The organism is Fusobacterium mortiferum ATCC 9817, from assembly GCF_000158195.2.
In the GTDB taxonomy this organism is placed as follows: domain Bacteria; phylum Fusobacteriota; class Fusobacteriia; order Fusobacteriales; family Fusobacteriaceae; genus Fusobacterium_A; species Fusobacterium_A mortiferum.
On record NZ_GL987994.1, the window covers coordinates 49,638 to 96,327 of the forward strand.

Sequence of the window (46,690 nt, forward strand, 5' to 3'; positions counted from 1 at the left end):
CCTATCCCCCTCGTTGCGTGTCTCAGAGCAGCAGCAGAAAAAGAACTAAAGGGATATCAAAGCTCATTGGCAACAATAGCAGAGAACAAGGAGATATTAGTGGCATTGGAAACTTATATATCAGAGCATCCTGAAGGAGTTTAGAAGTTATAAGAGTTATTTTATGAGGTAAGGAAGGGAGAAATTACTTGAAGTGTAGAGCAAAACTCACTTAGGGAATTTCTCCCTTTTGTTATGTAGGAGGGGTATATGAATAAGGCAAGTGTAAGGAGTAAGAAAAAATTAGAGGGAGTAGATAGTAGGTTAGTACTGTTGGTAGGATATGCTTTGGCAATATCTCCAGTGGATTTTTTTGTAAATGAGGGGGTAAGAAGTGAGAAAAAACAAAAGGAGTACTATAAGCAGGGAAAAAGTAAATGTGATGGGGTAGTAAATAGAAGTAAACATCAAGATGGAAAAGCAATAGATGTGTATTATGTAGGCTGGGAGAGTGATGATAGCTTAACAGATGACAGATGGTATATTTTGATAGAGAGTTTTAAAAAGGCTGGAAAGATGTTGGGATTGAAGTTAGAGTTTGGATATGACTGGGGTTGGGACAACCCACATATAGAGTTGAGGTGAGAGAATGGGAAAAGTATTAGATATGGTAATTAAATTTGTAAAGTATTTTATCTGTAAATGGTTTGCAACAAGAGTGATAGAAAGGATAGTGATACTATTACTAGAGGAACTAGTAAAAAGAACAGATAGTAAACTAGATGACAGAATCTATCAAGCAGTATTTGAAGAAGTAGAAAAGGAGGTATAGGAAAATAAAGTAACAAAAGTAATAGAAAAAGGGGGCTAAAAATGAAAAAGCATAGCTATATAAAGTATATGATGTGGATAGGGAAAAGGGCAAATGAGTGGGGGTAAGCATGGAGTATATAAAAATAATTAGTGGAGTTTTAGCAATATTTATAGGTTATCACAAATTTATACTCTCTCTGCTAGATAGAAAGATAGATAAAGAGATTTGGGAGAGGGAGAAAAAACTTTTAGAGAGATTGGAGGAGGAGAATAGAAGGAATATGTTAGATGGAATTAAGAGAATAGAGGAGAGGATGGTGAGAATAGAAGAAAAATTGATGAAATAATTCTTTTTTTGGAAAAATGTGGTATTATTAGAGTAGAGCGAAAATATTGTAGGGAGGAGATAACAATGAATACAGAAGCGTATATCTTAACAAAACTAAGCAATTTATCAGAAGAGGATGAATTATTAGCACAAGAGATTGAAAAAAGACTGGGTCCATGGTCAACTCCATTAGATGTGTCAAAGTACTTTAAAAGACATATTACAACAATTTATGACATGATTGACAACAATGAAATATATGGGAAAAAGATGAAGGGAAGAATAAGAATACTTTCTAGAAGTCTGGTATTAGCATTTGAAAAAAATAAGAACTATCTAGTAAAAACTAAATAGTTCCAATAGTAAAGAGATGATAAGGCGTCCTGACAAGATAACTTATCATCTTTTTTTATTTGGAAAAAATACGCCTTTTTGTTAAAAAGAGTATTTTTTATATCTTAAGGAGGGAGTTTATTATGAAAAGGGAATTAGAAAAGAGTCTAAAAAGATATTTGAAAAGAAAAATAAAAGTAACTTTGGGTTTATTAGTGACTTTTTTAATTACTGGACAAGTAGGATATTCGCTTAATCTTACTATGGATGAATATAATAATGAGCAGAATGTAATTATTAATGATAATTATATAAAAAATAATGAAAATACAAATTATCAATATATATTAGGAGTTATATTTGATAGTAGTGTGGAAATAAATAGCAAAGAGATAAATATTGTTAATAATTCCAATGGAGATGAGGTTAATAGAAAGGAAATTTCAACTATTGTAGTAAGTGAAAATTCACATTTAAAACTTGGAAATGAAGAAACAGAAAATATTAATTTAAAAGTTAATACAGATAAAGGTGTAGCTACAGGAATAGCAATGTATAATTTAGATGAAGCAGATAGAGGAGGAAGTTTAGAAATAAATGGAAAGAACTTTACTTTAGATGTTCATGCTAATGGAGAAGGAAGTAATAAATCTACTTATGGTATACTTGTTGGAACTAAACCAAATAAAGATGGAGAAAATTGTATAGTAGACATTAATTCTGAAAATACAGTAATAAACGTTACTAATGATAGTGGATTATCATATACTGCCAATGCTCTTACAGCATGGGGTGGGGGAACAATAAGACTTAACTCTGGAAATGTTAAAATAGATACAAATAAAAATAATGTAATTAATGTTAAAAGAAATTCTACTGTTGAAATAAATAAATATTCTCTCGATAAAGTAATACAATTAGATGGAAGTATTGTTTTTGAATGCGTAGATCCTAGTACAGATATAGATTCTGATGTAATAGTTAATTTAACTAATTCTAATTCATATTTAAACGGGAATATTTTAGTTACTAATCTTGTAGATGGACATTCAGGAACAGTAGATGGAATGAGATTAGGATTAAGTAATGGAGCAACATGGAGCACTACTGAAGAGGGAAGCTTTGTAAATTATCTTACTTTTAATGGTGGTATTATTAATAATAACTGGGATATTAATAATATCGGAAATATAAAGGGAGATAGAGACTATAGTATGAATATAGACAATATGACTGGTACAGGTGGAACTATTATTATGGATGCTACATATAATGAAGCTAGTGATTCATTTTCTTCAACAACTTTAGAGATAAAAGAAAAAGATAATAATACTAAATTAAATTTTGCATATGATGGAATAGATGCTGATAATATAGCTATAAATAATGCTCAAGAAACAGAAGATGCTTTAAATCAACTGGCAGGAAATATCTATATAGAGAATGGAGAGGTAAATAGTACTATTAATATAGATGAAGGACTATTGAATGGAGCTATAGTTGGAGATTTAGTTCAAGGAACTGGTGGAATGCAAGTTGAAAATATAAGAGTAGGTAGTCTAAGTAATACAGTTATGGGATTAAGAAACTTAGCAACTATAAACTTATTAACTTGGAGACAAGAATTTAGCTCATTTAGTCAAAGAATGGGAGAGTTGAGAGATAGTCAAGGAAATTCTGGTGTATGGGCAAGAGTATATGGTGGAGAGATAGAACAAGGTAGCAATTATGATAATAGTTATCAAACATATCAAGTTGGATACGATAAAGTTTATGATTATGCTGGTGGAAAGTTATTCTTAGGTTATTTATTTAGCTATACAGATGGAAATACTGACTATGATTTAGGAAGTGGAGAAAATAATTCCATTGGAGCAGGAGTATATGGATCATGGCTTAATAATTCTGGACACTATATTGATGTTGTAGCTAAATTAAGTCGTTTACACAATGATTATGATGTGTATAGTGAAAATAGAATGTATAATTCTAAAGGAGATTACACTAACTATGGAGTTTCTTTAGGTATTGAATATGGAAAGAGATTTGTTACAGATAATAAGTTCTTCATAGAGCCTAGTATTAGAATGGATTTAGGAAGAGTAGCAAATAAGAGCTATACAACAAGTACTGATGTAAGAGTAGAACAAGATACTTTATACACAGCTTTAGGGTCATTGGGAGCAAAAATAGGATATAATCTAGAGAAAGGTAACCTATATGCAAGAATATCTGGAGTTAAAGAGTTTGCTGGAGATATAGATACAACTTATACAAATAAATTAGGACAAACAAAAACATCAGTAGATTTAGAAGATGAATGGGTAGAATTTGGAATAGGTGGAAATTATAAAGTAGCAGAAAATGTAAATCTTTATTTAGATTTATCTAAAACAACAGAAGCTATGGTAGACACAAACTGGCAAGCTAATTTAGGATTTAGATGGGAATTATAAATAATTCGAAAAGGAATAGATGATAAGCCATAAAACACTTATCATCTATTTCTTTATATGGAGAAATAGTGGTATTGTAATAATGGGAAGAATGGAAAAAACATATATAAGAAAGAGGGAAAAGAAATATGCAATATATAGTTTATTTGATAAGAAGAGATTAACGAAATATTATGATAATATAGAAGAATTAGAAGAAAATGTATATATTGCTAAGGATGAAAAAACTGAAAAATATGCATTTTTAAGCTCTGGATTTTCTACAAAAACTGAATATAAAGAGATACATAAGGTATTAGATACAGAGATTAATGAGTATCTTTATATAGGAATTGTAGAAGAAGAAAGAATAGATATTTTAACAAAGATAGATAAAATAAATATAAAAGAGTTAAGCCAACAAGAACAAAACAAGCTAATTAATTTATTGTTAGAAATAAAAAATAGAAAAAGTAACTTTTTGGAGTAATTTATGAAAAAAGCAATAAAAAAATTTACAGATGAAAAACTAGATGGAAGATACTTAGCTTATTTAGATGAACATCTAATTGAAAGAGTAAGAATAATCTTGGTTCAAAATATTAGTTATCTATTTTTCCTTATACTATTAGTAATTATTTGACAATTAATAGTAAATAGAGTAAAATTATTTAAGAAAAAGGTATATTATAGGAGGAAAAATGGTAAACAATGATATATTAAGAAGAGTGAGATACGCTTTAAATATAAAAGATAGAACTATGCTAGATATATTTAAATATGGAGAAAATCCAATTACTCATGAAGAATTATTAAATCTTTTAAAAAGAGAGGGAGAAGAGGACTTCTTAAAATGTAGCAACAGAGTGTTAGAAGCATTTTTAGATGGATTGATTATTTTAAAAAGAGGAAAACAAGAGCCAAAAGATGGTAAAGAGTATACTCCAGTAAAGATAACTAAAAATAATATAAATAATATAATCTTAAAGAAATTAAAAATAGCACTTTCTTTAAAAAGTGATGATATGTTACAAATATTTAAACTTGCAGGATTAGAACTATCTTCTTCTGAATTAAGTGCAGTATTTAGAAAAGAGGACCATAAGAATTATAGAGAGTGTGGAGATAAATATATTAGAAATTTCTTAAAGGGATTAACTATTTATTATAGAGGATAAGAGGAGGATAAAATGGCAAGAACTTTAATTTTTAACATATTGTTAGTAATAACTTTTGAAGTTTTTATGTTTTTAAATGGACAAAAAAAATATAGGGGATATGTTACTTTAAAGCACTATGTTTTAACTTTAAAGATGCCACTTTATCAAAAGGTTTTGATGGGAAAAATTTTAGTTGTTTCTTTTCTAACAATTTTATTTCAAACATTGTTTTAAAAAAGAATTGGCTCATATTGTTATGAGTCTTTTTTTAATTTTTATGAAAAATTATTGTTCAGTATATGTAAAAAACAAAAAAAATACTTGAAATTTTATGTAATATTAGTTACAATAATACAGAGTATATAGTAAAGTATTATTTTACAAAGTTAAGTAAGTTTTAAAAATTAAGTAAGTTTTAAATGAAATTTTAATAGGAGGACAGATGTCAGACAAAGGATTTATTCTTCAAAGTTCATATGGTTCAGTTTTCTCAGTAGTAGAAGATTTAGAAGAGAAAGTAGTAGAGCAAAATAATGAAAAATTAGTAACAATAGCAGGTAGGGTAAACAACCCAGGAACTATTGAAATTCCAGAAAATTCAACTTTAAGAGATGTAATTGGATTAGTTGGTGGAATTAAAAATAAAAAGAATTTTAAAGCTGCTCAATTTGGACTTCCATTTGGAGGATTTTTAACAGCTGGAAGCTTAGATAAAGTTATAGATTTTTCTCTTTTCCCAGAAGGAGTAGAAAAAAATATAATTATTTTATCAGAAGAGGACTGTATAATTACTTTTGCTAAATTCTATGTAGAGTTTTTAATTGCTAAGGTAAAAAATAGTGAATATGAGCAATATTTCCAAGTAGAAAATGAGATAGAAAGAATTTGGAGAATATTAGATAGAATCTCTAAAGGTAAAGCAACAATGAGAGACGTTTACCTACTAAGATATCTATCAGATATAATCAAGACAAAATTAAACCAAAGACACAACCTAATTTTAGAAAGTATAGAGCAATTCTATGATGAGATAGAGGAGCATATTGAAGAGCATAGATGTCCAGCAGGAGAGTGTATCCATCTATTAAAATTTAGAATTACAGAAAAATGTATTGGATGTACAGCTTGTGCAAGAGTGTGTCCAGTAAAATGTATAGATGGAAAACTAAAAGAGAAGCACACAATAGATACTGACAGATGTACTCACTGTGGACAATGTGTTGCTGCTTGTCCAGTAGGAGCAATATTTGAAGGAGACCATACTTTAAATCTATTAAGAGACTTAGCAACTCCTAGAAAGAAAGTTGTTGTACAAGTAGCTCCAGCAGTAAGAGTAGCTATAGGAGAGGCTTTTGGATTTGAGCCAGGAACAAACGTTGAGAAGAAATTAGTAGGAGCTCTTAAAAAATTAGGAGTAGACTATGTATTTGATACAACTTGGGCAGCTGATATGACAATAATGGAAGAAGCAGCAGAGTTCCAAGAAAGATTAGAGAGATACTATAAAGGGGACGACACAGTAAAACTTCCAATACTAACTTCTTGTTGTCCAGCTTGGGTAAAATTTATCGAGCAAAACTATCCAGATATGATGGATGTACCATCTACAGCTAAATCGCCTATGGAGATATTCTCTACAATAGCGAAAGATATCTGGGCAAAAGAGCAAGGATTTAGAAGAGAAGAGATAGCTTCAGTTGCTATTATGCCTTGTCTTGCTAAAAAATATGAAGCAGCTAGACCAGAGTTCTCAAGAGGAGATAACTATGATACTGACTATGTAATCTCTACTAGAGAGTTAATTAAGATATTTAAAGAATCTGGAATAGATTTAAATAATGTTGAAGAGATGGAATTTGATAATCCATTAGGACAATATTCAGGAGCAGGAATAATCTTCGGAAGAACAGGAGGAGTTATTGAAGCTGCTACTAGAACAACTGTTGAGATGATTACAGGAACTCATTTAGATAACATAGAGTTTAATGAGTTAAGAGGTTGGGATGGATTCAGAGTTGCTGAATTAACAATAGGACATATTGAACTTAGAATTGGAGTTGCTCATGGATTAGAAGAGGCAGCAAAAATGCTAGATAAGATAAGAGCTGGAGAAGAGTTCTTCCATGCTATTGAGATAATGGCATGTAAAGGTGGATGTATCGGTGGTGGAGGACAACCAAAAGCACTGAAAAAACAAATCACTTTAGAGAAGAGAGCAGAAGGATTAAATAATATAGATAGAGGATTAGAGATAAGAAGATCTCATGAAAATCCATATGTAAAAGCTATGTATGAAAAATACTTAGATTATCCATTAAGCCACAAAGCACATGAGCTATTACATACAAAATATTTCCCAAAAATAAAATAATTTAAGATTTATTAGGAGCTATTGAAGAGATAGCTCCTATTTTTTTATTAAAAAATTACTCTAAATAAAAACATATAAAATTTATATATATAATTTTGAAAAAACATTGATAAAAATGATTGACATATTTTGTAAAAAAGTTTATCATATATGGAGATAAGTATTTATAAAAATTATTAGGAGGAGATTTGTGGAGCTGATACTAAATTTTTTTTATGGACTAAATAATTTTCTATGGTCTTATGTATTAATTATTATGCTAGTAGGATTAGGATTATATTTTACTGCTAGAACAGGTTTTGTACAATTTAGAATGTTAAAGGATATGTTTTTATTATTAGGAGAGGGAGCTGTAAAAGGAAAAGAGGGACACAATGGAATATCATCTTTCCAAGCTTTCTGTATTTCAACTGCATCAAGAGTAGGAACAGGAAACTTAGCTGGAGTAGCCATTGCTATTTCAATCGGAGGACCTGGAGCAGTATTTTGGATGTGGGTTATGGCAATTATTGGAGCAAGTTCAAGTTTTATAGAGAGTACACTTGCTCAAATATATAAAGAGAAAGAGGGAGACCACTTCAGAGGAGGACCAGCTTACTATATGGAAAAAGCTCTTGGTCAAAAATGGATGGGAGTACTTTTTTCAATAATTATCTCTATTGTTTTTGGACTTATTTTTAACTCTGTACAAGCTAATACAATAACTTTAGCTTTTGAAAAAGCTTTCTCAATAGATAGAACAATATTAGGAGTTATTTTATCAGTGATGACAGCAGTTATTATTTTTGGTGGAGTAAAGAGAATTGCTCAATTTGTTGAGTATATAGTTCCAATAATGGCTGTAGCTTATGTAATAGTAGCTTTAATAGTAATAGTAAAAAATTTCAACCATATACCTGCTGTATTTTCTCAAATAATAAGTGGAGCTTTTGGATTTAATCAAGCTGTAGGTGGAGGAATAGGAGCAGTAATTATGCAAGGAGTAAAGAGAGGGCTTTTCTCTAACGAAGCTGGAATGGGAAGTGCTCCAAATGCTGCTGCAACTGCTAATGTATCTCACCCTGTAAAACAAGGACTTATCCAAACTTTAGGAGTATTTACTGATACATTATTGATATGTTCTGCTACTGCTTTTATTATTCTTATCTCTGGTGAGAGATTAAAAGGAGTTTCAGATGGAATACAACTTACTCAAGATGCTCTTGTATCTGAAGTGGGAAGTTGGGGAGCAATATTTATAGCTGTGTGTATATTTATGTTTGCTTTTTCTTCTGTAATTGGAAACTACTACTATGGAGAAGCTAATATAGAGTTTTTAAATGGAAATAAAGTATGGCTTAATGCTTATAGAGTATGTGTAGTTGGAATGGTAATGTTTGGAAGTTTAGCTAAAATTCAAGTGGTTTGGGATATGGCAGATCTATTTATGGGAATTATGGCTGTAATCAACTTGATAGCTATTGGACTTTTAGGTAAAATTTCAATAGAAGCTTTAAAAGATTATAGAGCTCAAAAAGCTCAAGGATTAGATCCGAAATTTAGAAAATCTTCTATTCCTGGTTTAAAAAATGTAGAGTGTTGGGAAGATTAAGAAAAAATTAATAAAAGAGGCTGTTGTAATTTAAGAATTTGCAATAGCCTCTTTTAATATTTAAATAAAAAATTATTTTGGGATATGAACTGAAGAATCTTGTGTAATAATGATATCCATTTTATTTGTAGGAAGTTTAATATCATTTTCAGCTAAATAATCTTTTAAATTATTCATTACTTCCCAATAAACTTGCCAATAATTTTCATTTTTAGTCCAACCTTTTAGAGCAATATTAATAAATCCCTCTTCATATGACTCCACATGAGAGAATATAGGTGGGTCATTTATTACAAGAGGATTATCTCTAAGAAGTTTTTCTAAAGCTTCTCTTGCTGCTTTTATATTGCAGTCATAAGATACTCTAATAACAAATTTTAATCTTCTAATTGGTATTTTAGTATAGTTAATAATTTTATCAGATATTATTACTCCATTAGGAACTATAATTAAATCGCTGTTATAGGTTCTAATTGATGTGGAGAATACATCAATCTCATATATAAACCCTATCTCTCCATTGATATTAACTTCATCTCCAACTTTATAAGCCTTAAATATAAGAATGATTATTCCAGCTGCTAGATTAGAAAGATTATCTTTTAAGGCTAATCCTATACCTATTCCTAAAGTACCAAAAAGTGCTGCTAAGCTACTTCCCTTTATTCCTAATATTAAAAGACAGATTGTAATTAGAAAAAGATGTATACCAATATTTAAAATAGATTTGATGAAACTTTTTAAAGATTGATTTCTAATAAGTTCCTCTTTATTTTTAGAAAGTAAAGGAGATAATTTTTTTATAATCCTAGTGGCAATATAATAGACTAAAATACAAGCAATTAGTTTTATTATAAAAATAATAAAATCTACAAAAAAATTAAGTAAAAGCTGTTTTTCTAAAATTTTTCTTAAAATCTCTCCAGTAAATAAGTTAATGTGTTCTATCATCAATTCAACTCCTTTTTTAGCTAAGAGTATTATACTAAAAAAATAAATTTTGTAAAGAAAATCTTAAAAAAATAAAATTATATAGAGAGAAATGGAGTAAAATCGAATTTTAATAAGATAACTACGAACAAAAAATTAAAACTTATTTATTAAAAAATGTAGAAAAATTAAGGGGTTTTATTTTCAGTGAGGAACAAATAATAAAAATAATTGTTATCTACACAAAAAAAGATTTTAGTAGTATTATAAATCTATAAATAAGACATCAGGGGGGATCAAAATGAAAAAACTAGCAATGGCATTATTATTACTTTCAACAATGGTTATGGGAAAAGAGATAAAAGAACCTAAAAATATAGAAATAGGAGTTACACAGATAATGGAGCATCCAGCTTTAGACTCTGCAAGAGTAGGATTTGAAAAAGCTCTAAAGGATAATGGATATGGAGATGTAAAAATAGATTATCAAAATGCTCAAGGAGATTTTGGAACAGCACAGATGATAGCTAATTCATTTGCACAAGGTAAAAAGGATTTAATCTATGCTATATCTACACCAAGTGCTCAAGCAGCTTATAATGTAACTAAAAAGATACCAATAGTTATTACAGCAGTAACAGATGTAAAGGCAGCTGGACTTGTAGGAGATAATATTACAGGAACAAGTGATGCTACATCAATATACAAACAATTAGAAACTATCACTAAGATATTACCAAAGGCTAAAAAAGTTGGAATAATCTATAACACAAGTGAACAAAACTCTCAAGTACAAGTAGCAAGTGCTAAAGAGGAAAGCAAAAAGCTTGGATTAGAAATAATAGAAACAGGAGTAACAAATGTAAATGATATGGCTATGGGGCTTGACTCATTACTTGATAAGGTAGATGTGCTATACACACCAACAGATAACTTAGTAGTTTCAGCTACACCACTTGTATTAGATAAAGCTAATAGAAAAAATGTACCAGTAGTTGGTTGTATTGAAGACCAAGTGGCACAAGGTGCTTTAATAACTGACACTATTGATTATGAAAAATTAGGATATCAAACTGGAGAGATGGCAATAAGAGTTTTAAAAGGAGAGGAGCCAAAAAATATGCCAGTTGAAACTTTAAAAAATACTCAACTTATAGTAAATAAAAAAGCAGCAGAGAAATATGGAATAGATTTAGGAGCTTTAGAGGGAGCTAAGTTGTATTAAGAGAGGTAAGAGAGATGTTATTAGGAACTATTGAACAGAGTTTTATATTTGCAATAATGGTATTAGGAGTCTATATATCATATAAGATATTGGATTTCCCAGATATGACAGTAGATGGAAGTTTTCCATTAGGGGCAGCTGTAAGTGCTGCACTTATAGTAAAAGGAGTAAATCCATTAATAGCTTTAGTTGTAGCTATGTTAGCTGGAGCAGTAGCTGGACTTATAACAGGTATGATTCATGTAAAATTAAAAGTGACTAATCTACTTGCTGGAATTATAGTAATGACAGGATTATACAGTGTAAATTTAAGAATAATGGGAAAATCAAATATACCACTATTTATGTCAAAACATCTATTCAATGGAACTGTATCAGCAATAGTAGTTGTAGTTATTTTTCTACTAATAGTAAAATTAGCAATAGATTTTTTACTTAAAACAAAATTTGGATTTGTACTAAAAGCTTTAGGAGATAATGAGAGCTTAGTAACAGCTCTAGGGCTTGATGGAAACAAATTAAAACTTTATGGACTTATGATAGCTAATAGTTTAGTAGCTCTTTCTGGTGGAATACTTGCTCAATATCAAGGATTTGCTGATGTGGGAATGGGAACAGGAACTATCATTACAGGTCTTGCTTCTATAATAATAGGAGAGGCAGTAATAGGAAAGAAAAAAATTATAAAAGCTACTACAATGGTAATAATAGGAACTGTAATATATAGAGCAATAATAGCTCTATCATTAAAATTGGGAATGAATGCTAGTGATTTAAAACTTATAACATCTATATTAGTAGTAATTATTATATATTTAAAACTAAAAAAAGAATCATTGAAAAAAGGAGGAGTTGTAAATGCTTAATATAAATTCTATTGAAAAAAGCTTTGTTACTGAATTAGGGACAGTGAAAAAAGTATTTAGAGGTTTAAATCTTCAAGTGGAGAAAGGAGATTTTATCTCTATAATAGGAAGTAATGGAGCAGGAAAATCAACTCTTCTAGATACAATAACTGGAAATGTAGTAGTAGATAGTGGAAGTATTGATATAGATGGTAGAGATATTACAAAACTACCTAAATATAAAAGAGGAAGTTTCATCTCTAAAGTTTATCAAAATCCATCTATGGGAACAGCTCCATCAATGACAGTATTTGAAAATCTTTCTATGGCAGATAATAAAGGAAAAAGATTTGGATTTACTATGGGACTTAATAAAAAGAGAAAAGAGTATTATAGAGAGCTTTTAAAAGAGCTTGATTTAGGAATAGAAAATCAAATGGATACAGAGGTAGGTTCTCTATCTGGTGGACAAAGACAATGTCTTGCTCTTATAATGGCTACTCTTAATAAACCAGAGATACTACTATTAGATGAGCATACAGCAGCTCTTGACCCTAAGACTTCTAAAATTATAATGGATAAGACAAAAGAGATAGTAGAAAAAAATCAAATCTCTACACTTATGATAACTCATAATTTACAAGATGCTATAAACTATGGAAATAGACTTATAATGTTACACAATGGAGAGGTAATCATTGATATCAAAGGAGAGGAGAAGAAAAAACTTACTCCTGAGAAACTTTTAAAAATCTTTAATAATAGAGAAGCCTATCTAAAAGATAGTGAACTTTTCTCAGCATAGCTATATAAAACATTAAAATAGATGTAATATTAACTTAGGAAAATATTACAAAGGAAGATTGAATTAAAATTAGAAACTAGATTTCTATTAATTCAATCTTTTTTATTTGTGAAAATTATGATATAATAGAAAAATAGTATTGGAATGGGGGAAAAACTATGAAGAAGATAAGGGTAACTGTTCCAGAGGATATATGGCGTCTTATGAAAAATGATACAGAGGAATTTGGTATCAATAATAATAAACTATGTAATTATATTCTAGAAAGATTTAAATATAATAAAAAAATGGAAGTAGAGAAACTTCTTGAAACTCAAGGGCGTCCTCTGAAAAAGATTATACAATTTGATTTAAATGTTTCAAATAGGGAGATATACTATGATGTTTTAAAAGCTAATGAAGTAGATATAGAGGCTGAATATTTTAGAGAGCTATTTGAACTATATACTTCAAAATTTAAATATCAAAGGGAGCTTTTTATATTTGAAGACAGAGTAAAAGCTATATTAGAAGCGATTAAAGAAAAAAAGAAAATAAAGATAAAATATTTAAAGAGAGTTTTTAGTGTAGAGCCGTACTTTATTAAAAGAGAGGAAAGAGGAGATGAAAACTTTCTCTTTTGCTACGATGAGGAAAAAAAAGAGTATGCTAACTTTAAATTAAAAGAGTTGGAAATAGTTTCTATTTTAGAAGAAAAGATAAAAGGTAAGGATAAAAAATATATAGAGAATATGAGAAAAAACTTTGACCCTTTCTTAGGAAATGGAAATATTGTTAAAGTAAGGCTTACAGAAGAGGGAGAAAGCCTTTTAAAAAGTTTGACTAACTATCGTCCAAAACTTGTAAAGAAAGAGGGACATATCTGTTATTTTGAGGTAGCTAATGAAAATGCTAAACTCTATTTTAGACAGTTTTCTAAAGAGGCAGAGATTTTAGAACCAAAGCAGTTACGTGAAGAGATAAGAAAAGAGTATTTAGAGATACTTGAATTATATAAAGATTAATTTTTTAATGAAAAAGACAATTTATTGAAAAAATTATTAAATTTTTATAAAAAATTTGAGAAAAAATCTTCTATTATATATATCTTATATTTGACAAAGGATAAAAAAAATTTCTGAGGCTCTCAAATCAAAAATAAGAGGAAAAAGAAGTCTTAGCACTATATAGTGTTAGGATTTTTTTTGTTTACCACTATATATTGTATATATTTTTCTTTTTACTTAAAAGGTTGTATAATAGTTTAGGTAAAAAAATGAGTGAGGTTGATATAGATGAAAGAAGTTATAAAAAGAGATGGGGCTATTGTAGAGTTTGATAGAGATAGAATAGTAAGAGCTATGACAATGGCTTTCAAGCAAAGTTCTGGAACTGTAAATAACGAACTTGTTGAAAAAATAACAACACAGATAGAAAACATGGATAATAAAAGAATGCACGTAGAGGATATACAAGATATAGTTGTAAAAAAACTTATGGCTTCTAGTGAAAAAGATATAGCAATAGCTTATCAAAGTTATAGAGCAATTAAAACTGAGATAAGAAATAAGGAAAAAGGAATCTATAAAAATATAGCTGAACTAGTAGATGCTTCTAATGAAGATATATTAAGTGAAAATGCTAATAAAGATGCTAAAACAATATCAGTACAAAGAGATTTATTAGCAGGAATATCTTCAAAGGATTACTACTTAAATAAAATTTTACCTAAGCACTTAAAGAAAGCTCATGAAACAGGAGAGATTCATATTCACGATTTGGATTATCTTCTATTTAAAGAGACTAACTGTGAATTAGTACATATAGAGAGAATGTTAAAAGGTGGTTGTAACATAGGAAATGCAAAGATGTTAGAACCAAATTCTGTAGATGTAGCAGTAGGACATATAGTACAGATTATAGCTTCTGTTTCATCTAATACATATGGAGGATGTTCTATTCCATATTTAGATAGAGCTTTAGTTCCATATATTAAAAAAAGTTTTAAAAAGCATTTTACTAAAGGTTTAAAATATGTAGAAAGAGTAGATGAAGCTACGATAAAAGAGATAATAGATAGAGGAAATATAGAGTACTCTAATATGGAGTTAAAGGAAAAATATCCATTGGCATATGAGTATAGTTGTGATTTAACAAGAGAGTCTGTAAAACAAGCTATGCAAGGATTGGAATATGAGATAAACTCTCTTTCAACTGTAAATGGACAAACACCTTTTACAACAATAGGTATAGGAACAGAAACTTCTTGGGAAGGAAGACTTGTACAAGAGTTTGTATTTAGAACTAGAATGGAAGGGTTTGGAGCTAAAAAAGAGACTGCAATATTTCCTAAGATAGTATATGCTATGTGTGAAGGGCTAAATATGAATGAGGAAGACCCTAACTGGGATATAGCACAACTTGGATTTGAGTGTATGACAAAATCTATCTATCCAGATATTTTGTTTATAACTAAAGAGCAACTAGAAAAGGGAACAGTTGTTTATCCTATGGGATGTAGAGCTTTCCTATCTCCTTGGTTTGATGAAAAAGGAGAGGAAATTTACTCTGGAAGATTTAATATAGGAGCTACAACTATTAATCTTCCTAGAATAGCTATAAAAAATAGAGGAGATGAAGCAGGATTTTATAAAGAGCTAGATAGAGTGATGGAGATGTGTAAAGAAAACTCTGTATTTAGAGCTCACTACTTAGAAAAAACTCAAGCTGAAATGGCACCAATTTTATGGCAATCTGGAGCATTAGCAGAGAAACAACCTAAAGAAACAATAAAAGATTTAATCTGGGGAGGATATGCTACTGTTTCTATTGGATATATAGGACTTAGTGAAGTATCTCAACTTCTTTATGGAGAAGATTTTGCTTATAATGAAGAGATCTATGAAAAAACATTTAATATCTTAAAATATATATCTGAAAAAGTAGCTCAATTTAAAGCTGAAACAAATTTAGGATTTGCACTATATGGAACTCCATCTGAATCACTTTGTGATAGATTTGCAAGAATAGATAGAGAGGAGTTTGGAGATATAGAAGGAATTACAGATAAAGGATATTATGATAACTCATTCCATGTATCTTCTCATATTAATATCAATCCATTTGAAAAATTGAGATTAGAGGCTTTAGGACATCAATATTCTAAGGGTGGGCATATCAGTTATATAGAAACAGACTCTTTAAAAAATAATTTAGAAGCAATAATAGAGATATTAAGATATGCAAAAGAGATAGGAATACACTATATGGGAATAAATCAACCAGTTGATAAATGCCATGTATGTGGATTTAAAGGAGAGTTTTTAGCTACTGAGAGAGGATTTGAATGCCCACAATGTGGAAATCATGAGAATGATAAGATGAGTGTAATAAGAAGAGTATGTGGATATTTGAGTCAACCAAATGCAAGACCATTTAATAAAGGAAAACAAAAAGAGATAATAAGTAGAGTAAAACATAACTAGGAGATGCAATATGAATTATTCTGGAATAAAATACTCTGACATGATAAATGGAAAGGGTATAAGGGTTAGTTTATTTGTGAGTGGTTGTACTCATAGATGCAAGGGATGCTTCAATAAAGATACTTGGGATGCTAATTATGGAAATCCTTTTACAGAAAAAGAGGAAGAGGAGATATTTTTATACTTTAAAAAATATGGAAAGGCAGCAAAAGGGTTATCCTTATTAGGAGGAGATCCTACCTATTGTAAAAATGTAGAACCACTCATAGAGTTTTTAAAAAAATTTAAAAGTCAATTTCCAGATAAAGATATTTGGATGTGGTCAGGATTTACTTGGGAACAGCTAGAGAAAGATAAACAGAGATTTGAGTTGGTTTCTTTATGTGATGTACTAATAGATGGAAGATTTGACATAGAGAAAAAAGATTTGAATTTAAAATGGAAAGGTAGTAGTAATCAAAGAGTGATAGATATACAAAAAAGTATCTCACTTGGAGAGATAGTGGAGTATCACTAATTAAGAAAGTTACTAGAGATATAAAAAATCAAGAGTGACAAAGATTGATAAAAGTCATTCTTGATTTTTATATTTTTTGATATCTATAATTAAAATATCTTAAAAAAGAAAATTTAAAAAAAGAAAAGTATTAAATAAAAAGAAAATTTGAAATAATATTTTTATATTCAAAGGTTTTCTATTGACAAATTTTTATTTGTATTTTATAATTATTACATAGAATGAAGAAGTATTTCTGAAGGAGAGGATTGATATGGTACCTTTATGTTTTGCTCAAATGAATAAAGATTTTTTAATAAAAGAGATAAAGGGACAAAGAGGGTCAAAATGTTGTCTTTTAGATAAAGGGCTCTGTGTAGGAAATAAGATTCGTGTAATGAATGGAAGCAAAGATTGCTTCATAGTAAAAGTTAATGATAAGATAAAATATGCTTTAAACTTTGGAGTAGCAAATAAAATAATGTTACAAGAGATATAGAAGATATTAACAGCCTGAAAGGGCTGTTCTTATTTAAAATAAAATTTTGTATATCAAAGGATTTAAAAGTTATATATGGAGGAAAACAAATGAAGTTATGTGATTTAAAAAACGGGGAGAGAGCAAGAATTATCAAAATAGGAAGAATAGGGGAGCTAAAAAAGAGATTAGTCGATATGGGAGTTACAGCTGGAGAAATAGTTAAACTAGAAAGAAATGCACCATTAGGAGATCCACAGGAGTATATAGTAAAGGGAACAGGAATAGCTATAAGAAAAGAAGATGCAAAAAATATAGAAGTAGAGAAAGTTGAAGAATAATTTATAGAGGGAGAGAAGGTTATGATAAGATTAGCATTTACAGGAAATCCAAATGTTGGAAAATCAGCTTTGATTAATGCTATTGCAGGTTCAAAGTTAAAAGTAGGAAACTGGCCAGGGGTAACAGTGGAAAAGAAAGAAGCAACTTTTACTTACAAAGGTGAAGAGATAGAGTTAGTTGACTTACCTGGAGTATATAGTTTGAGTCCATACTCATTAGAAGAAAAAATTACAAGAGATTTTATACTTGAAGAGAATCCAGATGTTGTAATTAACGTAGTAGATTCTACAAACTTAGAGAGAAACTTGTATTTAACTTTTCTTATAAAAGAGCTAGAAAAACCTACTATTATGGCTCTAAATCTATATGATGAGTTTGATAAGTTAAAATATAAATTAGATATCAAAGAGTTTGAAAATTTTATGGAGATGAAAGCTATACCAGTATCTGCTCTAAAAGGAACAGGAATAACTGAGCTTATGGATAGAGCTTTAGAGCTAGCTAAAGGAAATAAAAAAGAGAAGTTTTCTTTTCCATTTGATGAAGGGACAAGCACATTAATAAAGGATATTGTAAAAACTATTGAGTCAGATAAAAATTATGAAGAAGCTTTAAAAGTATACTCATCAGAATTTTTAGCTATAAAATTAATAGAGAGAGATACTCATATAATTGAAAAATTAAAAACTAGATTTAATATAGATGCAGAGAAGAGTTTTGAAGAGAAAATATTAAAACTAGAAGATAAATATGATAATGATAGTGAAACAATATTAGCAGAGCAAAGATATGGAAGTGTTAATGGAATTTTAGCTAAGACATTTACTACTTCAATGAAATCAAGATTGGATTTTACTGATAAAGTAGATAAATTACTTTTAAATAGAGTGTTGGGATTACCACTATTTTTCTTAATAATGGCTGGAGTAATGGCTTTTGTTTTCAATGGAAGTGCTCCATTTATTGATTGGGTAGATGGATTCTTTGCAGACTTTGTAGGAAAATATGTAGGTATGTTAGTAGAGGGAACTCCAGATTGGTTAAGCTCTTTAGTTGTAGATGGAATAGTAGGAGGAGTAGGAGGAGTTCTTACATTTGTTCCTGTTATGGTATTCCTATATTTCTTCTTAGCAATTTTAGAAGAGAGTGGATATATGTCAAGAGTAGCTTTCTTAATGGATAAGATTATGAGAAAGTTAGGATTAAATGGAAAATCATTTGTACCTATGGTAGTGGGATTTGGATGTACAGTACCAGCTATATATGCTACTAGAACTATGGAAGATGAAAGTTCTAGAAAGATGACAGCAGCAATGACACCGTTTATGTCTTGTGGTGCTAGATTACCAGTATACGGATTATTTACAGCAGCTTTCTTTGGGGCTAAAGGTGGACTTGTAGTTGTATCTATCTATTTACTAGGAATAGTAATAGCAATTTTAGTAGGACTTGTATTAAAAAATGTAAAAGGGTTTAAACCAGAAAATAGAGCTTTACTTATAGAGTTACCTCCTTATAGAATACCAAGTTTAAAAGTTATTTTGAATTCTACTTGGTTAAGAGTATTTGATTATATTAAAAGAGCAGGAACTGTAATATTAGGAATTATGATGATATTATGGGCTCTTACATATTTCCCAAATCATGGAGATTCAAACTCTTCATATATAGCTAAATTTGGACATACTTTTGCACCTATTATGAAGCCTACTGGTTTTGGAGATAGATGGGAGACAGTGGCAGCTATTCCACCTAGTATAGCAGCTAAAGAGGTAGTAGTAGGATTCTTAGCACAAGCATTACCATTAGAAAATGGAGATGAAGAAGCAGCTGAAGAAGTTGTAGAAGAAACAACTTTTGGACAAGATTTAGCTGAACAAGTAAAAGGACTTGGGGTGGCTATAAAAGACTCTGTAACAGGAATGTTAAGTCTAAATGTATCAGGACTATTTACAACTCCAGAAGCAGATGAGATAGAGGAAGAGGGAAGAGGAATAGTTCAAGCAACTGCTAATCTATGGCCTAATGATGAGTTAGCACCATTAAGAGCTTACTCTTTCATGACATTTATTCTTCTAGTTGTTCCATGTGTAGCTACATTAGGAGCTATCAAACATGAGTTTGGTTGGGGATATTTAGGAAAAGTTGTAGGAATAATGTTGGTAGTACCTTATATAGTATCTACACTAGTATTCCAAATAGGAAGATTTTTCTTCTAATATTTTGTGAAAAATTATCTCTAATGAAAGGAGAACTATTATGAAAACAATTATTTTAATAATAATCATAGCTATAATTGCTTTCTTTGCTCTAAGAAGTGTTGTTAGAGCTTTTAAAGGAGAGGGATGTAGTTGTGGAGATGGTGGTTGTAGCTCTGGAGGATGTTCTTGTGGAGGACATAACCATAGTTCTAAGGAACATAAGTGTAACTGTGAAAACCATCATAATTAAAGATAAAAAAGAATAGTCTAAATTCTTAAATTGAAATCAGAAAATAAAATTATTCAATAATATAAAAGGAAAAAAGTTTACTTTCAATCGCTGGTGCTTACGCAATGCTCATTACAGTAAATTTTTTTCCTTTTCATTTGTTTTTACTTTACCTTGATTTCAATTTAAGAAGATTAGTAGAGACATAAAAAATCAAGAATAACGAAGATTGAGAAGAATAAATAGAGCAAGTCAGCGAAAGTAAACGCTAAAAAACACAACTGTTTAAGTGAAACGAGTTTTGTGTTTTTAGTGAGCTGAGCAATACTTGCTCTTTATTCTTTGAACGAAAGTTAGTCTTGATTTATTTTTATAATTTCTTAAATTACAACATCCTTTATGTTTTGACATAATCAGGACACAAAGTTAATAGATAATAAAAGAAAAAAATATTATAGGAAGGGAGTAAGATGAAGAAGGGGATTTTTTTATTTTTTCTATTGGGGATAATGAGTTATGGAAAAAATATAAGTTTAGATACAATGCTAAAAGAGTTAGATGAAAAATCTTACAATAGAGAAATTTATGAGATACAAAATAAGATAAACAGTGATAAAGAGAAGTATTACAAATTAGATGATTTTAATGGAGTTGAAACAAGTGCTACCTCTAACTATAGTAATATAGAGGATGCCTTTGAAACAACTGGTAGAGTACAGTATGGACCTATATATTTTGAAGGAACAAAAAATTATAACTCAGAAGATGAGGCTGTATATGGAATAGAGAAAAGTTTAAAAGATTTGATTTATTCAGAAAGTAAAAATCAATTAAAGCAGTTGGAATATACAAAAGAGATAGATAGAATAGATTATAAAAAGAATTTAGAGACACAAAAAATAGATTTACTCAATCTATATAAAGAGTATAAAAATAGTGAGTTAGAGATAGCGATAAAGAAAAGTGGTATCGAAAAACTAAGTGTAGAAGAAAAGAAAATGAAGAAATCCTATGAGTTAGGAGCAGTTGCTAAGATAGAATTAGATAGTATCCAATATAGTATAAAAAATATGCAACTAGAAATTGATGTTTTAAAAAGAAATTTATTAAAGTTAAAAGAAAAATTTGCCTATGATTTTGGAATAGAGATAGGAGATAACAGTTTACAGGAGATAGTTCCACCTAGTAAAAATTTTGATATTTATGTAGAGGAGTATGGAAAAAAGGATATAGAGTTATTAGAGTTTCAAAAGAGAAAAATCGAGGAAAATATAAAGTATTTGAACTATGATAATACTATGCCAGATATAACTTTAGGGGTAGAACATAGTAATAAATATGATGAGAATAGAGTAGTTTTAAAGTTTTCTAAAAAATTATTTGATTTGAATATAGATTTAGAAAATGAAAAGGATAACCTGCTACAACAAGAGATAAACTTACAACAAAAAATAAATGAGAGAGAGGGAGAAAAATTAACAATACTCAATAATTATGAAAATTATTTAAAAGAGTATGAGGTAAATAAAAATAATTCTGAATTAGAGTTATCTAAATATAATATAAAAAAATTGGAATACTCTTTAGGAAAAGTTGATTATGTAGAGGTAATGGAATATTTTAATTCATATATAAACTATGAAGTGGCTAAAGAGAAGGCTAAGAATAATCTAAATGGATATATTTATGAAATAATGATAAGGGGAGAAAAATGAAAAAGATAAATTTTAAGATTGTAGGAATAGGAGTAGTAGTTTTAATTCTGTTAGGTTTAGAGTTTATAAGATATAGTAATAGTAAAAAGGTAATGGAAAATCTTACTACCTATAGTGCTATGAAGGTAGGAAGTGGAAATGTAAAGGGCTATATAGATGTAAATGGTAAGGTAGAAGTAAATGATACGAAAAAAGTCTTTGTAGATAAAAAATTAAAAGTAGATGAGGTATTTGTTCAAGAGGGAGATTTTATAGAAAAGGGACAACTTTTAATGACTTTTGATGAAACAGAGAGAAATAATATAGAAAGAAACTTAGAGAGAGAGAAGTTAGCTCTATCTAAATTAAAAAGAGATTACAATGTTGAAAAAGAGCTATATAAAATAGGGGGAAGTTCAGCTAATAGTGTAAAAGAGTTGGAAGAGGAGATAAGAAAAGTAGAGATAAATATAGAGGAGTATGAAGAGGATCTAGCAAAAACAGCTGAGAAAATATTGAGTCCAGTAAGTGGGACTATAACCTCTCTTACAGCTCAAGAGAACTATCTAGTTGATACAGATTCTCCACTTATGGAGATAGCAGATTTATCAGATATAAAAATAGTTTTAGAAGTACCAGAGTATGATGTAAAAAATGTGTATATAGGACAAAAAATACTTCTAAAACCTGAGGCTTTTGAAAAGAAAAAAAGTTTTCCTGGAAAAGTAACAAAAATATCTAAGATTTCAGAGGTGTCAGAGACAACTTCAGAAAATATATTAGAGACAGAGGTAAAACCAGATGAAGTTATTCCATATATAGTTCCAGGATTTAAAGTAACTGCAACTATATATTTAGATGAACAAGAGAGCGAGATTATTGTGCCTAAAACATCTGTATTAGAAAGTGATAAAAAATATTTTGTAGTGGTAGCTAATAGTGATGGAATTGTAAAAAGACAGGAAGTGGAGATAGAAAATCTTGAAGGGGATAATGTAATTGTAAAAAAAGGATTAACAGGAAGTGAAACTATACTCATAACTCCAGATGAAAGTTTACAAGATAATCAAAAAGTAATACTACAAATGAGAGGTAGAGGTAGCCAAAATGTTAAAAGTGGAAATGCTAAATAAATATTATATAAATGGTGAGATGAAGCTACATGCTCTAAAGAATATAAACTTTGAAATAAGAAAAGGGGAGTATGTAGCTATAATGGGAAGTAGTGGAAGTGGAAAATCTACAATGATGAATATTTTAGGTTGTTTAGATAGAGAGTTTGAGGGGGAATACACACTAGATGATATAAAAATATCTCAGATAGATGAGAAAGATATCTCTAAAATAAGAAATCTGAAGATAGGGTTTGTGTTCCAAGCTTTTAATCTTCTCCCTAAATTGACAGCCCTACAAAATGTAGAGTTACCATTAGTATATGCAGGTGTACATAAAAATGAAAGAGAAAAAAGAGCCAAAGAGATGTTGGAGAAAGTAGGATTAGGTGAGAGAATACATCACAAACCAAATGAGTTATCTGGAGGACAGAAACAAAGGGTAGCAATAGCTAGAGCACTGGTAAATAATCCAGCTATAATTTTGGCAGATGAACCTACTGGAAATTTGGATAGTGTTTCAGAAAAAGAGATAATGGAACTTTTTACAGAATTAAACTCTCAAGGAAAAACTATAATAATAGTTAGCCATGAACCAGAGGTAGCTCAATATGTAAGAAGAATTCTACTCTTTAAAGATGGGGAGATAATAAGAGATGGTGATAGCAGATGAATTTTTTAGAAAGTTTAAAAAGTGCTATTCAAAGTATAAAAGGAAATAAGATGAGGTCATTCCTTACAATGTTGGGAATAATAATAGGAATCTCTTCTGTGATAACTATGTCATCTATTGGAAAGGGAGGACAGGAGAGTATAACAGGAGATTTAAAAGAGGGGGGATATGGAAAATTTAATATCACAATAGACAAAACTGATGAGAATTTTAGATGGAAATATCTTTTAAATGAGGATATAGTTGAAAAATTACAAGCAAGTAATAAGTTTAAAGCGGTAAGTCCTAAAATAAATAGTAATTTTGGAATAAAGATAGGTGAAAGTAATAGAAGACAGATGGTAATGTTCAATGCCACAACTCCAGATTATGAGGAGATAGATAGAGTGAAAATACTCTATGGAAGAAATTTACTCCCTTTTGAATATGAAAATAGTGAGAAGGTAATAACTATAGATAATATTACAGCAAAAGATTTATTTGGAAATGCTAGAGCTGCTTTAGGACAGAAGTTAGAGATTTTTAAAGGAAGATTTGGAAATCCACAGACTTATAAAATAGTAGGAGTATATCAAAATCCATTGGAACAGATGATAAAAGTAATGGGAGGGAAAAGAGTACCTAGATTTGGAAGAATGCCTCTTCCTACTTATGAAAAATTATATGATAGTTCTCAAACAGGATATACTACTATAATATTAGAATCTAAAACACCAGAGGATATGGCTCTTAGTATGACAGAAGCTAGAACACTATTAGAAACAATAACAAGTGAAGCTGAATTGTATGATATAAATGTAGAAAATAATGGAGCTGCTTCTTTTGATAGCATACTTACTACTCTCAATATATTTGTTACTTTTGTAGCAGGAATCTCTCTTTTTGTAGGAGGAATAGGAGTAATGAATATAATGCTTGTAAGTGTTGTAGAAAGAACTAAGGAGATAGGAATAAGAAAAGCTATAGGTGCAACAGATTTTGATATTTTATCACAATTTTTAATGGAGTCAATTATATTGACTGGAATAGGAGGAGTACTAGGAATAGGTTTTGGAGTTTTGTTAGCTGTAGTTATAGGATATTTTATAGAGATAACTCCAGTTTTTTCTCTAGTGACGATACTTATATCCCTGATAGTATCAATGGGAATTGGAATAATTTTTGGAGTTACTCCAGCAAAAAAAGCTGCAAAATTAAATCCAGTAGATGCTCTTAGAGCTGAATAAATAAAAAAACAATAGAATAAAAAAATAAAGTAACAAGAATTTAAAAAATTTGGTATAATTAAATAAACAAAAACTATGGAGGAAAAAAGTGAAATACCTAAAGATAATTACTCTACTTTCAACTTTAATGGGGATAGGGGTTTCAGTTTATTATAAATTATATCTATTAACTATTTTTTTAGTCTTGTTACTTTTTTATTTTTTACATATTTTTATGAAAAAAAGAGAGTACCATAGAGCTAATAATTTTAATAAAAGAACAATTTTAGCATCTAATGTTATTTTGTTTGTAGTTTTATTAATAGTTGTAAGATTGACTCAAGTTCAACTTTTTAACTATGAAACATATGAGAAAAAAGCTATTGAACAGATAAGAAAAAATGATAAAAGTTATGGAAATAGAGGAAATATTTTTGACAGCAATGGAAAGAGTTTAGCTTTTAATAAAAACATATATATGTTGGGAATAAATCCTAGTGCTATATATGATAATGAAGATAATTTAAAAGGAATAGAAAAAATATTAGATGAGCCTTATATTAGAAAAAATAAAGAGAAACTTTTAAGGGAGATAAAAGAGGGGTATGAAAAAAATAGAAAGTATAAGGTAATAGCTAAAAACTTAAGTGAGAAACAAAAAGAAAAAATTCAAGAGATAGTAAAAAAATATAAAATTACAAGAAATATAGTACAGTTTGACAGAAGTATAGAGAGAACTTATTATAAGCCTGAAATTTATAAAAATTTAGTTGGATTTATAGGCTATACTAATAGTTCTAATGCCTATAAAATAGGAGTATTTGGTTTAGAAAGACAGTATGAGAGATATTTAAAAGAGAAGATTTTGGAAAGACAAAATATCTATACAAAAAATAGGGGAATGAAGTTGCCATTTTCAAAAGAAAATATAAAAGTAAGTTTAAATGGTAAAAATCTTCATACTACAATAGATAGTGATATACAATTTATTTTAAATGATGAGGTTAGAAAAAAATTTATCTCTTCTGGTTCAGAAGAAGCATATGGAATAATAATGGATCCAAATAATGGAAAAGTACTAGCTACTTCATACTATACTATTTTTAAAAATAGAGCACTTAGAAATCCTATATTTCAAAATCAATTTGAACCAGGTTCTATTTTTAAGCCTATAATTGTAGCTTCAGCCCTTGATGCTGGACTTGTAAGTAAATATACTAAGTTTGATATAGGAGATGGAAAAATAACAAAGTATAGACATACTATAAAAGAAGCTAGTAGAAATACTAAAGGAGTTTTAACAACAGAAGAGGTACTGAAAAAATCTAGTAACGTTGGTATGGTTATGATAGGGGATAAATTTACTAATCAGGAATTTGAAGAGTATCTTAAAAAATTTGGCTTCTATGATAAGACAGGAATAGATTTTCCTGGAGAGATAAAACCATATACCATACCTTATAAAAGATGGGATGGATTAAAAAAGAGTACTATGTCCTTTGGACAGGGGATAGCTGTTACACCAATTCAGATGATTACAGCTTTTTCCTCTCTTATAAATGGGGGAATTTTATATGAACCACGTCTTGTAGAGAAAATAACTGATGAAAATGGAGTAGTAGTGAGAAGAAATCCTACTACTCAAGTGAGAAGAGTTATTTCTGAGAAGCTTTCTAATGAGATGAGAGATATGTTAGAAAAAGTAGTTAGTGATGGAACAGCTAAAAGAGGAGAGGTTTCAGGATATAAGGTAGGAGGAAAAACGGGAACAGCTCAGTTAAGTACAAAGGGAGGATACTTAAAAGAGAACTATCTTTCTTCATTTATTGGTTTTTTTCCAGTGGAGAGACCTAAGTATGTTGCTTTAGTAATGTTTTTAAAACCTAAGGGAGAAACTGTGTTTGAAAAATATGGTGGAGCAACAGCAGCTCCAGTTTTTGGTGAGATTGTAAAAAGAATAACAAAAACAAAAAATATATTATCAGAAAATATATCCAGCCTTTCTCAAGTAAAAAACTTTGAAAATGGATATAAAGAGGAATTAAAAGATGTATTGATGCCAGATTTAAAAGATTTAAATCCTAAAGATGTAATACAGATTTTTAAAAATAGTGGAATAGAAGTAAAAGTAAAAGGAACAGGACTAGTTAAAGAGCAGTATCCTAAAGCCGGAGAGTCATTACAAAATGTAAAAGCGATAAGAATAGTTTTAGAGTAGGAGATAATATGAGATATTATAAGATTTATGTGGATAATACTAGAGAACTATATACATATGAAGATAGAGAAGATAAATATGAGGTAGGAGATAGAGTAATTATATCTTTTAGAGGAAAACAAAGGACAGGACTTATAATAGCTCAAGATACTAATGAAGAGAAAAATTATAGAGTTTTACCTATTCAAAAAAGAATGGAAAACTCTATAAAACTTTCGGAAAATTATATAAAACTTTTAGTCTGGATAAAAAATTACTATATGAGCAGTTATGAACAAGTTATAACCTCAGCTATTCCAAGTGGATTAAGTGTAAAATATGAAAAATTTTATTTTCCTAGAGATATTGTGGAATTTTTAGATACAGAAGTAATCAGTCCTGAGATAAGAGAGTATTTTAGAAAAAGAGTGAGTATAACTAAGGGAGCTCTAAGTAAAAATTTTGGTCTAGATAAAATAAATTCCCTTTTGAAATCTGGATTACTTCTAAAAGATGGAAAGGTAAATATAGTAGTAGATTATTCAAAAATTTTAGATTTAGAATTGGTGGAAAAAAATATCTATGAGTATTTTAAAAGAAGAGAGAAAGTTAAAGAAGAGACTCTTGAAAAAATATTCCCTAAAAAAGAGTTAGAAAAGCTTTTAAAAGCTGGAGATTTAAGATTAGAAAAATTTATAAAAGCTGAAGAGGAAAAAGTAGAAGAGATAGATGAGATAGAGATTGAAAGTAGAGATAGGGAGTTAAATGAGGAACAAAAAAAAGCAAGGGAAACAATAATCTCTGGTATAGAAAAAAACTATCTTTTAAAAGGAGTTACAGGTTCAGGAAAAACAGAGGTATATATTAGTATTATAAAGTCAGCTTTTAATAAGGGAAAGGGAAGTATCTTTTTAGTTCCAGAAATCTCTCTTACTCCACAGATGATAAATAGATTTAAAGGGGAGTTTAAAGAAAATATTGCTATACTTCACAGTAAACTTACAGCAAGTGAAAGAGCAAAAGAGTGGTATAATATCTATATAGGAAAGAAAAAAATTGTATTGGGAGTTCGTTCAGCTATATTTGCTCCTGTTGAGAATTTAGGATATATATTTTTAGATGAGGAGCACGAAACCACTTATAAACAGGATAATAATCCTAGATATAATGCTAAGCAGGTAGCTATAAAAAGAGCAGAATTAGAAGGAGCAAAACTCATTCTTGGTTCAGCTACCCCATCTATTGAAACCTATTATTTTTCACAAAAAAATCTTTTCAAACTGGTTGAATTAAAAAATAGATATAATAATGCACTTCTTCCAGAGATAGAGATAGTAGATATGAAGGGAGAAGAGAGTATATATTTTAGTAAGAGACTTTTAGAAGAGATAAGAAAAACTCTATTAAAGGGGGAGCAAGTTCTTTTATTGTTAAATAGAAAAGGCTATTCTACATATATTCAATGTAAAGATTGTGGATATGTAGAGGAGTGTTCTCACTGCTCTATAAAATATAGTTACTATGCAAGTCAAGGGGTACTTAAGTGTAATTATTGTGGAAGAGTAAAAAAGTATACAGGCCATTGTAGTAAATGTGGAAGTTCTAACCTTATACATAGTGGAAAGGGAGTAGAGAGGGTAGAAGAGGAGATAAAAAAATATTTTGATGTAAGAGTCATTAGAGTTGATTCTGAGATGTCCAAGGATAGAGAGTTTTTTGAAAAGATGTATTTTGATTTTTTAGAAAAAAAATATGATATAATGGTAGGGACACAACTTATATCAAAGGGATTGCATTTTCCAAATGTAACTCTAGTAGGAGTTGTCAATGCTGATACAATATTAAATTTTCCAGATTTTAGGGCTGGAGAGAAAACTTTTCAATTGGTTACACAGGTAGCTGGAAGAGCTGGAAGAGGGGATAAAAAAGGAAGAGTTATAGTTCAAACATATCAAAGTGAACATCCAGTTTTTAAAAGAGTAAAAGAGAGTGACTATGAAGGATTTTATAGTGAAGAGATAGGAAATAGAGAGTTATTGGAATACCCTCCATTTTCAAAGACTATTAATATAGGAATATCTTCTAAATATGAAAAATACTTAGAAAATTTTGTACAAGATTTTTATAGAGATATAAAATATGATGGAGTAGAGCTCTATGGACCTATGAGAAGTATGGTGTATAAGGTAAAGGATAGGTATAGATATAATATTTTTATAAAAGGAAGTATAAAAGAGATAAATAATTTTAAAAAGAAATTAAAATTAAAGATTACAAATTATGAAAAAAATGATAAAATTAGAATAGTGATAGATATAGATCCTATCAATTTAATTTAAAAATAAAAAATTTATATAGAGGTGAATAGATGATTTACGAAATAAAAAAGTATGGTGAAGCTGTACTTAGAGAGGTAGCTCAAGAAGTAGAAAATATTGATAATGAGATACTTGAGATACTTGATAATATGGTAGAAACTATGCATGAAGCTAAAGGAGTAGGGCTTGCAGCTCCACAGGTAGGAATTAGTAAAAGAATGTTTGTATGTGACCAAGGAGATGGAGTTGTAAGAAAGGTTATTAATCCTATTATTACTCCAATGACAGATAAGCTTATGGATTTTGAAGAGGGATGTTTAAGTGTTCCTGGAATTTATAAGAAAGTACAAAGACCAGAAAAAATAAAAATTGATTACTTAAATGAAAAGGGAGAAAAGGTTTCAGAAGAGGTTGAAGGATTTTTAGCAATAATTATGCAACATGAATTTGACCATTTAGATGCGGTATTGTTTGTAGATAAAATTTCTCCTATGGCTAAGAGAATGATAAATAAAAAATTACAAATGTTAAAGAAAGAAACTTTAAAAGAAAATAAGTAAGGTGTAAATGATGATAGAAAATAGGGTTGGAAAATTTTTATTATATGGTATAATCCTTTTGAACATATACTTTTTTGTACCCTATATGTATAGAAGCTATGTAAAAATGGAAAAATTACAGAGAGAGCAGAATGATATAAAGGAAAAAATAGAGCTAGCAAAAAATAAAATAGAGGATTATAATAGACGAATAGATAAACTTGAAGATGATTTTCAAAGAGAAAAAATTGCTAGAGACAAACTTCAAATGGTAAAAGAAAAAGAAGAAATCTATAGATTTATTAATAATTAGGAGGAAAAGATGAAAAGAGAATTAGCACTAGAATTTGCTAGAGTTACAGAGGCAGCTGCATTAGCCGCTCACAAATGGGTAGGAAGAGGAGATAAAGAAGCCGCTGACCAAGCAGCAGTAGATGCTATGAGAACTATGTTAAATAGAATCTCAATAGATGGAGAGATAGTTATAGGAGAGGGAGAGATAGATGAAGCTCCTATGCTATATATTGGAGAGAAAGTTGGAAGAGCTAATCAACCAGAAAGTGAATTAGAAGAGGGAGAAACATTAGATGGATGTTCTCCAGTAGATATAGCTGTAGACCCAGTAGAAGGAACTAGAATGACTGCTCAAGGACAAGCAAATGCTATTACAGTTCTAGCTGTTGGAAATAAGGGAAGTTTCTTAAAAGCTCCAGATATGTATATGGAGAAATTAATAGTAGGTCCGGAGGCAAAAGGGGTAATTGATTTAAATAAACCTCTTATAGAAAATATTCATAATGTTGCTAAAGCATTAAATAAAGATTTAAAGGATATGATGGTAGTTGTATTAGATAAGCCAAGACATACACAAATTATAAAAGATTTACAAAAATTAGGAATAAAAGTATATGCTTTACCAGATGGAGATGTAGCTGGTTCTATCCTTACTTGTATAGTAGATTCAGATGCAGATATATTATATGGTATAGGTGGGGCTCCAGAAGGAGTTATCTCTGCTGCTGTAATTAGAGCTTTAGGTGGAGATATGCAAGCTAGATTAAAACTTAGAAGTGAAGTTAAAGGAGTAACTTTGGAAAATGATAAAATCTCTAACTTTGAAAAACGTAGATGTGAAGAGATGGGATTAAGAGTTGGAGATGTATTAAAGATGGATGACTTAGTAAAAGATGATGAGGTAATATTCTCAGCTACAGGAATTACTAGTGGAGATTTATTAGAGGGAATAAAAAGAAAAGGAAATATTGCTAGAACTCAAACTTTAGTAGTAAGAGGAAAAAGTAAAACAATAAGATATATTAATTCAGTTCATAACTTAGATTATAAAGATGAAAAAATAAGCCATTTAGTAAAATAGTAATAAAGAGGAGTTATTACAGAAAGTAAGAGTAGTTGTAATAACTCCTTTTTCTAAAAAAGGAGTTAAGTTAATGTTATTTTATGATGAATTTTTAAAAAAATTAGATGAAGAAAAATTTCAAATAGATGAGATAGAAAAATTTTCACCAGAGATAAAAAAGGTAGTTGTTGGATTAGGAGTTTCACTACCACTTATTATAATTGCTATGGCTCAGCTATATATGGCTAAGGTAGATGGAAATATGGTAAGAGTTGCTTTTGCTATAGCTTTTATATTTATGGGAGTAAAGCAGTTAAAAACAACTTTTTCTTATAAAATTCAAATAGATACTAAAAATAAAAAAATGAAATTTATGAATGTAGATATAGATTTGATGAGAGTAGAAAGTTGTGCATTAAAAGAGGGAAGAGTTGGGAAAAAATTAGAGGCAGTATTAGATATAATTACTTTTGATAAACAACAATATATCATTCCATTATATATGAATAAAAAATTAAAATTTGTATGGATAATGAGGGAAATTTTAAAGGGTGTTTTTATAATAAAAAAATAATTTGAAAAAATGAAAAAAATATTTGACAAAAAATAATTAATATGATATTATAATTCTTGTCTGCGGGAATAGCTCAGTTGGTAGAGCGTCAGCCTTCCAAGCTGAATGTCGCGAGTTCGACCCTCGTTTCCCGCTCCAGACAGATGCGCCATTAGCTCAGTTGGTAGAGCATCTGACTCTTAATCAGGCGGTCGCAGGTTCAACTCCTGTATGACGCACCATATTAAGATGCCCCGTTCGTTCAGTGGTAAGGACATCAGATTTTCACTCTGGAAACAGGGGTTCGATTCCCCTACGGGGTACCACTAAGGTCTCATAGCTCAGTTGGGAGAGCACCTGCCTTACAAGCAGGGGGTCACAGGTTCAAGTCCTGTTGAGACCACCATATTATGGGGGTGTAGCTCAGTTGGTTAGAGCGCATGCCTGTCACGCATGAGGTCGCGAGTTCGACCCTCGTCACTCCCGCCATATTTATTGTGCCGCTTTAGCTCATCTGGTAGAGCAACTGACTTGTAATCAGTAGGTGATTGGTTCGACTCCGATAAGCGGCACCATTTTTTTTAAAAATTGAATAGTGCGAGGATGGCGGAATTGGCAGACGCGCTAGACTTAGGATCTAGTGTCCCAGACGTGAGAGTTCAAGTCTCTCTCTTCGCACCATACATGTATATGATACTCCATAAAAATGGAGTTTTTTTTTATTCTAAAATAACTTATTCTTTACCACAGCCTCTAAATATAAAAAAGTTAAAATTATAGAGCTAAAGATAGGATATTGTCTATTTTTTTGTACTAGTAGTACTTTACAAAACCGATAAAAATATATTATAATTAATAGAAAGAAATGAAATTAAATTTAGGAGGATAATAGATGATAAATAGAGAAAGAATGGTAGAGAATTTTATAAATATGGCAAAAATTTCTTCACCATCATTAAAAGAGAGAGAAGTAGCTGATTATATAAAAAAAGAATTAGAAAGTATTGGATTAGAGGTAATAGAAGATAATGCTGGGGAAAAAACTGGAGGAAATTCTGGAAATATAATAGGAATATTAAGAGCTCCTGGAAAGAAAAAGGTTTTATTAAGTGCACATATGGATACAGTCTTACCTTGTGATAAGGTAAATCCTATTATAGAAAATGGAATAATTAAAAGTGATGGAACTACTGTATTAGGTGGAGATGATAAAGCTGGAATAGCTAATATAATAGAGGCTATAAGAGTTATAAAAGAAAATAACTTTGATCATCCAGAAATAATAGTTGTGTGCTCAATAGCAGAAGAGATAGGGCTATTAGGAGCTAAAAATTTTGATATAGAAAAATATGCACCTGATTATTCATTTATTTTAGATTCAAGTGGAAAACCAGGGATAGCAATAATTCAAACTCCTTATTCTGCAAAAGGAGAGATGAAAATAATAGGAAAACCTGCTCATGCAGGAATAGCTCCAGAAAATGGAATAAATGCTCTTACAGTGGCAGCACATGCTATAACTAAAATAAAATTAGGAAGAATAGATAGTGAAACAACTTCTAATATTGGAGTAGTAAGAGGTGGCGAAGCTGTAAATATAGTTATGCCAGAAGTTACTCTTCACTATGAAGCAAGAAGTTTCTCAGGAGAAAAATTAGATAGTCTATTAAAAGAAACAAATGATATTTTTGTAGAGGTAGCAAAAGAGTTTGGTGCAGAGTTTGAAAATAATGTTGTAAAGGGATATTCTGGATATCATTTAGATAAAAATGAAGATATATTAAAATATTTTGAAAAAGCTTGTATGAATGCTGAGGTAGAGTATATAACTAAATCTACTGGTGGAGGAAGTGACTCTAATATCTATAATGAAAAAGGATACAAGGCTCTTACAATAGCTGTAGGAATGACAAAAGTTCATACAAAAGAAGAGTATATAGAGATAGAAGATATGGTAAAAACAGCAAAATTAGTTGTAGAAGTATTAAAGGAAATAGCATAAAATGTTTCATAAAAATAAAAATTCTCATAGTGTTAAGAGAAGAAAAATATATATAATTTCACTATGTCTACTCTTCCTTTTTTTAGTATTCAAAGGTGCTATTAATCAGGGAATTGATTTATTAAGTTATATTGTTTTTCCAGTGCAAAGAAAAATATATCAAATTGGAAATTATGTTAAGGAAACTAAAGAAGCTGTAATAAGTTATCAGAGAGTTTTAGAAGAGAATAGAGAGTTAAAAAATGAACATATAAAGTATGAGATGTTAGTATCTTATAATAAAAGATTACAAGAGGAAAATAAAAGATTAAGAGATATTCTTGGAATAAAAGAGGAGAAAAAAATTAATTTACGAGTGGCTAAAATTAATTTTAGAAATCCAAGTAATCTTTATGTTAGATTTTATATAAATCAGGGTAAAAAAGATGGAATTAAAAAAAATATGATAGTTCTATCGGGAGAAACTCTAATAGGGAAAATAGGTAGAGTGTATGATGATTATTCAATAGTAGATATGGTCACTTCAGAAAATTTTAATGTAAGTGCTATGACAGAAAGCCAAATGTTAGGAATAATCAAAGGTAGTGATGAAGATGATGGAACATTGTATTTTGAAGCAAATACTTTCCAAAATAGTATAGTTGTAGGAGAAAAAGTATATACCTCTGGAATTAGTGAGATTTATCCAAAAGGTTTATATATAGGAAAGGTATCAGAGATAGATAATAGTGATGGAGAGATATTTAGAAGTATAAAGGTAAAAAATGATGTTGATATTCTAAATATGACAGAAGTATTAATTTTGATGTTAGAAGATAAAAAAGAGGAGAAAAATGGTAAAATTTAAATATCTTTTTCTATTTTTAGTTGTAATATTTATATCTTTTGCTAAAAATATAGAAGAGATAGAGGATATGACAATCAATATAGAAGAGAGACTTTCTTTGAATGGAGATATAAAAAAAAGTGAATATATATTACAATATATTAAGCCAGATTTTATTAGAAAGGATATCTTGAGTCCTGAATTAAATAAAGGAGAAATATATATATATGACTCTAAAAAGAAAGTTATGTATCTTCCACTTTTTGATCAAGTTAGTGAAGAAATTTTAAATGAAGAAGAGGATAGTACTTTAGAGGCTATTAACTATATTTTAAAAGAGAAAAAAGAGTTTAAAGAGGGAAAAATTAATCTAAAAGATGGATTAATAATAGAGTTAAAAAAGTTAAAGAAATTTTCAGAATATACTTTACCAGAGATCATTATAATTTATGATGGAAATGTAAAAGTAGGAGAATTAAAGATAAAAAATTATAAAATTAATAGTAAATTGAATAAAGAGGAGCTGTCACTCCATGATTAAATTTATAAATGACAATGGTATAGTTATAAATAAGAGAGATTTTGGAGAAGCGGATAGATATGTAAGTGTATTTACCGAAAATTTTGGGAAATTAGTTTTTCTTTTAAAAGGAATTAGAAAAAGTAAGAAAAGAGAGTTAAGTTCAGTAGATATACTTACTCTTTCTAAATTTACATTTTATAGAAAAGGAGAAAATTATACAGTTTCTAGTTTTAATGAAGTAGATTCTTATTTAGAGATAAAGTCAGATTTAGATAATTTAGGAATTGCTTTATATATTCTTGCTATTTTAAATGAGATTTTAGTAGAAAATAATAGAAAAAAATCTTTGTATAATATTACAATAAAAACACTTAATTACTTAAAAGAGAGTGAAGATAAAAGAAAAAATTATATTTTATTAGGATATTATTTATACTATCTTATAAAAGATGAAGGATTAAAAATAGATATAGGAGAGGGAAATAATTTTTCCTATGAAAAATCAAAGTTTTTAATAGAAAATGAAAAATATAGTTATAAGGTATCACAAGAGGAGAAAGAAATCGTAGAGTTGTTTATTACTGGAAAAGTAAGAAATATAATAGAAGGTAGTTATTTATTTGAAAATATTAAAGAAGTAGTAGTTCTATTTGAAAAATATATAAATTTTCATTTAGGAGTACAACTAAAATTAAAAAATTATGTTATGGGGGTAGAGAATGATTAATATAGTAAAAATAACTGATTATATGTCAGAAGAATTAATTTCTCTTAATCTAAAAGCAAGGACAAAGGATGAGGTATTATTGGAACTATCAAAGTTGATGGAAGCTTCACCTAATATTTCTAAGGAAGGTAACAACATATACAAATCTCTTGTGGAAAGAGAAAAATTAGGAAGTACAGGAATAGGAAAAGGAGTTGCTATTCCACATGCTAAGACAGAAGCAGCTAAAAGTTTAACAATAGCTTTTGGAATTAGTAAAGAAAGAGTAGATTTTAAATCTCTAGATAATGAAAATGTAAATATATTTTTTGTATTTGCTTCTCCAAATAAAGATAGTCAAGTGTATTTAAAAGTTTTAGCAAGAATATCACGTTTAATAAGAGAAGAGAGTTTTAGGCAAGGACTATTAGATTGTAAAACTCCTAAAGAAGTAATAGAGTATATAAATAAAAAAGAATCAGTGTAGGTGAGGGATATGAGATGTCCATTTTGTAATTCAGAGGATACAAAAGTAGTAGACAGTCGTTCTTTTATGGATGGCTTCTCTATTAAAAGACGTCGTGAATGTATAAAGTGTGAAAAAAGATTTACTACTTATGAAAAAATAGAAGAAACTCCTTTATATATTGTAAAAAAAGACAATAGAAGAGAAAAATTTGATAGGAACAAACTTTTAAATGGTCTTATCAGAGCTACCATTAAAAGAAATATAAGTAGAGAAGAGTTAGATACTTTTGTTCTTGAGATAGAGAAATATATACAAAACTCTCTTAAAAATGAAATTAGTAGTAGAGAATTGGGGGAGTTGGTAATGGAGAGATTACTTGAAATGGACGAAGTAGCTTATGTTAGATTTGTTTCTGTATATAAGGAGTTTGATGATATAAAGTCTTTCATAGAGTTGGTAGAAAAAATTAGCAATAGGAAAGGTGAATAGATGAGAATATTATTTATGGGAACTCCAGAGTTTGCAGTTCCATCTTTTGATGTATTAAATTCTGAATATGAGATAGTAGGAGCTTTTACAAAGATAGATAAACCCAATATGAGAGGGAAAAAAATAAAATTCACTCCAGTAAAAGAGTATGCATTAGAGCATAATATACCTGTATATCAACCTAATACATTAAAAAGTGAAGAAACTAAAAACTTAATAAAAGAATTAAATCCAGATTTAATAGTAGTAGTAGCTTATGGGAAAATTTTACCAAAAGAGATAATAGAGATGCCAAAATATGGAGTAATAAATGTACATTCATCTTTACTTCCAAAATATAGAGGAGCAGCTCCTATAAATGCAGCTCTTATACATGGAGAAGAAGAAAGTGGAGTAAGTATAATGTATATAGCAGAAGAGTTAGATGCAGGAGATGTGATACTTACTGTGAAAACAAAAATAACTGATGAAGATACTTTCTTAACTTTACATGATAGGTTAAAAGAGTTAGGAGCAAAGGGATTAATAGAAGCAGTAAGACTTATAGAAAAAGGCGAAGCTCCAAGAATACCTCAAAATCATTCAGAGGCCACATTTGTAAAGCCTTTTTCTAAAGATGATTGTAAAATTAATTGGAGTAAAACTGAAAGAGAAATTTTTAATTTTGTAAGAGGAATGAATCCTTTTCCAAGTGCTTTCACTATTTGTGAAGATAAGATTTTTAAAATTTATGGAGTGAAAGAAAATTTTAAAACTTATGAGAGTGGAGTGTGTGGAGAAGTAGTAGATATCAAAAAAGGTGAAGGAGTAATAGTAAAAACTGGAAATGGAAGTGTAATACTAACTCAAGTAAAACCAGAGAATAAAAAGCTTTTAAATGGAGCTGATATAATCAATGGTGGAATATTAAAAGTTGGAGATATCTTAAAATAAAATAAGAGAGGTAATACATAAAAGGATGATAAGATTAGATGGAAAAGAGCTATCTCAAAAACTAAAAGCTCAGATAAAAGAAGAAACTTCTCAATTAAAAGAGAGAATAGGTAAAGTGCCAGGACTAGCAATAGTTTTATTAGGAGATAATCCAGCTTCAAAAATCTACGTGAATTCTAAAATAAAAGGATGTAGTGAGTTAGGATTTGAAAGTTTTGCACATTTTTTACCAGAAGATACTAGTGAAGAAAAAGTTTTAGAGTTAATAGAGAATTTAAATAATGATGAAAGAGTAAATGGAATCTTAGTACAATTACCATTGCCAAAGCATATAGATGAGAAAAAAGTAATAGATAAGATAGCTTTAGAAAAAGATGTAGATGGTTTTAAACCAGAAAACTTAGGACTTTTAATGTTAGGAGATAAGAATTCTATGCAACCTTGTACTCCAGCTGGAATTATGGAGATGTTAAAAGCCTATTCAATAGATTTAATTGGAAAAGATGTAGTGGTAGTGGGAAGAAGTAATATTGTAGGAAAGCCTATGGCAAATCTTATGATAAATGCTGGAGCCACTGTTACTGTTTGTAATAGTAAGACTAAAGACTTAAAAAAGAAAACAAGTGAAGCTGATGTTGTAGTTATGGCAATAGGTCAAGCTAAATTTTTAACTGAAGATATGGTAAAAGAGGGAGCTATAATAGTAGATGTAGGTATAAATAGAACAGAGGAAGGGTTATTTGGGGATGTAGATTATGAAAATGTAAGTAAGAAATCTTCATATATTACTCCTGTACCTGGTGGAGTTGGACCTATGACAGTAGCTATGCTATTTGCTAATACTATGAGAGCTTTTAAAAATAATAATATAAAATAGAAGCAAGGGAGAAATTATGAAAAAAAATGAAAAAAGAGAGTATTATATAGTAGATAAAAGAATACTTCCAAATTCTATTCAAAGTGTAATCAAGGTAAATGATTTAGTACAACATACAAAAATCTCAAAATATGAGGCTATAAAAAAAGTTGGAATAAGTAGAAGTACATATTATAAATATAAAGATTACATAAAACCTTTCTTTGAGAGTGGAAAAGATAAGGTGTTTAGTATTCATATGTCTCTAGTAGATAAGCCAAGAATATTAGCAAGTATATTAAATATAATAGCTGGAGAGGATATGAATGTACTTACAATAGTACAAAATATAGCTGTAGATGGAATAGCAAAGTCTACTATTTCAATTCAAACTACTGAAAATATGCTAAGAAAAATAGAAGGAATGTTAGAAAAAATTTCAGAAGTAGATGGAGTAAAAGACTTAAGAATAATAGGAAGTAACTAATATAAAATATCACGGAGGACATAAAGAGATGAAAATAGATGTAAAAACTATAAGAGAGTTAGCTGAAAATATAGAGAAATACAATTTAAATGAGGTGGCACTAGAGAGTGAAGGAGTAAAATTAGTGCTTAAAAAAGAGAAGCCAGTAAAAGTAGGGGCTATTCAAGTTCAACAACCTTTAGTACAACAATATGTAAATAATAATGATGAGATAGAAACTAAAGAGGAAATAGTAGATTGTGGAGAAAAAGAGTGTATACTAGCCCCTATGGTAGGAACTTTTTATAAATCATCAGCACCTGGAAATCCAGCTTTTGTAGAAGCAGGAATGAATGTTTCAGTAGGAGATACTCTATGTATAATAGAAGCAATGAAACTTATGAATGAAGTAAAAGCCACAAAAAATTGTAAAATTGTAAAAATTCTAGTAGAAGATGGTCAAATAGTTAAAAAGGGAGATAAACTATTCGAAATAGAGTAGTTTGTATTTTCTATCATTCTATGGTAAAATAGTATTATATAAAATAAGAAATCTTGAGAAGGAGAGTGTAAAAACGAATTGGACACGTACCAAAATATTTTGTTGTTAGTCGTATTGATTATGTTATCTGGTTTTTTCTCAGCTTCAGAAACTGCACTTACATCATTTAGAAGTATACATCTAGAAAAGTTTGAAGATGGAAAAAATGCTAAAAAAGTGGAACTTTTAAAAAAATGGTTAAAAAATCCTAATGAGATGTTAACAGGACTTTTAGTAGGGAATAATATTGTAAATATACTAGCTTCGTCAATAGCAACTGTTGTTACTATTAATATAATGGGAGGAACATCAAGTTCATCAGTAGCGGTTGCAACTGTTGGAATGACAATAATTATTCTTATTTTTGGAGAGATTACTCCTAAAATTATAGCTAAAAATCAGTCTGTAAAAATAGCAGGAGTAGTAGTTAGCATTATTTATTATTTTGCTTGGGTTCTAAAACCAATAATAAAAATATTAATGATGATATCAAAATTTATTGGAAGATTGATGGGAATAGAACTACATGATGAAGGACTTATGATAACAGAAGAGGATATTATCTCTTTTGTAAATGTAGGAGAGGCTGAAGGTATCATTGAAGAGGAAGAAAAAGAGATGATACACTCAATTGTTGGTTTTGGAGAAACAACAGCTAAAGAGGTAATGACTCCAAGAACATCTATGTTTGCTCTTGAGGGAGAGGATACATTAGATGATGTTTGGGATGAAATAATAGAAAATGGATTTTCAAGAATACCAGTGTATGAGGACACTATAGATAACATAATTGGTGTTTTATATGTAAAAGATATATTAAGTGTTATAAAAAATGGAAAAACAGATGTACCTGTAAAAAATTTTGTAAGACCAGGGTATTTTGTTCCAGAAACAAAATCAATTATAGAGATATTACAAGAGTTTAGAAGTATGAAGGTACATATTGCTTTAGTATTAGATGAATATGGTGGGATAGTAGGTCTAGTTACAATAGAAGATTTAATAGAAGAGATAACTGGAGAGATTCGTGATGAATATGATACTGAAGAGGAAGAGCTTATTCACAAGATAGATGATAATACTTATGAAGTAGATGGAATGATAGATATAGAGACTTTAGATAAAGAGTTATCAATAGGATTACCAGAATCTGAAGATTACGAAAGCTTAGGAGGACTTATTATTACACAAATAGGAAGAGTGGCAGTAGTTGGAGATGAATTTATGTTAAATGATGTAAGATTAAAAGTATTAGAAGTAGATAAGATGAGAGTATCTAAAGTATTAATTGAACTAAATGTAGGAGATAACTCAAATGATTAAAAAATTTAAAGCTTACTTTTATACAGGATTGATAGCTTTATTACCAATTGTATTGACTGTCTATATTTTTAACTGGATAGTTGGAATTATGATGAGTTTATTAGGAAACTCTTTTGTTACTATAATTATAAAAAATATTCTTCTAGTATTTGTAGAAGAAGGGGATATGGATTATTATTTTCAACTATTAGTGTATTTTATATCATTAGTTACTATGATAATAGGAACTTGTTTGGTAGGATTTACTTTAAAAATAGTTTTCTTTGCTAAAATTATAAAAAAAGCTAAGGAGTTATTTATAAAAATACCATTAATAAAACAGGTATATACAACAATCAGTCAAATAATAGAGGTTGCAGTTTCTGATAGAGAGAAGTCATATCAAAAAGTTGTGATGGTTGAATATCCAAGAAAAGGAATTTATAGTATAGGTTTTTTAACTTCAGAAGATAACTTTTTAATAGGTAGCGCTATTGGAAGAGAAGAAAAAGTGTATAATGTTTTTATCCCAACTTCTCCAAATCCAACATCAGGAATGTTTATAGTAGTACCAGAGAGTGAAGTAAAAATATTAGATATAAAAATAGATGATGCTATAAAATTGATTATTTCTGGTGGAGTAATATTACCAGAAAAAAAGGAGATAGAAAAGATTGAAGATTAGACTTTTATTTTTTTTAGGAGTATCAGTATTTTTAGTAAGTTGTAGTAATGTGCAAAAAAATAAAGAGATGGAGTATTCTCTTTTAAGAGGAGTAAATTACTCTCAACAAAATCAATATGAAAAAGCAATAATTGAATATCAAAAAGCTTATGTATTAGATTCGAATAATGTAATTCTTTTAAAGGAAATGGGTTATTGTTATTATCAATTTGGAGATTACACAAAAGCTGAAGAGTTTTGGTTAAAAGCTTTAAAACAGACTCCTAATGATGAAAGTTTAATAAAAAATTTAGCTACTCTTTATTATGAAAATAAAGAGTATTCAAAAGTTAATAATATAATAAAAAATAGTTATAATCCAAATGATGATTATTATCTAAAATTGAGAGCTCTTATGTTATATTCTAAAAATAATAAACTAAAATCTTATGAGTTATTAAAAGAAATAGATACTGAGAAATTTGATGTAGATACAGCTATAAAATATATGGAAATTTTAAAAGAGTTAGATAAGAGAGATGAATTATATTATTTTATGAAAAATAGTTATTCTCTTTTTAAAGATAACAAAGAATATATTATAGCTTATGCACAGAATTTATCTGGTGTTTATTCTATGAATAAAGAAGCTCAAAATATATTATTGGACTATATTGTAATAAATGGAAATGATAATGATATATATCTTCAGTTGAGTGGGATATATTTAAAAATAGGAGAAAAGAAAAAAGCTGAGGACACTTATAGATTAATGTCCTATTAGATATTGAGGGGAAAATATCAAAATAAATGGAGTGAAGAGAAATGGATTTAAAAAAATATGTAGCAAATGTAAAAGATTTCCCAAAGGAAGGAATATTATTTAGAGATATTACTCCTTTAATGAATGATGGAGAAGCTTTTAAAGCAGCTACTGATGAAATAGTTAAATTTGCTAAAGAGCAAAATGTAGATTTAATTGTTGGACCAGAAGCAAGAGGATTTATATTTGGTTGCCCTGTTTCTTATGCTATGGGGATAGGATTTGTTCCAGTTAGAAAACCTAAAAAACTACCTAGAGAGGTTATAGAGTATTCTTATGATTTAGAATATGGTTCAAATACTTTATGTATGCATAAGGATGCTATAAAGCCTGGACAGAGAGTATTGATAGTAGATGACCTTTTAGCTACTGGTGGAACTATGGAAGCTGCTGTAAAATTAGTAGAAGAATTAGGTGGAGTTGTAGCAGGATTAGCTTTTTTAATTGAGTTAGAAGAGTTAAATGGAAGAGAAAAACTAAAAGATTATCCAGTTTTAACGTTGATGAAATATTAAAATAAAAGAGAGTGAATGGATTAGTCTAAAACAACTTCTTCTAAAAAATTTAGATTATAAAATCTAATTTAAAAGTTGTTTTAGACTTTTTTATTTATCACTCTCTTTAAAATTATGGATAGAAAAGAGGAATTTTATGAATTATTGGGAAGAGATATTAAAAGAGATAGAAAAGAATAATTTAAAAGTAGATATTGAAAAAATTAAACTAGCTTTTTTCTTTGCTGAAGAGTGCCATGAAGGACAATATAGAAAATCTGGAGAAGATTATATAATGCATCCAGTAGAAGTTACTAAAATATTAATAGATATGAAAATGGATACTGATACCATAGTGGCAGGGATACTCCATGATATAGTAGAAGATACACTGATAACCTTAGCAGATATTAAATATAATTTTGGAGAAACAGTGGCTACTCTAGTAGATGGAGTTACTAAATTAAAAACTCTTCCCAATGGTACTAAAAAGCAAGATGAAAATATAAGAAAAATGATTTTAGCTATGGCTCAAAACTTGAGAGTAATAATTATAAAATTAGCAGACAGACTTCATAATATGAGAACTATGAAATATATGAAGCCAGAAAAACAAATATCTATATCTCAAGAGACTTTGGATATCTATGCTCCACTTGCACATAGATTAGGAATAGCTAAAATTAAATGGGAATTAGAAGATTTAGCACTACGTTATTTAAAGCCAAAAGAGTATATGAATATAAAATCTCTTATTGACTCTAAAAAGAAAGAGAGAGAGGAATATATTCAAGGATTTATAGAAACAATAGTTAATCTGCTCCATGAAACTGGAATAAAAGGAAGTGTAAAAGGAAGGTTTAAACATTTTTATAGTATCTATAAAAAAATGTATGAGAAAAATAAAGAGTTTGATGATATTTATGATTTGATGGGAGTTAGAATAATTGTAGATACTGAGGGAGAATGTTATAATACCTTAGGAGTAATACATAGCCATTTTAAACCAGTACCAGGAAGATTTAAAGATTATATTGCTGTTCCTAAATCAAATAACTATCAATCAATTCATACTACTATTGTTGGACCACAAGGAAAATTTATTGAGATACAGATAAGAACAGAAGAGATGGATAAGGTAGCTGAAGAAGGAATAGCAGCACACTGGAGCTATAAAGAACACACGAAGGTAACTAAAAGTGATCAAGTGTATGGATGGCTTAGAAATATTCTAGAATTACAAAAAGAAACTGAAACAGCTCAAGAGTTTATAGATAGTGTAACTAAGGATATAATGAATGAAACTGTATTTGTTTTTTCACCTAAGGGAGATATTACTGAGTTACCACAAGGGGCTACTCCACTTGATTTTGCTTTTGCTATTCATACACAGATAGGATGTAAATGTGTAGGTGCTAAGGTAAATGGAAAAATAGTTACATTAGATTATAAACTACAAAATGGAGATAGAGTTGAGATTATAACTTCTAAGAACTCTAAAGGACCAAATAAAGATTGGTTAGACATAGTTGTAACTCATGGAGCAAAGAGTAAAATTAAAAAAGTTCTAAAAGATTTAGTAAGAGACCAAACTATAAAAAATGGTAGAGAAAATCTTGAAAGAGAGTTGGGAAAACTTGGAATAACTCTAAAAGAGATGGAAGAGGATCCAATTATCAAAAAACATATGGAAAAAAATAATATCACATCTTTAGATGAATTTTACTATCATGTAGGAGAAAAGAGAAGTAAAATAGATATTATTATAGATAAACTTAGAAAAAAAATAGAAAAAGATAGAAAAATAGAAAATATAAATATTGAAGAGTTAATGGAAAAGAAAAAAGACAAAGAAAAGAGCTCTTCAAGTAAAAATGATTATGGAATAATAATAGATGGAGTTAATAATACTCTAATAAGATTTGCTAGATGTTGTACACCTCTTCCTGGAGATGAGATAGGAGGATATGTAACAAAACTTACAGGAATAACTGTGCATAGAAGAGATTGTAAGAATTTTCAAAGTATGATAGCTCAAGACCCAACTAGAGAGATAGAGGTAGAATGGGATAGTAAAGTAGTAGAGCAAAAAGAAAATAAATATAAATTTACTTTTAATGTACTTGTATATGATAAACCAAATATACTTATGAATATTATAAATTTGATAGCTAATCATAAAATTCATCTGGTTACAATTAATAGTAACGAGATAAATAAAAATGGAGAAAGCTATATGAATTTCCAAATAACAATAGAAATTTCAAATAAAAATGAATATAAATATCTATTGAATAATATGTTAAAAATGAAAGAAATAATATCAGTAGATAGGACATAGATAGGAGAAAAGATGACAAAAAAACTACCAGTAACTTATGAGTTACAAAAGAAATCTGGTAAAGCTAGAGCTGGGAAAATAACTACTCCTCATGGAGAAATAGAAACACCAGTATTTATGCCAGTAGGAACACAAGCTACAGTAAAAGCAATGACACCAGAGGAGCTAGAAGCTATTGGTTCGCAAATAATTTTAGGGAATACTTATCACTTATATTTAAGACCAAGTGATGAATTAGTAGCAAAATTTGGTGGACTTCATAAGTTTATGAATTGGAAAAAGCCTATACTTACAGATAGTGGAGGATTCCAAGTATTTAGTTTAGGTGCTCTAAGAAAGATAACAGAGGAAGGAGTAAGATTTAGTTCTCATTTAGATGGCTCAAAACATTTCTTAACTCCAGAAAAATCTATCAATATTCAAAATAATTTAGGTTCAGATATTGTTATGTTATTTGATGAGTGCCCACCAGGACTATCAAGTAGAGAGTATATGATACCATCAATAGAAAGAACTACAAGATGGGCAAAAAGATGTATTGAGGCTCATAAAAGACCAGATGAGCAAGGGTTATTTGCTATTGTTCAAGGTGGAATATATGAAGATTTAAGAGATAAGAGCTTAAGAGAGCTAAGTGAAATGGATGAACATTTCTCAGGTTATGCAATTGGAGGGCTTGCAGTAGGAGAGCCAAGAGAGGATATGTACAGAATCTTAGATTATATAGTGGAAAAATGTCCAGAGAATAAGCCAAGATATCTAATGGGAGTAGGAGAGCCACTAGATATGTTAGAAGCAGTAGAGTCTGGAATAGATATGATGGATTGTGTACAACCTACAAGAATAGGAAGACATGGAACAGTATTTACAAAGTATGGTAGATTAGTAATAAAAAATGCTATGTATTCAGAAGATGATAGACCTCTTGATGAAGATTGTGATTGCTATGTTTGTAGAAATTTTAAAAGAGGATATATCAGACATCTATTTAAAGCAGAAGAGATACTAGGGCAAAGACTTGCTACATATCACAATTTATATTTCTTAATTAAACTTATGAAAAATGCTAGAGAAGCTATTTTAGAAGATAGATTTACAGAGTTTAAAGAAGAATTTATAAGAAATTATAATATGGGTAAAGAATCTGATTGGATAAAGCCTAAGAAAATAGGAGAATAGAGTAGAATCAATTAAAGAAGAGGATGTTACAATTTAAAAGTTTGTAACAACCTCTTTTTTTTATATATAAGGAAATTATAATTTGACTTTTTAAGAGAAAAATAAGGAATTAGTTAATATTTCTATTAGAAGTTTAATAAAATAAGAAAAAATAAATATTTTTGTAACACAAAAAAGCTGATTTTAATCAGCGCTACCAACAATATTCTTTCCAACAAATGGAGCCTTTTGATATATTAAAATATGAAATTCTTCTTACTTTCATTTTAATTTTACAATTAAAACAATAGAAAGGATTTATTCCAAATGTTTTCCAGATTTCTAGTTGATAAAATGTAGTTTTAGTATATTGTAATTTATATTTTTTTATTTTAGAGATAATAAATTTAAGTTTCTTTTTTTA

48 protein-coding genes and 7 tRNA genes are annotated in these 46,690 nt (G+C 29.1%); 54 read left to right on the forward strand and 1 reads right to left on the reverse strand.

The window, feature by feature from the left end:
* Positions 1 to 249 precede the first annotated feature (249 nt).
* The 11 genes from FMAG_RS09875 to FMAG_RS09920 all read left to right on the forward strand — a co-directional run bounded on the left by FMAG_RS09875 (position 250) and on the right by FMAG_RS09920 (position 9,010).
* Positions 250 to 624 carry a M15 family metallopeptidase domain-containing protein gene (locus FMAG_RS09875; protein ID WP_005886358.1) on the forward strand — a complete coding sequence of 125 codons (375 nt, stop codon included), beginning with the start codon at positions 250 to 252 and terminating at the stop codon, positions 622 to 624.
* 4 nt (positions 625 to 628) lie between these two features.
* Positions 629 to 811, forward strand: a complete 183-nt coding sequence (locus FMAG_RS09880) for a hypothetical protein (RefSeq protein ID WP_005885837.1) — start codon at positions 629 to 631, stop codon at positions 809 to 811.
* A gap of 109 nt (positions 812 to 920) precedes the next feature.
* Positions 921 to 1,139: a hypothetical protein gene (locus FMAG_RS09885; RefSeq protein ID WP_005886360.1), complete on the forward strand. Its 219-nt coding sequence runs from the start codon at positions 921 to 923 to the stop codon at positions 1,137 to 1,139.
* A gap of 65 nt (positions 1,140 to 1,204) precedes the next feature.
* The gene (locus FMAG_RS09890) at positions 1,205 to 1,474 is read left to right on the forward strand and encodes a MerR family transcriptional regulator (protein WP_005886361.1); all 270 of its coding nucleotides are present in this window, start codon (positions 1,205 to 1,207) and stop codon (positions 1,472 to 1,474) included.
* 122 nt (positions 1,475 to 1,596) lie between these two features.
* The gene (locus FMAG_RS09895) at positions 1,597 to 3,909 is read left to right on the forward strand and encodes an autotransporter outer membrane beta-barrel domain-containing protein (RefSeq protein WP_005886362.1); all 2,313 of its coding nucleotides are present in this window, start codon (positions 1,597 to 1,599) and stop codon (positions 3,907 to 3,909) included.
* Between the two features lie 19 nt (positions 3,910 to 3,928).
* Positions 3,929 to 4,378: a hypothetical protein gene (locus FMAG_RS09900; RefSeq protein WP_005886363.1), complete on the forward strand. Its 450-nt coding sequence runs from the start codon at positions 3,929 to 3,931 to the stop codon at positions 4,376 to 4,378.
* Between the two features lie 3 nt (positions 4,379 to 4,381).
* A complete protein-coding gene (locus FMAG_RS13875; RefSeq protein WP_005886364.1) occupies positions 4,382 to 4,531 on the forward strand; it encodes a hypothetical protein in 150 nt (49 codons plus the stop codon).
* A 58-nt stretch (positions 4,532 to 4,589) separates the two neighbouring features.
* Entirely contained in the window at positions 4,590 to 5,066 is a 477-nt protein-coding gene (locus tag FMAG_RS09905) for a YehS family protein (RefSeq protein WP_005886365.1), read from the forward strand.
* A 12-nt stretch (positions 5,067 to 5,078) separates the two neighbouring features.
* Positions 5,079 to 5,282, forward strand: coding sequence for a hypothetical protein (locus FMAG_RS09910; RefSeq protein WP_005886367.1), 204 nt, complete (start codon positions 5,079 to 5,081; stop codon positions 5,280 to 5,282).
* A gap of 208 nt (positions 5,283 to 5,490) precedes the next feature.
* Positions 5,491 to 7,419 (forward strand): [FeFe] hydrogenase, group A, encoded by a 1,929-nt coding sequence (locus FMAG_RS09915; RefSeq protein WP_005886368.1) that lies wholly within the window; start codon positions 5,491 to 5,493, stop codon positions 7,417 to 7,419.
* Between the two features lie 190 nt (positions 7,420 to 7,609).
* Positions 7,610 to 9,010 (forward strand): alanine/glycine:cation symporter family protein, encoded by a 1,401-nt coding sequence (locus FMAG_RS09920; RefSeq protein ID WP_005886369.1) that lies wholly within the window; start codon positions 7,610 to 7,612, stop codon positions 9,008 to 9,010.
* A gap of 72 nt (positions 9,011 to 9,082) precedes the next feature.
* Here the strand turns inward: FMAG_RS09920 and FMAG_RS09925 are convergent, their stop codons facing one another.
* Positions 9,083 to 9,961, reverse strand: coding sequence for a mechanosensitive ion channel family protein (locus FMAG_RS09925; RefSeq protein ID WP_005886370.1), 879 nt, complete (start codon positions 9,959 to 9,961; stop codon positions 9,083 to 9,085).
* A gap of 280 nt (positions 9,962 to 10,241) precedes the next feature.
* Between FMAG_RS09925 and FMAG_RS09930 the strand changes: the two genes are divergently transcribed.
* The 43 genes from FMAG_RS09930 to tgt all read left to right on the forward strand — a co-directional run bounded on the left by FMAG_RS09930 (position 10,242) and on the right by tgt (position 46,287).
* Entirely contained in the window at positions 10,242 to 11,165 is a 924-nt protein-coding gene (locus FMAG_RS09930; protein ID WP_005886371.1) for an ABC transporter substrate-binding protein, read from the forward strand.
* Positions 11,166 to 11,179: 14 nt separating this feature from the next.
* A complete protein-coding gene (locus FMAG_RS09935; protein WP_005886372.1) occupies positions 11,180 to 12,031 on the forward strand; it encodes an ABC transporter permease in 852 nt (283 codons plus the stop codon).
* Positions 12,024 to 12,815, forward strand: a complete 792-nt coding sequence (locus tag FMAG_RS09940; RefSeq protein ID WP_005886373.1) for an ABC transporter ATP-binding protein — start codon at positions 12,024 to 12,026, stop codon at positions 12,813 to 12,815. Before FMAG_RS09935 ends, FMAG_RS09940 begins: the two co-directional genes overlap by 8 nt.
* Positions 12,816 to 12,973: 158 nt before the next feature.
* Positions 12,974 to 13,819, forward strand: a complete 846-nt coding sequence (locus FMAG_RS09945; RefSeq protein WP_005886374.1) for a WYL domain-containing protein — start codon at positions 12,974 to 12,976, stop codon at positions 13,817 to 13,819.
* A gap of 270 nt (positions 13,820 to 14,089) precedes the next feature.
* A complete protein-coding gene (nrdD, locus tag FMAG_RS09950) occupies positions 14,090 to 16,279 on the forward strand; it encodes an anaerobic ribonucleoside-triphosphate reductase (protein ID WP_005886375.1) in 2,190 nt (729 codons plus the stop codon).
* Between the two features lie 10 nt (positions 16,280 to 16,289).
* Positions 16,290 to 16,796, forward strand: a complete 507-nt coding sequence (nrdG, locus tag FMAG_RS09955) for an anaerobic ribonucleoside-triphosphate reductase activating protein (protein ID WP_005886377.1) — start codon at positions 16,290 to 16,292, stop codon at positions 16,794 to 16,796.
* 253 nt (positions 16,797 to 17,049) lie between these two features.
* Positions 17,050 to 17,274 carry a FeoA domain-containing protein gene (locus tag FMAG_RS09960; protein ID WP_005886378.1) on the forward strand — a complete coding sequence of 75 codons (225 nt, stop codon included), beginning with the start codon at positions 17,050 to 17,052 and terminating at the stop codon, positions 17,272 to 17,274.
* Positions 17,275 to 17,363: 89 nt separating this feature from the next.
* Positions 17,364 to 17,594 (forward strand): FeoA family protein, encoded by a 231-nt coding sequence (locus FMAG_RS09965; protein ID WP_005886380.1) that lies wholly within the window; start codon positions 17,364 to 17,366, stop codon positions 17,592 to 17,594.
* Positions 17,595 to 17,615: 21 nt separating this feature from the next.
* Entirely contained in the window at positions 17,616 to 19,814 is a 2,199-nt protein-coding gene (gene feoB / locus FMAG_RS09970) for a ferrous iron transport protein B (protein ID WP_005886382.1), read from the forward strand.
* A gap of 40 nt (positions 19,815 to 19,854) precedes the next feature.
* Positions 19,855 to 20,046 carry a hypothetical protein gene (locus FMAG_RS09975; RefSeq protein ID WP_005886383.1) on the forward strand — a complete coding sequence of 64 codons (192 nt, stop codon included), beginning with the start codon at positions 19,855 to 19,857 and terminating at the stop codon, positions 20,044 to 20,046.
* A 449-nt stretch (positions 20,047 to 20,495) separates the two neighbouring features.
* Positions 20,496 to 21,740 (forward strand): TolC family protein, encoded by a 1,245-nt coding sequence (locus FMAG_RS09980; protein WP_005886384.1) that lies wholly within the window; start codon positions 20,496 to 20,498, stop codon positions 21,738 to 21,740.
* Positions 21,737 to 22,852 (forward strand): efflux RND transporter periplasmic adaptor subunit, encoded by a 1,116-nt coding sequence (locus tag FMAG_RS09985; RefSeq protein ID WP_005886385.1) that lies wholly within the window; start codon positions 21,737 to 21,739, stop codon positions 22,850 to 22,852. Before FMAG_RS09980 ends, FMAG_RS09985 begins: the two co-directional genes overlap by 4 nt.
* Positions 22,827 to 23,504 carry an ABC transporter ATP-binding protein gene (locus FMAG_RS09990; RefSeq protein WP_005886386.1) on the forward strand — a complete coding sequence of 226 codons (678 nt, stop codon included), beginning with the start codon at positions 22,827 to 22,829 and terminating at the stop codon, positions 23,502 to 23,504. The genes FMAG_RS09985 and FMAG_RS09990 overlap by 26 nt, the downstream gene beginning before the upstream one ends.
* A complete protein-coding gene (locus FMAG_RS09995) occupies positions 23,501 to 24,730 on the forward strand; it encodes an ABC transporter permease (RefSeq protein WP_005886387.1) in 1,230 nt (409 codons plus the stop codon). The genes FMAG_RS09990 and FMAG_RS09995 overlap by 4 nt, the downstream gene beginning before the upstream one ends.
* Positions 24,731 to 24,818: 88 nt before the next feature.
* Positions 24,819 to 26,927, forward strand: coding sequence for a penicillin-binding protein (locus FMAG_RS10000; protein ID WP_005886388.1), 2,109 nt, complete (start codon positions 24,819 to 24,821; stop codon positions 26,925 to 26,927).
* Positions 26,928 to 26,935: 8 nt separating this feature from the next.
* Entirely contained in the window at positions 26,936 to 29,245 is a 2,310-nt protein-coding gene (gene priA, locus FMAG_RS10005; protein ID WP_005886390.1) for a replication restart helicase PriA, read from the forward strand.
* A 29-nt stretch (positions 29,246 to 29,274) separates the two neighbouring features.
* A complete protein-coding gene (def, locus tag FMAG_RS10010; RefSeq protein WP_005886392.1) occupies positions 29,275 to 29,784 on the forward strand; it encodes a peptide deformylase in 510 nt (169 codons plus the stop codon).
* 10 nt (positions 29,785 to 29,794) lie between these two features.
* On the forward strand, positions 29,795 to 30,076 hold the full coding sequence (locus FMAG_RS10015; protein WP_255475349.1) for an FtsB family cell division protein: 282 nt from the start codon (positions 29,795 to 29,797) through the stop codon (positions 30,074 to 30,076).
* Between the two features lie 9 nt (positions 30,077 to 30,085).
* Positions 30,086 to 31,138: a class II fructose-bisphosphatase gene (gene glpX / locus FMAG_RS10020; RefSeq protein ID WP_005886396.1), complete on the forward strand. Its 1,053-nt coding sequence runs from the start codon at positions 30,086 to 30,088 to the stop codon at positions 31,136 to 31,138.
* 73 nt (positions 31,139 to 31,211) lie between these two features.
* Positions 31,212 to 31,694, forward strand: a complete 483-nt coding sequence (locus FMAG_RS10025; protein WP_005886397.1) for a hypothetical protein — start codon at positions 31,212 to 31,214, stop codon at positions 31,692 to 31,694.
* Positions 31,695 to 31,756: 62 nt separating this feature from the next.
* Positions 31,757 to 31,832, forward strand: a tRNA-Gly gene (locus FMAG_RS10030).
* A gap of 7 nt (positions 31,833 to 31,839) precedes the next feature.
* Positions 31,840 to 31,915: transfer RNA gene (locus tag FMAG_RS10035), tRNA-Lys, on the forward strand.
* Positions 31,916 to 31,924: 9 nt separating this feature from the next.
* Positions 31,925 to 31,999 (forward strand) — tRNA-Glu (locus tag FMAG_RS10040).
* Positions 32,000 to 32,003: 4 nt separating this feature from the next.
* Positions 32,004 to 32,079: transfer RNA gene (locus FMAG_RS10045), tRNA-Val, on the forward strand.
* Between the two features lie 6 nt (positions 32,080 to 32,085).
* A tRNA-Asp gene (locus FMAG_RS10050) sits at positions 32,086 to 32,162 on the forward strand.
* Between the two features lie 10 nt (positions 32,163 to 32,172).
* Positions 32,173 to 32,248: transfer RNA gene (locus FMAG_RS10055), tRNA-Thr, on the forward strand.
* Positions 32,249 to 32,270: 22 nt separating this feature from the next.
* Positions 32,271 to 32,354, forward strand: a tRNA-Leu gene (locus tag FMAG_RS10060).
* 211 nt (positions 32,355 to 32,565) lie between these two features.
* Positions 32,566 to 33,675 carry a M20/M25/M40 family metallo-hydrolase gene (locus FMAG_RS10065; protein WP_005886398.1) on the forward strand — a complete coding sequence of 370 codons (1,110 nt, stop codon included), beginning with the start codon at positions 32,566 to 32,568 and terminating at the stop codon, positions 33,673 to 33,675.
* Between the two features lies 1 nt (position 33,676).
* Positions 33,677 to 34,522, forward strand: coding sequence for a rod shape-determining protein MreC (gene mreC / locus FMAG_RS10070; RefSeq protein WP_005886399.1), 846 nt, complete (start codon positions 33,677 to 33,679; stop codon positions 34,520 to 34,522).
* A complete protein-coding gene (locus FMAG_RS10075) occupies positions 34,509 to 35,042 on the forward strand; it encodes a hypothetical protein (protein ID WP_005886400.1) in 534 nt (177 codons plus the stop codon). Before mreC ends, FMAG_RS10075 begins: the two co-directional genes overlap by 14 nt.
* Positions 35,035 to 35,751, forward strand: coding sequence for a DNA repair protein RecO (gene recO, locus FMAG_RS10080; protein WP_005886401.1), 717 nt, complete (start codon positions 35,035 to 35,037; stop codon positions 35,749 to 35,751). Before FMAG_RS10075 ends, recO begins: the two co-directional genes overlap by 8 nt.
* Complete coding sequence (locus FMAG_RS10085; protein ID WP_005886403.1) at positions 35,744 to 36,217, forward strand: PTS sugar transporter subunit IIA; 474 nt, start codon at positions 35,744 to 35,746, stop codon at positions 36,215 to 36,217. The genes recO and FMAG_RS10085 overlap by 8 nt, the downstream gene beginning before the upstream one ends.
* A gap of 9 nt (positions 36,218 to 36,226) precedes the next feature.
* Positions 36,227 to 36,688, forward strand: coding sequence for a transcriptional regulator NrdR (nrdR, locus tag FMAG_RS10090; protein WP_005886405.1), 462 nt, complete (start codon positions 36,227 to 36,229; stop codon positions 36,686 to 36,688).
* Positions 36,689 to 37,621: a methionyl-tRNA formyltransferase gene (gene fmt / locus FMAG_RS10095; protein ID WP_005886406.1), complete on the forward strand. Its 933-nt coding sequence runs from the start codon at positions 36,689 to 36,691 to the stop codon at positions 37,619 to 37,621. It begins immediately after the preceding gene.
* 28 nt (positions 37,622 to 37,649) lie between these two features.
* Positions 37,650 to 38,498, forward strand: a complete 849-nt coding sequence (gene folD / locus FMAG_RS10100; RefSeq protein ID WP_106991899.1) for a bifunctional methylenetetrahydrofolate dehydrogenase/methenyltetrahydrofolate cyclohydrolase FolD — start codon at positions 37,650 to 37,652, stop codon at positions 38,496 to 38,498.
* A 16-nt stretch (positions 38,499 to 38,514) separates the two neighbouring features.
* Complete coding sequence (locus tag FMAG_RS10105) at positions 38,515 to 38,964, forward strand: ACT domain-containing protein (RefSeq protein WP_005886408.1); 450 nt, start codon at positions 38,515 to 38,517, stop codon at positions 38,962 to 38,964.
* 28 nt (positions 38,965 to 38,992) lie between these two features.
* Entirely contained in the window at positions 38,993 to 39,445 is a 453-nt protein-coding gene (gene accB, locus FMAG_RS10110; RefSeq protein WP_005886409.1) for an acetyl-CoA carboxylase biotin carboxyl carrier protein, read from the forward strand.
* Between the two features lie 78 nt (positions 39,446 to 39,523).
* Entirely contained in the window at positions 39,524 to 40,807 is a 1,284-nt protein-coding gene (locus FMAG_RS10115; RefSeq protein ID WP_005886410.1) for a hemolysin family protein, read from the forward strand.
* Positions 40,800 to 41,471: a DUF502 domain-containing protein gene (locus tag FMAG_RS10120; protein WP_005886412.1), complete on the forward strand. Its 672-nt coding sequence runs from the start codon at positions 40,800 to 40,802 to the stop codon at positions 41,469 to 41,471. The genes FMAG_RS10115 and FMAG_RS10120 overlap by 8 nt, the downstream gene beginning before the upstream one ends.
* Positions 41,461 to 42,234 carry a tetratricopeptide repeat protein gene (locus tag FMAG_RS10125; RefSeq protein ID WP_005886414.1) on the forward strand — a complete coding sequence of 258 codons (774 nt, stop codon included), beginning with the start codon at positions 41,461 to 41,463 and terminating at the stop codon, positions 42,232 to 42,234. The genes FMAG_RS10120 and FMAG_RS10125 overlap by 11 nt, the downstream gene beginning before the upstream one ends.
* A 41-nt stretch (positions 42,235 to 42,275) precedes the next feature.
* Positions 42,276 to 42,788: an adenine phosphoribosyltransferase gene (locus FMAG_RS10130; RefSeq protein ID WP_005886416.1), complete on the forward strand. Its 513-nt coding sequence runs from the start codon at positions 42,276 to 42,278 to the stop codon at positions 42,786 to 42,788.
* A 136-nt stretch (positions 42,789 to 42,924) separates the two neighbouring features.
* Positions 42,925 to 45,108 carry a RelA/SpoT family protein gene (locus FMAG_RS10135; protein WP_005886418.1) on the forward strand — a complete coding sequence of 728 codons (2,184 nt, stop codon included), beginning with the start codon at positions 42,925 to 42,927 and terminating at the stop codon, positions 45,106 to 45,108.
* A 12-nt stretch (positions 45,109 to 45,120) separates the two neighbouring features.
* Complete coding sequence (gene tgt / locus FMAG_RS10140; RefSeq protein WP_005886419.1) at positions 45,121 to 46,287, forward strand: tRNA guanosine(34) transglycosylase Tgt; 1,167 nt, start codon at positions 45,121 to 45,123, stop codon at positions 46,285 to 46,287.
* Positions 46,288 to 46,690 lie beyond the last annotated feature (403 nt).

What these genes read in the sequence shown, in the direction of transcription:
- FMAG_RS09875 (WP_005886358.1), top strand. Translation starts at nt 250, where the DNA reads ATGAATAAGGCAAGTGTAAGGAGTAAGAAAAAATTAGAGGGAGTAGAT.
- FMAG_RS09880 (WP_005885837.1), top strand. Translation starts at nt 629, where the DNA reads ATGGGAAAAGTATTAGATATGGTAATTAAATTTGTAAAGTATTTTATC.
- FMAG_RS09885 (WP_005886360.1), top strand. Translation starts at nt 921, where the DNA reads ATGGAGTATATAAAAATAATTAGTGGAGTTTTAGCAATATTTATAGGT.
- FMAG_RS09890 (WP_005886361.1), top strand. Translation starts at nt 1,205, where the DNA reads ATGAATACAGAAGCGTATATCTTAACAAAACTAAGCAATTTATCAGAA.
- FMAG_RS09895 (WP_005886362.1), top strand. Translation starts at nt 1,597, where the DNA reads ATGAAAAGGGAATTAGAAAAGAGTCTAAAAAGATATTTGAAAAGAAAA.
- FMAG_RS09900 (WP_005886363.1), top strand. Translation starts at nt 3,929, where the DNA reads ATGATAAGCCATAAAACACTTATCATCTATTTCTTTATATGGAGAAAT.
- FMAG_RS13875 (WP_005886364.1), top strand. Translation starts at nt 4,382, where the DNA reads ATGAAAAAAGCAATAAAAAAATTTACAGATGAAAAACTAGATGGAAGA.
- FMAG_RS09905 (WP_005886365.1), top strand. Translation starts at nt 4,590, where the DNA reads ATGGTAAACAATGATATATTAAGAAGAGTGAGATACGCTTTAAATATA.
- FMAG_RS09910 (WP_005886367.1), top strand. Translation starts at nt 5,079, where the DNA reads ATGGCAAGAACTTTAATTTTTAACATATTGTTAGTAATAACTTTTGAA.
- FMAG_RS09915 (WP_005886368.1), top strand. Translation starts at nt 5,491, where the DNA reads ATGTCAGACAAAGGATTTATTCTTCAAAGTTCATATGGTTCAGTTTTC.
- FMAG_RS09925 (WP_005886370.1), bottom strand. Translation starts at nt 9,961, where the DNA reads ATGATAGAACACATTAACTTATTTACTGGAGAGATTTTAAGAAAAATT.
- FMAG_RS09930 (WP_005886371.1), top strand. Translation starts at nt 10,242, where the DNA reads ATGAAAAAACTAGCAATGGCATTATTATTACTTTCAACAATGGTTATG.
- FMAG_RS09935 (WP_005886372.1), top strand. Translation starts at nt 11,180, where the DNA reads ATGTTATTAGGAACTATTGAACAGAGTTTTATATTTGCAATAATGGTA.
- FMAG_RS09940 (WP_005886373.1), top strand. Translation starts at nt 12,024, where the DNA reads ATGCTTAATATAAATTCTATTGAAAAAAGCTTTGTTACTGAATTAGGG.
- FMAG_RS09945 (WP_005886374.1), top strand. Translation starts at nt 12,974, where the DNA reads ATGAAGAAGATAAGGGTAACTGTTCCAGAGGATATATGGCGTCTTATG.
- nrdD (WP_005886375.1), top strand. Translation starts at nt 14,090, where the DNA reads ATGAAAGAAGTTATAAAAAGAGATGGGGCTATTGTAGAGTTTGATAGA.
- nrdG (WP_005886377.1), top strand. Translation starts at nt 16,290, where the DNA reads ATGAATTATTCTGGAATAAAATACTCTGACATGATAAATGGAAAGGGT.
- FMAG_RS09960 (WP_005886378.1), top strand. Translation starts at nt 17,050, where the DNA reads ATGGTACCTTTATGTTTTGCTCAAATGAATAAAGATTTTTTAATAAAA.
- FMAG_RS09965 (WP_005886380.1), top strand. Translation starts at nt 17,364, where the DNA reads ATGAAGTTATGTGATTTAAAAAACGGGGAGAGAGCAAGAATTATCAAA.
- feoB (WP_005886382.1), top strand. Translation starts at nt 17,616, where the DNA reads ATGATAAGATTAGCATTTACAGGAAATCCAAATGTTGGAAAATCAGCT.
- FMAG_RS09975 (WP_005886383.1), top strand. Translation starts at nt 19,855, where the DNA reads ATGAAAACAATTATTTTAATAATAATCATAGCTATAATTGCTTTCTTT.
- FMAG_RS09980 (WP_005886384.1), top strand. Translation starts at nt 20,496, where the DNA reads ATGAAGAAGGGGATTTTTTTATTTTTTCTATTGGGGATAATGAGTTAT.
- FMAG_RS09985 (WP_005886385.1), top strand. Translation starts at nt 21,737, where the DNA reads ATGAAAAAGATAAATTTTAAGATTGTAGGAATAGGAGTAGTAGTTTTA.
- FMAG_RS09990 (WP_005886386.1), top strand. Translation starts at nt 22,827, where the DNA reads ATGTTAAAAGTGGAAATGCTAAATAAATATTATATAAATGGTGAGATG.
- FMAG_RS09995 (WP_005886387.1), top strand. Translation starts at nt 23,501, where the DNA reads ATGAATTTTTTAGAAAGTTTAAAAAGTGCTATTCAAAGTATAAAAGGA.
- priA (WP_005886390.1), top strand. Translation starts at nt 26,936, where the DNA reads ATGAGATATTATAAGATTTATGTGGATAATACTAGAGAACTATATACA.
- def (WP_005886392.1), top strand. Translation starts at nt 29,275, where the DNA reads ATGATTTACGAAATAAAAAAGTATGGTGAAGCTGTACTTAGAGAGGTA.
- FMAG_RS10015 (WP_255475349.1), top strand. Translation starts at nt 29,795, where the DNA reads ATGATAGAAAATAGGGTTGGAAAATTTTTATTATATGGTATAATCCTT.
- glpX (WP_005886396.1), top strand. Translation starts at nt 30,086, where the DNA reads ATGAAAAGAGAATTAGCACTAGAATTTGCTAGAGTTACAGAGGCAGCT.
- FMAG_RS10025 (WP_005886397.1), top strand. Translation starts at nt 31,212, where the DNA reads ATGTTATTTTATGATGAATTTTTAAAAAAATTAGATGAAGAAAAATTT.
- FMAG_RS10065 (WP_005886398.1), top strand. Translation starts at nt 32,566, where the DNA reads ATGATAAATAGAGAAAGAATGGTAGAGAATTTTATAAATATGGCAAAA.
- mreC (WP_005886399.1), top strand. Translation starts at nt 33,677, where the DNA reads ATGTTTCATAAAAATAAAAATTCTCATAGTGTTAAGAGAAGAAAAATA.
- FMAG_RS10075 (WP_005886400.1), top strand. Translation starts at nt 34,509, where the DNA reads ATGGTAAAATTTAAATATCTTTTTCTATTTTTAGTTGTAATATTTATA.
- recO (WP_005886401.1), top strand. Translation starts at nt 35,035, where the DNA reads ATGATTAAATTTATAAATGACAATGGTATAGTTATAAATAAGAGAGAT.
- FMAG_RS10085 (WP_005886403.1), top strand. Translation starts at nt 35,744, where the DNA reads ATGATTAATATAGTAAAAATAACTGATTATATGTCAGAAGAATTAATT.
- nrdR (WP_005886405.1), top strand. Translation starts at nt 36,227, where the DNA reads ATGAGATGTCCATTTTGTAATTCAGAGGATACAAAAGTAGTAGACAGT.
- fmt (WP_005886406.1), top strand. Translation starts at nt 36,689, where the DNA reads ATGAGAATATTATTTATGGGAACTCCAGAGTTTGCAGTTCCATCTTTT.
- FMAG_RS10105 (WP_005886408.1), top strand. Translation starts at nt 38,515, where the DNA reads ATGAAAAAAAATGAAAAAAGAGAGTATTATATAGTAGATAAAAGAATA.
- accB (WP_005886409.1), top strand. Translation starts at nt 38,993, where the DNA reads ATGAAAATAGATGTAAAAACTATAAGAGAGTTAGCTGAAAATATAGAG.
- FMAG_RS10120 (WP_005886412.1), top strand. Translation starts at nt 40,800, where the DNA reads ATGATTAAAAAATTTAAAGCTTACTTTTATACAGGATTGATAGCTTTA.
- FMAG_RS10130 (WP_005886416.1), top strand. Translation starts at nt 42,276, where the DNA reads ATGGATTTAAAAAAATATGTAGCAAATGTAAAAGATTTCCCAAAGGAA.
- FMAG_RS10135 (WP_005886418.1), top strand. Translation starts at nt 42,925, where the DNA reads ATGAATTATTGGGAAGAGATATTAAAAGAGATAGAAAAGAATAATTTA.
- tgt (WP_005886419.1), top strand. Translation starts at nt 45,121, where the DNA reads ATGACAAAAAAACTACCAGTAACTTATGAGTTACAAAAGAAATCTGGT.